At 61.6% G+C, this 55969-nt stretch carries 56 protein-coding genes and 1 riboswitch (2 of these 57 running past the window's edge); of the genes, 24 read left to right on the forward strand and 32 right to left on the reverse strand.

What is annotated here, in order from left to right:
• The 4 genes from BLW50_RS27005 to BLW50_RS27020 all read left to right on the forward strand — a co-directional run.
• Nucleotides 1–417, forward strand: the 3' portion of a protein-coding gene (locus BLW50_RS27005) for an alpha/beta fold hydrolase (RefSeq protein WP_090708120.1). 372 nt of this gene lie to the left of the window's left edge; 417 of the gene's 789 nt are visible here — the last part of the coding sequence; its start codon lies off the left edge, out of view; its stop codon occupies nt 415–417.
• A gap of 155 nt (nt 418–572) precedes the next feature.
• A complete protein-coding gene (locus tag BLW50_RS27010; RefSeq protein WP_090708122.1) occupies nt 573–773 on the forward strand; it encodes a hypothetical protein in 201 nt (66 codons plus the stop codon).
• Between the two features lie 230 nt (nt 774–1003).
• Nucleotides 1004–2158 carry an MFS transporter gene (locus BLW50_RS27015; protein ID WP_090708125.1) on the forward strand — a complete coding sequence of 385 codons (1155 nt, stop codon included), beginning with the start codon at nt 1004–1006 and terminating at the stop codon, nt 2156–2158.
• Between the two features lie 30 nt (nt 2159–2188).
• Entirely contained in the window at nt 2189–2944 is a 756-nt protein-coding gene (locus BLW50_RS27020) for a fumarylacetoacetate hydrolase family protein (RefSeq protein ID WP_090708127.1), read from the forward strand.
• 3 nt (nt 2945–2947) lie between these two features.
• On the opposite strand, the gene BLW50_RS27025 is transcribed toward BLW50_RS27020, so the two are convergent.
• Together BLW50_RS27025 and BLW50_RS27030 are read right to left on the reverse strand one after the other, a co-directional pair.
• A complete protein-coding gene (locus BLW50_RS27025) occupies nt 2948–3340 on the reverse strand; it encodes a cupin domain-containing protein (RefSeq protein WP_090708129.1) in 393 nt (130 codons plus the stop codon).
• Entirely contained in the window at nt 3337–3756 is a 420-nt protein-coding gene (locus BLW50_RS27030; protein ID WP_090708130.1) for a tautomerase family protein, read from the reverse strand. Before BLW50_RS27030 ends, BLW50_RS27025 begins: the two co-directional genes overlap by 4 nt.
• A 107-nt stretch (nt 3757–3863) precedes the next feature.
• On the opposite strand from BLW50_RS27030, the gene BLW50_RS27035 reads away from it, so the two are divergent.
• Nucleotides 3864–4754, forward strand: coding sequence for a LysR substrate-binding domain-containing protein (locus tag BLW50_RS27035; RefSeq protein ID WP_090708132.1), 891 nt, complete (start codon nt 3864–3866; stop codon nt 4752–4754).
• A 49-nt stretch (nt 4755–4803) separates the two neighbouring features.
• Here BLW50_RS27035 and BLW50_RS27040 read toward each other — a convergent pair whose 3' ends face one another.
• The 3 genes from BLW50_RS27040 to BLW50_RS27050 form a co-directional block, all read right to left on the reverse strand.
• On the reverse strand, nt 4804–5079 hold the full coding sequence (locus BLW50_RS27040; RefSeq protein ID WP_090708135.1) for a hypothetical protein: 276 nt from the start codon (nt 5077–5079) through the stop codon (nt 4804–4806).
• Between the two features lie 153 nt (nt 5080–5232).
• Nucleotides 5233–5625: a VOC family protein gene (locus BLW50_RS27045; protein WP_090708137.1), complete on the reverse strand. Its 393-nt coding sequence runs from the start codon at nt 5623–5625 to the stop codon at nt 5233–5235.
• 129 nt (nt 5626–5754) lie between these two features.
• Nucleotides 5755–6390, reverse strand: coding sequence for a glutathione binding-like protein (locus BLW50_RS27050; RefSeq protein ID WP_090708140.1), 636 nt, complete (start codon nt 6388–6390; stop codon nt 5755–5757).
• Nucleotides 6391–6607: 217 nt separating this feature from the next.
• Here BLW50_RS27050 and BLW50_RS27055 point away from each other — a divergent pair, with 217 nt between their 5' ends.
• On the forward strand, nt 6608–8665 hold the full coding sequence (locus BLW50_RS27055) for a M3 family metallopeptidase (protein WP_090708142.1): 2058 nt from the start codon (nt 6608–6610) through the stop codon (nt 8663–8665).
• Here BLW50_RS27055 and BLW50_RS27060 read toward each other — a convergent pair.
• The 5 genes from BLW50_RS27060 to BLW50_RS27080 form a co-directional block, all read right to left on the reverse strand.
• Nucleotides 8662–9135, reverse strand: coding sequence for a hypothetical protein (locus tag BLW50_RS27060; RefSeq protein ID WP_090708145.1), 474 nt, complete (start codon nt 9133–9135; stop codon nt 8662–8664). The genes BLW50_RS27055 and BLW50_RS27060 overlap by 4 nt on opposite strands.
• 58 nt (nt 9136–9193) lie before the next feature.
• Nucleotides 9194–9499 (reverse strand): hypothetical protein, encoded by a 306-nt coding sequence (locus BLW50_RS27065; protein ID WP_139267762.1) that lies wholly within the window; start codon nt 9497–9499, stop codon nt 9194–9196.
• A 143-nt stretch (nt 9500–9642) separates the two neighbouring features.
• Nucleotides 9643–10614: a Bug family tripartite tricarboxylate transporter substrate binding protein gene (locus BLW50_RS27070; RefSeq protein ID WP_090708149.1), complete on the reverse strand. Its 972-nt coding sequence runs from the start codon at nt 10612–10614 to the stop codon at nt 9643–9645.
• Nucleotides 10615–10647: 33 nt separating this feature from the next.
• Nucleotides 10648–11649 carry an NAD(P)H-quinone oxidoreductase gene (locus BLW50_RS27075; RefSeq protein ID WP_090708152.1) on the reverse strand — a complete coding sequence of 334 codons (1002 nt, stop codon included), beginning with the start codon at nt 11647–11649 and terminating at the stop codon, nt 10648–10650.
• A 305-nt stretch (nt 11650–11954) separates the two neighbouring features.
• Nucleotides 11955–13577 (reverse strand): carboxylesterase/lipase family protein, encoded by a 1623-nt coding sequence (locus BLW50_RS27080; RefSeq protein WP_090709800.1) that lies wholly within the window; start codon nt 13575–13577, stop codon nt 11955–11957.
• Nucleotides 13578–13760: 183 nt separating this feature from the next.
• On the opposite strand from BLW50_RS27080, the gene BLW50_RS27085 reads away from it, so the two are divergent.
• Together BLW50_RS27085 and BLW50_RS27090 are read left to right on the forward strand one after the other, a co-directional pair.
• The gene (locus tag BLW50_RS27085; RefSeq protein ID WP_090708154.1) at nt 13761–13973 is read left to right on the forward strand and encodes a DUF1192 domain-containing protein; all 213 of its coding nucleotides are present in this window, start codon (nt 13761–13763) and stop codon (nt 13971–13973) included.
• Nucleotides 13974–14315: 342 nt separating this feature from the next.
• Nucleotides 14316–14843, forward strand: coding sequence for a protease adaptor protein RcdA (locus BLW50_RS27090; protein WP_090708157.1), 528 nt, complete (start codon nt 14316–14318; stop codon nt 14841–14843).
• Nucleotides 14844–14922: 79 nt separating this feature from the next.
• Here BLW50_RS27090 and rpmE read toward each other — a convergent pair whose 3' ends face one another.
• Nucleotides 14923–15153, reverse strand: coding sequence for a 50S ribosomal protein L31 (rpmE, locus tag BLW50_RS27095; RefSeq protein ID WP_090708159.1), 231 nt, complete (start codon nt 15151–15153; stop codon nt 14923–14925).
• Between the two features lie 269 nt (nt 15154–15422).
• Between rpmE and BLW50_RS27100 the strand changes: the two genes are divergently transcribed.
• Nucleotides 15423–17231 carry an ABC transporter transmembrane domain-containing protein gene (locus BLW50_RS27100; RefSeq protein ID WP_090708161.1) on the forward strand — a complete coding sequence of 603 codons (1809 nt, stop codon included), beginning with the start codon at nt 15423–15425 and terminating at the stop codon, nt 17229–17231.
• A 157-nt stretch (nt 17232–17388) separates the two neighbouring features.
• Entirely contained in the window at nt 17389–18813 is a 1425-nt protein-coding gene (locus BLW50_RS27105) for a L,D-transpeptidase (protein WP_090708163.1), read from the forward strand.
• A 12-nt stretch (nt 18814–18825) separates the two neighbouring features.
• Here BLW50_RS27105 and BLW50_RS27110 read toward each other — a convergent pair whose 3' ends face one another.
• From BLW50_RS27110 to BLW50_RS27120, 3 genes are all read right to left on the reverse strand, one after another.
• Nucleotides 18826–19791 (reverse strand): Bug family tripartite tricarboxylate transporter substrate binding protein, encoded by a 966-nt coding sequence (locus BLW50_RS27110; RefSeq protein WP_090708165.1) that lies wholly within the window; start codon nt 19789–19791, stop codon nt 18826–18828.
• 21 nt (nt 19792–19812) lie between these two features.
• Nucleotides 19813–21525: a CocE/NonD family hydrolase gene (locus BLW50_RS27115; protein WP_170850370.1), complete on the reverse strand. Its 1713-nt coding sequence runs from the start codon at nt 21523–21525 to the stop codon at nt 19813–19815.
• A 77-nt stretch (nt 21526–21602) separates the two neighbouring features.
• Nucleotides 21603–22232: a TetR/AcrR family transcriptional regulator gene (locus tag BLW50_RS27120; RefSeq protein WP_139267763.1), complete on the reverse strand. Its 630-nt coding sequence runs from the start codon at nt 22230–22232 to the stop codon at nt 21603–21605.
• Nucleotides 22233–22300: 68 nt separating this feature from the next.
• On the opposite strand from BLW50_RS27120, the gene BLW50_RS27125 reads away from it, so the two are divergent.
• Complete coding sequence (locus BLW50_RS27125) at nt 22301–22672, forward strand: VOC family protein (protein WP_090708172.1); 372 nt, start codon at nt 22301–22303, stop codon at nt 22670–22672.
• Between the two features lie 21 nt (nt 22673–22693).
• Nucleotides 22694–24205: an acyl-CoA synthetase gene (locus BLW50_RS27130; RefSeq protein WP_090708174.1), complete on the forward strand. Its 1512-nt coding sequence runs from the start codon at nt 22694–22696 to the stop codon at nt 24203–24205.
• 6 nt (nt 24206–24211) lie between these two features.
• Here the strand turns inward: BLW50_RS27130 and BLW50_RS27135 are convergent, their stop codons facing one another.
• Nucleotides 24212–24928: an MgtC/SapB family protein gene (locus tag BLW50_RS27135; RefSeq protein WP_090709802.1), complete on the reverse strand. Its 717-nt coding sequence runs from the start codon at nt 24926–24928 to the stop codon at nt 24212–24214.
• Nucleotides 24929–25205: 277 nt separating this feature from the next.
• On the opposite strand from BLW50_RS27135, the gene BLW50_RS27140 reads away from it, so the two are divergent.
• Complete coding sequence (locus BLW50_RS27140) at nt 25206–26303, forward strand: calcium:cation antiporter (RefSeq protein ID WP_090709804.1); 1098 nt, start codon at nt 25206–25208, stop codon at nt 26301–26303.
• Between the two features lie 9 nt (nt 26304–26312).
• On the opposite strand, the gene BLW50_RS27145 is transcribed toward BLW50_RS27140, so the two are convergent.
• Genes BLW50_RS27145 through BLW50_RS27155 form a run of 3 tightly spaced genes read right to left on the reverse strand, consistent with a single transcriptional unit; the run spans nt 26313 to nt 28956 of the window.
• A complete protein-coding gene (locus BLW50_RS27145; RefSeq protein WP_210186137.1) occupies nt 26313–26849 on the reverse strand; it encodes a 3-hydroxyanthranilate 3,4-dioxygenase in 537 nt (178 codons plus the stop codon).
• Nucleotides 26850–26856: 7 nt separating this feature from the next.
• Entirely contained in the window at nt 26857–27477 is a 621-nt protein-coding gene (locus BLW50_RS27150; RefSeq protein ID WP_090708176.1) for a carboxymuconolactone decarboxylase family protein, read from the reverse strand.
• A 12-nt stretch (nt 27478–27489) separates the two neighbouring features.
• A complete protein-coding gene (locus BLW50_RS27155; RefSeq protein WP_090708178.1) occupies nt 27490–28956 on the reverse strand; it encodes a 4-hydroxyphenylacetate 3-hydroxylase family protein in 1467 nt (488 codons plus the stop codon).
• Nucleotides 28957–29130: 174 nt separating this feature from the next.
• Here BLW50_RS27155 and BLW50_RS27160 point away from each other — a divergent pair, with 174 nt between their 5' ends.
• Both BLW50_RS27160 and BLW50_RS27165 read left to right on the forward strand, forming a co-directional pair.
• Nucleotides 29131–30108, forward strand: coding sequence for an AraC family transcriptional regulator (locus BLW50_RS27160; RefSeq protein WP_090708187.1), 978 nt, complete (start codon nt 29131–29133; stop codon nt 30106–30108).
• The gene (locus tag BLW50_RS27165; protein WP_090708188.1) at nt 30105–30662 is read left to right on the forward strand and encodes a flavin reductase family protein; all 558 of its coding nucleotides are present in this window, start codon (nt 30105–30107) and stop codon (nt 30660–30662) included. Before BLW50_RS27160 ends, BLW50_RS27165 begins: the two co-directional genes overlap by 4 nt.
• A gap of 5 nt (nt 30663–30667) precedes the next feature.
• Here BLW50_RS27165 and modB read toward each other — a convergent pair whose 3' ends face one another.
• Nucleotides 30668–31372: a molybdate ABC transporter permease subunit gene (modB, locus tag BLW50_RS27170; RefSeq protein WP_244544415.1), complete on the reverse strand. Its 705-nt coding sequence runs from the start codon at nt 31370–31372 to the stop codon at nt 30668–30670.
• Nucleotides 31369–32112 (reverse strand): molybdate ABC transporter substrate-binding protein, encoded by a 744-nt coding sequence (gene modA, locus BLW50_RS27175; RefSeq protein WP_090708189.1) that lies wholly within the window; start codon nt 32110–32112, stop codon nt 31369–31371. Before modA ends, modB begins: the two co-directional genes overlap by 4 nt.
• A gap of 50 nt (nt 32113–32162) precedes the next feature.
• On the opposite strand from modA, the gene BLW50_RS27180 reads away from it, so the two are divergent.
• A complete protein-coding gene (locus tag BLW50_RS27180; protein WP_090708190.1) occupies nt 32163–33065 on the forward strand; it encodes an ABC transporter ATP-binding protein in 903 nt (300 codons plus the stop codon).
• 14 nt (nt 33066–33079) lie between these two features.
• On the opposite strand, the gene BLW50_RS27185 is transcribed toward BLW50_RS27180, so the two are convergent.
• The 6 genes from BLW50_RS27185 to BLW50_RS27210 form a co-directional block, all read right to left on the reverse strand.
• The gene (locus tag BLW50_RS27185; RefSeq protein WP_090709811.1) at nt 33080–33514 is read right to left on the reverse strand and encodes a 6,7-dimethyl-8-ribityllumazine synthase; all 435 of its coding nucleotides are present in this window, start codon (nt 33512–33514) and stop codon (nt 33080–33082) included.
• 79 nt (nt 33515–33593) lie between these two features.
• Nucleotides 33594–33771, reverse strand: a riboswitch (FMN riboswitch).
• A gap of 194 nt (nt 33772–33965) precedes the next feature.
• On the reverse strand, nt 33966–35294 hold the full coding sequence (tolB, locus tag BLW50_RS27190) for a Tol-Pal system beta propeller repeat protein TolB (RefSeq protein WP_090708191.1): 1329 nt from the start codon (nt 35292–35294) through the stop codon (nt 33966–33968).
• A gap of 114 nt (nt 35295–35408) precedes the next feature.
• Entirely contained in the window at nt 35409–36578 is a 1170-nt protein-coding gene (locus BLW50_RS31290; protein ID WP_090709813.1) for a hypothetical protein, read from the reverse strand.
• A 47-nt stretch (nt 36579–36625) separates the two neighbouring features.
• Nucleotides 36626–37075, reverse strand: a complete 450-nt coding sequence (locus BLW50_RS27200; RefSeq protein ID WP_090708192.1) for an ExbD/TolR family protein — start codon at nt 37073–37075, stop codon at nt 36626–36628.
• Between the two features lie 9 nt (nt 37076–37084).
• Nucleotides 37085–37819, reverse strand: coding sequence for a protein TolQ (gene tolQ, locus BLW50_RS27205; RefSeq protein WP_090708193.1), 735 nt, complete (start codon nt 37817–37819; stop codon nt 37085–37087).
• Nucleotides 37820–38051: 232 nt separating this feature from the next.
• Nucleotides 38052–38975 carry an alpha/beta fold hydrolase gene (locus tag BLW50_RS27210; protein ID WP_139267764.1) on the reverse strand — a complete coding sequence of 308 codons (924 nt, stop codon included), beginning with the start codon at nt 38973–38975 and terminating at the stop codon, nt 38052–38054.
• Nucleotides 38976–39189: 214 nt separating this feature from the next.
• On the opposite strand from BLW50_RS27210, the gene BLW50_RS27215 reads away from it, so the two are divergent.
• Together BLW50_RS27215 and BLW50_RS27220 are read left to right on the forward strand one after the other, a co-directional pair.
• Nucleotides 39190–41514 carry a xanthine dehydrogenase family protein molybdopterin-binding subunit gene (locus tag BLW50_RS27215; protein WP_139267765.1) on the forward strand — a complete coding sequence of 775 codons (2325 nt, stop codon included), beginning with the start codon at nt 39190–39192 and terminating at the stop codon, nt 41512–41514.
• 92 nt (nt 41515–41606) lie between these two features.
• Entirely contained in the window at nt 41607–42593 is a 987-nt protein-coding gene (locus BLW50_RS27220) for an ABC transporter substrate-binding protein (RefSeq protein ID WP_090708196.1), read from the forward strand.
• Nucleotides 42594–42665: 72 nt separating this feature from the next.
• Here the strand turns inward: BLW50_RS27220 and BLW50_RS27225 are convergent, their stop codons facing one another.
• From BLW50_RS27225 to BLW50_RS27235, 3 genes are all read right to left on the reverse strand, one after another.
• On the reverse strand, nt 42666–43679 hold the full coding sequence (locus tag BLW50_RS27225; RefSeq protein ID WP_090708198.1) for a DODA-type extradiol aromatic ring-opening family dioxygenase: 1014 nt from the start codon (nt 43677–43679) through the stop codon (nt 42666–42668).
• Nucleotides 43680–43706: 27 nt separating this feature from the next.
• Entirely contained in the window at nt 43707–44984 is a 1278-nt protein-coding gene (locus BLW50_RS27230) for an aromatic ring-hydroxylating dioxygenase subunit alpha (RefSeq protein WP_090708203.1), read from the reverse strand.
• 62 nt (nt 44985–45046) lie between these two features.
• Nucleotides 45047–45817 carry a FadR/GntR family transcriptional regulator gene (locus BLW50_RS27235; RefSeq protein ID WP_090708205.1) on the reverse strand — a complete coding sequence of 257 codons (771 nt, stop codon included), beginning with the start codon at nt 45815–45817 and terminating at the stop codon, nt 45047–45049.
• 476 nt (nt 45818–46293) lie between these two features.
• Here BLW50_RS27235 and BLW50_RS27240 point away from each other — a divergent pair, with 476 nt between their 5' ends.
• The 4 genes from BLW50_RS27240 to BLW50_RS27255 are packed head-to-tail and all read left to right on the forward strand — an operon-like array spanning nt 46294 to nt 50232.
• Nucleotides 46294–47211: an ABC transporter permease gene (locus BLW50_RS27240; RefSeq protein WP_090708207.1), complete on the forward strand. Its 918-nt coding sequence runs from the start codon at nt 46294–46296 to the stop codon at nt 47209–47211.
• Nucleotides 47212–47235: 24 nt separating this feature from the next.
• Nucleotides 47236–48171, forward strand: coding sequence for an ABC transporter permease (locus tag BLW50_RS27245; RefSeq protein ID WP_170850371.1), 936 nt, complete (start codon nt 47236–47238; stop codon nt 48169–48171).
• A 7-nt stretch (nt 48172–48178) separates the two neighbouring features.
• Nucleotides 48179–49219 (forward strand): ABC transporter ATP-binding protein, encoded by a 1041-nt coding sequence (locus BLW50_RS27250; protein WP_090708209.1) that lies wholly within the window; start codon nt 48179–48181, stop codon nt 49217–49219.
• Entirely contained in the window at nt 49216–50232 is a 1017-nt protein-coding gene (locus tag BLW50_RS27255; RefSeq protein ID WP_170850372.1) for an ABC transporter ATP-binding protein, read from the forward strand. Before BLW50_RS27250 ends, BLW50_RS27255 begins: the two co-directional genes overlap by 4 nt.
• Nucleotides 50233–50263: 31 nt before the next feature.
• On the opposite strand, the gene BLW50_RS27260 is transcribed toward BLW50_RS27255, so the two are convergent.
• The 3 genes from BLW50_RS27260 to BLW50_RS27270 all read right to left on the reverse strand — a co-directional run bounded on the left by BLW50_RS27260 (nt 50264) and on the right by BLW50_RS27270 (nt 53272).
• Nucleotides 50264–51907 carry an alkaline phosphatase family protein gene (locus tag BLW50_RS27260; protein ID WP_090708214.1) on the reverse strand — a complete coding sequence of 548 codons (1644 nt, stop codon included), beginning with the start codon at nt 51905–51907 and terminating at the stop codon, nt 50264–50266.
• A 58-nt stretch (nt 51908–51965) separates the two neighbouring features.
• Nucleotides 51966–52397, reverse strand: a complete 432-nt coding sequence (locus BLW50_RS27265) for a thioredoxin domain-containing protein (protein WP_090708220.1) — start codon at nt 52395–52397, stop codon at nt 51966–51968.
• A gap of 83 nt (nt 52398–52480) precedes the next feature.
• A complete protein-coding gene (locus BLW50_RS27270; RefSeq protein WP_090708231.1) occupies nt 52481–53272 on the reverse strand; it encodes an NAD kinase in 792 nt (263 codons plus the stop codon).
• A 226-nt stretch (nt 53273–53498) separates the two neighbouring features.
• Here BLW50_RS27270 and BLW50_RS27275 point away from each other — a divergent pair, with 226 nt between their 5' ends.
• Together BLW50_RS27275 and BLW50_RS27280 are read left to right on the forward strand one after the other, a co-directional pair.
• Entirely contained in the window at nt 53499–55868 is a 2370-nt protein-coding gene (locus tag BLW50_RS27275) for a xanthine dehydrogenase family protein molybdopterin-binding subunit (protein ID WP_090708232.1), read from the forward strand.
• Nucleotides 55869–55968: 100 nt separating this feature from the next.
• Nucleotide 55969 carries a 1-nt sliver of a TerC family protein gene (locus BLW50_RS27280; protein ID WP_090708233.1) on the forward strand. 722 nt of this gene lie beyond the right edge of the window, so just 1 of its 723 coding nucleotides falls inside the window; only part of the start codon is in view: it crosses the right edge, with 1 base visible at nt 55969; the stop codon falls past the right edge of the window.

Genomic DNA, 55969 nt, shown 5'->3' on the forward strand with positions numbered 1-55969 from the left:
CCGGAGGATTTTCTGCGGATGATCGATGATTTGCAGGATCGCACCAACTGGGAGAACGGTCGCGGCGATCTCTTCAACTATTGGATCGGCGAAACCAAAAACCAGGACATCATCAATCACGTCAATAACGAGATGGCGAGCTACAGTTTCGAAATGTGGGCCCGATCCGGCCGAGAGATCGCCATTGCCTATCGTAAATGGGGCAATCCGATGCAGCGCATGGCGGCTTTCAAAGAGGCCCGGCCGATCACCCATATCTATTCGCAGCCCTTCGAGCCCGAATACGCGCAGGCGCAGCTCGACTTTGCTACCAGAAACAACTGGTACCGACCTAATAAACTGCCCGGCGCAACCCATTTTCCGACGCTGGAACAGCCGAAGGTGGTCGCCGATACGATACGTGCCTTCCTGCGGTAGAATTATTCGCTCAAATTTTCCGGTAAATGGTTCGTAGATCGCTCGGTAAAGGCTTCGTGATAAACGCCAGCGGTGCTTGGAAAAGTCCTACTGGCGTTTTATGCTCGGCGGCCTCGATCAGCCAACGCTGTCGAGTCCGAGCGCACGAGCGGGATATGACCGGGGTCAGGAAGATCGTCGCGGAGCTTGGCCTGTACGCCCTGGGTTTGTTCCCCGGCGTGGCCTTTCTCTGCGTCATTTGGTTCGCCGCCGTTCAGGACTACTTGTCCGCCGCCATTGCCTTCGTCATCTTTGTCGTTTTTGCCGCGTTCTTTCTCTACCTCGTTCGGAAAATCGACGAGGGTGAAGAGGACTGACATGTCGCGACGGCGCGGCCTTATATCGATGTTATGACGCGACGTGTCAGTATGGGGCTCGCCATGGCACCGGGGTGCCATGCGTTGAACGCATGCGGTGACCCCTTGTCGCAGTCCAAGCACTCGCATACTTGCTGACAACGCTCGGTGGGCAAATTCGGCATGGCCCTCGCGCCTATCGTCGCGTTCTGTCCTCGTGCCTGTCTTGTGCCGCACCCCATGGATGATCGATGACTGCCTTGCCCGTGCGCCTGGCGTTGCTCGCCGGAAATTTCATCACCGGTCTCGTCGTGATGGCGCCGGCTGCCATGCTGCATCCTTTGGCCGAGGGGCTGAATGTCAGTGTGCGCGATGCCGGTTTGCTGGTCACCTATGGCGCGGTGATTCTGTGCATCGCCTCGCCGCTGGTGGCCTGGCTGACCAGCGGGATGGATAGGCGCACGTTGTTGGTCGGTTCGTTGGCGACTGTGGCGCTGGCCCATCTTGCCTCGGCGTTCGCGACATCTTATCCGGCGGTGCTGGCGCTGCGCCTTGTCATGCTGTTCTTCGCGGCGGTGTTCACGCCGCAAGCCGCCGGCACGGTAGCTCTGCTCGTGCCCGAAAAAGACAGGCCCGGCGCCATCGCCTTCGTGTTCATCGGCTGGTCGCTGTCGATTGCTGTCGGCATGCCACTGATGACTTTCCTGGCGACATCGTTTGGCTGGCGTTTCGCTCTTGCCGCCTTGGGGGTCGGCGCGCTGCTCACGGGCGTCTTCGTCTTCGCCGCTTTACCCGGCCGGCTGAAGGGCGCGTCCCTGTCGCTGTCGAGCTGGGCCGCGATCGGGCGCGATCGCGTGATCTTCATCCTGCTGGCGATCACCATTCTGCAGATCAGTGGCCAGCTCGTCGTCTTCACATTCATGGGGCCCTCGCTCAGTCTCATCGGCGCTGGCCCCAGCGTGATCGCTCTGTTCTTTGGTCTGTTCGGCGTCGCCAGTTTTGTCGGCAATATCATTGCGTCGCGTATCGTGGCGCCGCTTGGCGCCTTCGTCACATCGGGAATTTCCACCGGCATGGTCGCCACGGGTCTTTTGCTCTGGGGCTTCGGCGGCAGCCTGCTTTGGGTGATGGGCATTGGCGTCGCCATCTGGGGGCTTGGCTTCGCGGCGTCCAATGCGATGCAGCAGGCGCGACTCTATGGGGCGGCGCCAGCGCTGGCGGCGGTGACCGTCGCGCTCAATACCTCGGCCGTTTACGTCGGCCAGGCGGCCGGCTCCTATGTCAGCGGCGAAATGTTCACGCGCGATCTGACCTCGTTGATGGGTTACGCTGGCGCCGGCTTCGTTCTGGTGGCATGGATGCTCTGGTGGGTCACGCGGCCTCGGGCGGTTGTCAAAACCGCCTGAAGCGCAGTGTGACTGTGCCCGGAGGTTTTGATGACGTCTTCGCCGCTCGCCGATGTTTTGCTTGCAGCGCATAGCAGCGCGACCCAGGCGCGCTATGGCGCGACGCTGGCGCCAGCCAGTGCCGCCGAGGCCTATGCGGTGCAGGTGGCGGTGGCGCAGGGCCTGCAGGCACAGGCAAGTGGCTGGAAGGTCGGCTTTCGGCCGGAAGGCGGCGCTTTCGCCGCGCCGGTTCTGTCGTCAGGTGTCGTGCGGTCCGGCGCGCGCTGGCGGCTCGCGCCGGGTATCGGCGGCGTCAAGATCGAGGCCGAGCTGGCGATCCGTTTTGGCCGCGACCTGCCGCTGCGTCCGGGTCAACCCTATACCCGTGACGATCTGCTGGCCGCGATCGATGAGATTTTCGTCGGCATCGAGCTCGTCGCATCGCGTTTCAGCAATGTGGAAGAAGCGCCCTTTGATGCGCGTGTCGCCGATAATTTCAACAACGGCGCTTATGTGATCGGCGGCGGCACGAAGACTTTCTCGGCGCTCGATCTGTCGCAGATCCGTTGCCGGCTGATGGTCGATGGCGTGGTGAAAAACGATCGCCTGGGCGGTCATGGCGATGGCGATCCGCTGATTCCGGTTGTCGCCTGGGCCAATGTGCAGGCGGATGCTTTTGGCGGGCTGCGTGCCGGTCAGTTCATCACCACCGGCACGCTCAACGATCCGGTGCCGCTTAATGGCCCAGGCAAACTCGAAGCGAGCCTTGAGGGCATCGGCACGGTGAGTGTGGAGATCGTGGTGTAAGGCTCAGCTTTCCACCGCTTCCATCCAGTCGACGAACCGTCCGCCTTCCCGAGGCTGCAGGCTGAGATAGCTGAACGGGCTGTCGATGGCGGCGCCATGCCAATGTTTTTCACCGGGCGCGAACCAGACGGCATCGCCGGCGCGCAATTCCTCCACCGCGCCACCATCGCGTTGGGCGCGGCCAAGGCCGGAGAGCACATAGAGGAACTGGCCGCGTGGGTGGCTGTGCCAATGGGAGATGCTGCCAGGGTCGAAATGGGCGCGCATCGCCGTCATCTCGCCTTCGCCGCCTTCCAGCAGGATCTCTGCCCAGAACGGTTTGCTTGCCGTGCCAGGTGCGGAGGGCTGCGCATTGCCAGGGCGGCGGATGGTCATGCGGTTTGGGTTCGTGCTCATGGCGCGTCTCCCCAGGCGAGCGTTTCCCATCCAGGCTGGCTCATCTGGGCAATGCCGTTGCCAAAGGACCATTCGTCGGGTGTCGACGTGGTGATGAAGGCCATGATGTCTTCTGGCCGTAGGCCAGGCGACTGGCCGAGCAGATCGACGAGCCGCTTGAAAAAGGCCTTCCGCGTTTCCGCCGTGCGCGGTTTGCCAACGCTGATGGCGATCAGCACGAAATCGTCCGAGCGCGGGCCGGCGAGATAGGTGCGGTCGAAGATCAGTTCGTTGGGCTCTTGCTGGTGGATGACCATGAAACGGTCGCGCGGCGGCACGTTGAAGGTTTCGACCATGGCGCGCTGAATGTTCTCCGATAGGGCGCGGAGATATTCGGGCGATTTGCCCTTGAGCAGGGAGACGCGGACAACGGGCATGGAAGGCTCCTGGTCTGGAAAACTTGACAGCCCGATCCTCCCGCCACATGATCATCCCAACAATCAGAATATTATGCATTAATAATCCTGAATTTTGGGATAGTATCATGCGCCAGACCACATTCGACCTGGACGTGCTGCGCAGCTTCGCCATTGGCATGGCGCTAGGCAATTTCGCCAAGGCGGCCGAGCGGTTGGGGCGGTCGACGTCGGCGGTCAGCGCCCAGATGAAGAAGCTGGAAGAGCAGGCCGGCACGGCGATCTTCCGAAAGGCTGGCCGTGGCCTCGCTCTGACCGAGGCGGGTGAGACCATGCTGGCCTATGCCCATCGTCTGCTCGAACTGAACGATGAGGCGACGGTGGCCGTGCGCGGCGTCGAGCTGGAAGGCTGGGTGCGGCTTGGCCTGCAGGAGGATTTCGCCGAAAGCCTGCTGCCGGATGTGCTTGGGCGCTTCGCGCGGGCGCATCCAAAAGTGCGCATCGAGGCGCGGGTCGCGCGCAATGCCGAATTGGTCGAGCGCGTCAGCGCCGGCACGCTCGATCTGGCGCTGGCCTGGAGCGATCGGGCGGTGACCTTGCCGCATCAGGAGATTGCCGAATTGCCGATGTGTTGGATCGGCGCGGCAAGCGAAACAGCATCATGGACCTCTGGCAGGAACGAACCCGTGCCGCTCGCTTCCCTTGAAGCGCCTTGCATCATGCGCGCGGCAGCGACGAAAGCGCTCGATGCGGCAGGCATTTCTTGGCGCATCGCCTTCGTCAGTCCGAGTCTCGCGGGGCTTTGGGCGGCTGCGGCCGCTGGGCTCGGTGTCACGGTACGCACGTCGGCTGGCTTGCCGCGAAAGGTGAAACCGCTGGTGGCGAAAGACGTCGGCTTGCCGGCCTTGCCGCAGCTTGGTCTATCGCTGTTTCAAGCAGAGACGGAATTGGGGCCTGCCGCCAATTGGCTCGGTGCGACGTTGCGACAGGCGGCACGGGATTTCGTCACCGTTGCATAGAGAAACGGCGGGATGCCTCCCGCCGTTCGCTGCCGTTCGTTTGTCAGGATCAATGGTTGCCGTAAGGGCAAGAGAGCTGCTGCACCCATTGCAAGCCAGCACCAACCACGGGAATTTGCGCGCGGCTCACATAACAGCCGTCGGGCAGAGGCGGCCGAGACGACGGAAGAATGATGTCGTCGGGCTGATAGGCCTGCATCGCTGCGGGGATTTGCGCCTCGTGGCGTGGTGCGGCGGAGGCAGGGGCGGCCGCGAAACCGAAGGTCATAACGGCACCGAAGGCGAAGGCCATCACGGATTTCGACAGGGGTTTCGAGGATTTCATAGCGGGCTCCTAATCTTGCGATCTGCTTCCCCTCCCCATGGCTGATGTGGTGTGGCTACCTTTCTGTTGCATGACCGGCGCATTACAAATTATTGCGATCAGGTCGCCGTGGTGCGGCTTTCTGTCATCCGCCTCGTCTGGACAATGCTCGCCTCAAGACACGATCGGCGTGCACAGCTCCACGACAATGCCAGCGGGACAGCGAACATAAGACACGATCTGGCCCCATGGTTTGCGCGCCGGTGCCGCCAATTCGCTGGCGCCTGCGGCGAGGGCTTTGGCATGGGCCGCTTCGACCGTGTCGGTGACCAGGGCGATCTCCATGCCAAGCGGTAGCTTGGAGCTGTGCGCGGAGACATGGCCGGCCGGAAAATTCATCGCTCCCAATTCTTCGGAGGCGAAAGCCAGCGCGGTCTCGCCGGTTTCGAGTTCGCCATAGGTGCCTGACTCATGCAGGAAGCGCGTCGAAAGGCCGAAGGCTTTGCCATAGAAGGCGAGCGAGGCCGCGACGTCGGGAACATAGGCGATTGTATAGCCGAATTTCATGGATCGTCTTTCATCAGCTTGAGCCGTGTGCGGCTTCCCCATAGCACATAGATCTGTGGTCATCGTGCGACAAAGCCGACACGTTCTCACGTGCCGGCTCCACCGATCTCATTCGATTGCGTGTTGGCCTTAACCCGCCTTACGCATGGCATCGCCCTTTTCATAGGCGCGCACCACGGCTGGCCGCGCCTTGATGGCTTCGAACCAGCGTTTCAGGTTTGGGAAATCTTCCAGCTTTTGGCTCTGCATTTCATAGGGCACGACCCAGGGATAGGCGGCGATGTCGGCGATGGAATAATCACCGGCGAGATATTCGTGCTTGCCGAGCTGGGTGTTCATCACGTTGTAGAGACGGCTCGTCTCTTTTACATAACGGTCGATGGCGTAGGGAAGCTTCTCCGGTGCGCGTGCGAAATGATGGTTCTGGCCAGCCATGGGGCCGAGGCCACCCACTTGCCAGAACAGCCATTCCATCGTTTGCACGCGGCCGCGCAGATCCTGCGGCAGGAAGCGGCCGGTCTTCTCGGCGAGATAGAGCAGGATGGCGCCAGATTCGAACACGCTCACCGGGGCGCCGCCGTCGCGCGGCGCCTTGTCGATGATGGCGGGGATGCGATTGTTCGGCGAAAAAGCCAGGAATTCCGGCTTGAACTGATCGTTCTTGCCGATGTTGACGGGATGCGCTTCCCAATGCACGCCGGTCTCCTCCAGGAAGATGGCGATCTTCTGGCCGTTCGGCGTCGGCCAATAATGCAATTCAATCATGACGTTTCCTCAACAGGGTGGTCCAGCCTTCAACAGAGTGGTCCTGGTGCACCCTACAATTGCCGCATAGGTTCCGACAATCTGTTCTAAATTACATTTTGTCCCTGTCTTTCGAAGCTAGGTCTTCCGTTGCGGCGCGGCGAGGACTACATCGGGGCAAGTGACTTTCACGCGATCCTTCCAAGTGATCCTTCCTGTCGATGTCGGAGAATTTCCCATGGCCGCCAATCCTTTCTTCGAGAGCTGGACCACGCCGTTTGAACTGCCGCCCTTTGGCGCCATCAAGACCGAACATTTCGCCGAAGGCTTTGAGCGCGGCATGGCCGAGCATCGGCAGGAAATGGCCGCAATCGCCACTGAGAGCGCGGCGCCGGCCTATGCCAATGTGATCGATGCGTTCGAACGTTCAGGCCGGTTGCTCGACAAGGTGAGTGGCGTGTTCTGGAAGCTTGCTTCCGCTGACACCAATGACGAGCTGCAAGCGATCGAGCGCGAGATGGCCCCGAAGCTCGCGTCGCATTATGCGGCGATCTATATGGACGCGGCTTTGTTCAAGCGTGTCGATGCTCTGCATGAGAAGCGCGACACTCTCGGGCTGAATGACGAGCAGCGGCGCGTGCTGGAACTCATCCATAAGGATTTCGTCCGCGCCGGCGCAAAACTTTCCGGCAAGGAAAGCCAACGCATGGCCGAAATCGTCCAGCGTCTGGCCGATCTCTCCACCAGTTTCGGCCAGAACGTGTTGAAGGATGAATCCTCCTTCGTCCTGCCGATCCACGACAAAGCCGATCTCGCCGGCCTGTCGCCGGGGCTGGTCGATAGTCTTGCCGCTGCGGCCAAGGCGCGGGGCGTCGATGCTCCCTATGCGGTGACCCTGTCGCGTTCCCATGTGGAACCGTTCCTGGAAAGCGCGACACGGCGCGATCTGCGCGAACAGGTGTTCAAAGCCTTCATCGCGCGCGGCGCCAATGGTGGCGCCACCGACAATCACGCTATCGTCGAAGAGATCGTCGCCTTGCGTGCCGAGCGCGCCAAGCTGCTCGGTTATGAGACCTTCGCCGATTATAAGCTCGATGACACGATGGCGCGCACGCCCGACGCGGTGCGGACATTGCTCGACCGCGTTTGGACGGGCGGGCGCGCCCGCGCGCTTGAAGAGCGTGATGACATGCAAAAAATGATCGACGCGGAAGGCGCTAATTTCAAACTCGCGGCCCATGACTGGCGTTATTACGCGCAAAAGGTGCGCCACGCCCGCTATGACATCGATGAAGCGCGCCTAAAGCCCTATTTCGAACTGAACGCCATGCGCGAGGCCGCCTTCTATACGGCGAACCGGCTGTTCGGTCTCACTTTCGAGGAGCGCAAGGGGCTCGATCTCTATCATCCCGATTGCGTCGCCTATGAGGTGAAGGACGCCGGCGGCAAGCATGTGGCGCTGTTCGTCGGCGATTATTTCGCGCGGGCCAGCAAGCGCAGCGGCGCTTGGATGACCTCGATCCGCGATCAGCGCAAGCTCGATGGCGACGTGCGACCGGTCATTCTCAACGTGCTCAATATCGCCAAGCCTGGCGAGGGCCAGCCGGTGCTGCTGTCCATCGACGAAGCGCGCACCCTGTTCCATGAATTCGGCCATGCGCTGCACGGCATCTTATCGGATGTGACCTATCCGCGGATTTCAGGCACCAGCGTGCCGACGGATTTCGTCGAGCTGCCGTCGCAGCTCTATGAACATTGGCTCTTGCAGAAGGACGTGCTGCGTAAATTCGCCAAGCACTACCAGAGCGGCGAAGTGCTGCCGGATGATCTCCTTGAGCGTCTATTCGCCATGCGTACCTTCAACCAGGGCTTTGCTACGGTGGAATATTGCTCATCGGCCTATGTGGACATGGATTTCCACGCGCTGACTCCACCGGCCAAGGTCGATTCCGCCGCATTTGAACGTGATCGTTTGGAAGCGATCCAGATGCCGGAAGAAATCGTCATGCGTCACCGCACGCCGCATTTCTCCCATGTGTTCTCGGGCGATCACTACGCTGCCGGCTATTACTCCTATCTCTGGTCGGAAGTGCTGGACGCCGATGCCTTCAGCGCCTTCGAGGAAACCGGCGATATTTTCAACCCGGCGCTGGCTGAGCGGCTGAAGACCTATATCTATTCCGCTGGCGGGCGCCGCGAGGCGGCCGACGCCTATACGCACTTCCGTGGCCGGCTGCCGACGCCGGAGGCGCTGATGCGCAAGCGTGGGCTGCACGATGTGGGCGCGGAAGGTTAATCCTTCCGCCGCGTCGCGTCTTTGCGGAAGCGCAGCATGCCGAGCTGGCGGATGTAGTCATCCGTTAGCGCGCTGCTGTTGTCGGGATAGCGTTGGTCGCGGCCATAGCGGATGTGCCGAAAGATTTGCTGGCCGATGTAGGACAGTGCCCAGACAATGCCGAGGGTGAGCAGCGTCACCGCATAGTTGCTGACGATCTGGGCGCTGGCCTGCCAGTTTGGCGCGAAAACGAACAGCAGATGCGGTAGCAAATAGCCGATGGCTGGTGCTGCGAGGATGATCAACAGTTCGACATTGAACTTCCAGCACAGCAGTTCGAGCGGTAGGAAGATCGCCAGTAGGACCGCGAGGCAGATCAGGGATGCCAGCCCGGCCGAGCCCATGCGTTCGAAGTCCGCCGCGCTCATGAAGACAGCAGCCAGGCCGGTCAGAATCACAATCGTGAAAATGAGGCGCCACAAATAGGTCATGGGTCGTCTCGAGCTTTGATCTTGGAGTAATGAAAATATCACATCGAAGCCGGCAGCTCTAGCTGCGCGCTTGGTATCCCATGTCGCGAAAGGCGGCGTGCATGCGCGGCTTGATGACGGCGATCATATAGGCCCAAGCCACCAGGCCGATCAACGCGCCGGCGATGGCAGCAGCGATCAGGCCAGTAAATTCCGTCGTCAGCAGGACGGTGAAGGCGGGGATCATGAGTGCGACAATCAGGCCGATGAGGACGACAGGCTCGCGCGTGATGCGCTTCTGGGTCTCGACGATCAGGCGCTTAGCTTCCGTCTCCGACAGAGCATCAAGCTCGGGGAAGTTGCGCATTGGGTCGAGAGAACGCATCGACAATTCCTCTTGAACAATTTGTCGTCACCTGTGGTCGTTGAATATGCAAAGCTGACAAAGCAACATTCGTTCCAGAGTGTGGCGCAAAAAAGAAAGCCGGCTCGTGGGAGCCGGCTTTGCATGTTTAAAGATGTGAATTGTCAATCCGTCGGCTTGAAGCCCGAGGCCTTGATCGGGCCCGCCCAGAATTCGAAATCGCGCTTCTGGATGACAGCGAGTTCCGAGCCGGGCTTGCCGGTTGGCGATTGGCCGAGACGGATCATGATCTCCTTGCCGGCCGGGCTCTTGACCGCGTCGATCAAAACGCCGCCGACCTTCTCGACGATGGCTTGCGGCGTGTGGGCCGGTGCGTGGAAAGCATACCAGCCCTGGGCGACGATATCGTAACCCTGTTCCTTATAGGTCGGTACGTCGGGCATGAAAGACGAGCGCTCGGCCCCGGTGGTAGCAAGCACGCGCAGCTGGCCGCTCTTGTGCAGTTCGGCCGCGTCGGGCGCCGGCGTCGAGGCCAAAGCGATCTGGCCGGCGACGAGATCATTGAGGACGGGCGCGGTGCCGCGAAACGGCACGTGGCGCAATTCGACCTTGGCGGCGTTGGCGAAGATCACCCCGGAGAAATGCGGGATCGTGCCGGCACCGGGCGAGCCGAAGGCGGCCTTGTCGGGATTGGCGCGCAGCCATTTGACCAGTTCATCGAGATTTTTCGCACCCGTCATCGGGCCGGTCGAGAGCGCGAACTCCTGCGTGCAAACCTGCGCCACCGGCACCAGGTCGGTGAGCGGGTTATAGGGTAGGTTGGTGTAGACGCTGGGTTGAACGACGATCGGGCCGAAAGGCGAGAACAGAAAGGTGCGTCCGTCCGGCGGCGCCGAAGTGACGGCGCGCACGCCAATGCGGCCATCAGCGCCGACACGGTTCTCGACAATGACCGTTTCGCCAAGCGCCTGGCGCATCTGGTCGGCGAGGTAACGGACGACGCCATCACCGCCGCCGCCGGGCGCGAACGGATAGATGATCTTGATCGGCTGGTTCTGCGCCAGCGTTGGTTTAGCTATAAGGCTCGCCGATGCGGCAGCCGCGCCGGCGAGTACTTTTCTTCTGTTGATGCTCATGCTTTCCCCTCCAGAAAGCGAGTGGGTTTCCCCTCACACGGTCATGACGATCTTACCGATGTGCTCGCTGGTCTCCATCCGCGCATGCGCCTTCGCCGCGTCCCTCAGCGTGAAGGTTGAATCGATGATCGGCTTGCACTTGCCCTTGGCCCAGAGCGGACCAACGGTCTCCTCGAGGCTGCGGGCGATGGCGCCCTTTTGAGCCACCGTGCGCGGCCGCAGCGCCGAACCGGTATAGACGAGGCGCTTGGCCGAGATCGGCCTGAGGTCAAAACCGTCGACCTTGAAACCCTGCTGGAAAGCGATCTGCACGATACGTGCATCCATGGCGGCGCATTCGAAATTGCGCTGCACATAGCTGCCGCCGACCATGTCGAGGATAACGTTGACGCCCTTGTTCTCGGTGATGCGTTTCACCTCGACGACGAAATCCTGCGTGCGATAGTTGATGGCGTGATCGGCGCCGAGATCGAGACAGGCTTTCAGCTTGTCGTCGCTGCCGGCGGTGATGATCGACTTGGCGCCGAGTTCATGCGCCAGCATGATCGCGGTGGTACCGATGCCCGACGAACCGCCGTGGATCAGAATTGTTTCACCGGCCGAGAGCTTGCCTGTCATGAAGGCATTGACCCAGACAGTGAAGAAGGTCTCGGGGATCGCGGCGGCTTCGACCATGGAAAAGCCTTGCGGCACAGGCAGGGCATGGCTCTCTGTCACGGTGCAGTATTCTGCATAGCCGCCGCCATGGGCCAGTGCGCACACCTGATCGCCAATCTTGTAGCGCGAAGCGCCGGCGCCTAAGGCCGCAACAGTGCCGGAGATTTCCAGGCCGGGCAGATCAGACGCGCCGGCCGGTGGTGGATAGCGGCCAAGACGCTGCGACACGTCGGGGCGATTGATGCCGGCGGCGGCGACCTTAACGAGGATCTCGCCATCTTTCGGCTGCGGGACGGGACGTGTTTCCGGCTGGAGCACTTCCGGCCCGCCGGCACCCTGAATAGCCATGCAGAGCATTGTCTGCGGCGCAGTGTTCATGTCGTGCTCCCGGATTGCGTGTGTTTGCGCGCCATAGGGCGCGCACTGGTTGGAGGCGGTGGTAGCGCGCCTTCTCCGGTGTGGCAATCGCTGAGTGCTGCGGTCTTGGAGGATTCCTCGGCGGATTCCAAGCGAGCGTCATCGCGGTCGTTATCGCGATCATCAACGACTTGGTGGGTCAAGTATGAGATGGGACGGCTTGAGCTGCGCTTGTTTGCAGCAGCCTGCGCCGCATATGGGCGACAGGCTGTACACCGACATCATCGTCGCGCCGCATGAGCCCAACGAAGTGGTCGAGCGTTTTGCTACGGCAAGGCGCGCCAGCGCATCGGCAAGACGCCGTTCTGGCGGAAGCTGTCGAAGAAGTGGAAGCGGGCCGCTTGCGGATTTGTTTGCGCTTCGACCGTCGTGCCGAGGATCTGCACGACATCTCTCTCGCCATAAGCTGGCCATGGCGGCAGGTCAGGGCCGTTGGGGTCGCCGCGCGTGGCGAAATTCACCCAATAGCTCGTCATGGTTTGCGCCAGCGCGCGGTCAGCATCAGAGGGCGGCATGGCGCCGTTGACGATGAACTGCGGCGTCAGCGTGCCGAACACGAAGGGAATTTCCGTTATATGCGAAGCCACGGGTACGTAGGGCGACGTGTAGGTGAACAGGTAGCCGTAGACAGGGGCATGACCGGTGCGTTGATGTAACCGCAGCCACTGCCATGTCTGCTCGCTGATGACATAGTCGCCGGTGAGCGCGTCAGCCGAAACCTTGGCCTGCGCATCGGTGTCGGCCGGATAGACCTCGAGGAAATCGGCGAGACGATCAGCGCCGAACATGCGTTCGGCCGCGGCACGGAAGGCCTGTGCCGATTGGTTGGGCAGCGATTGGGAGTGGAAGGGCGCTTCCTCGGTGGCGTTCCAGCCGGCGAGCAAGGGAATGTGCATCTGTTCGCCGCGTATAAAGCGCGCTGCCGGCACATCGGGCACCACATAGCGATCGATGCTGGGTGAAAAGGCTCTGACGATCGGGTTGACCGAGAAATTCCACAGCGCCGCCGCATTCAATTGCTCGGCCGGCATGGCGCGCAAAGCCGCGATGGATGAATTGCCTTGCTGTTGCGCAAAGGCCTGGCCGCGCGCACGGGCTTCGTCGAAATTTTCGAGCGGACCGTGACGGCCATCCCAGAACGAGCCGCTCTCGCCGATGGCTTTGTGGAAGTGGCCTTTGGCAAGCGGCGAAGCCATCAGGAGGCCGATGGCATGGGCGCCGGCGGATTCACCGAAGAGGGTGACGTTGTTGGGATCACCACCGAAGCTGGCGATATTGGCTTTGACCCAGCGGAGCGCCGCAAGCTGGTCCTGCAGGCCGTAGTTGCCCGATGGCCCCTCAGGATCGAGATCGGGGTGAGCCAAGAAGCCGAGGACGCCGAGACGGTAGTTGAAATTGACGACGACAACGCCTTTCTGCGCCAAGACGCTGCCGTCGATCGCGGGTCCGGCCGAAGAGCCGAACTGGAAACCACCACCGTGAACCCAAACCATCACGGGACGTTTCTCGTTTGTCTCTTTCGCCGCCGTCCAAACATTGAGGGACAGGCAATCCTCGCTGCGTGGTCCTGGCTCGCGGTCATTCTCGAGAGCAGAAAGACAACGTGAACCGTAGGCCAGCGCGTCGCGCACACCGCTCCAAGGTTGTGGTGGTTGCGGGGCATGCCAGCGCAGTTTGCCAACCGGCGCTGCGGCATAGGGAATCCCCTTGAAGGCTAACACGCCGCGCGCGTCGCGTGGTGCGCCACGGAGAAGTCCAGCTTCGGTGTTGACCTGCGATCCCAAGTCGTTTGTCTTCACCTGTGCCTCCGCCGTGCACGTGGCCAGGGCGATCGTGGCCGCGTAGAGTCCGGCGCGAAAATAGTTCTGCGACTTCCAAAGCTGCCACATCGCGCGTTCCTCCATTTGTAGTCTTCATAGACCGGTTTAGGAACGGTGGGAGGATGCCGAAAGGGTCGGTGCGATGCCGTTGCGGCATCGGAGGTCTTTCGGCCTGACCTTTCGACCTGGCCTTCTCGACAGGAGCCGCACCCTGCGATTATGACGGGGGAGGTATCGATTGCGGGGAGAGCCATGGCCAAGTCCGATGAAGAGGACAATGTGTTCGGTGCGCCGCCGCGCAAGAAAGTCGTGCATGAGATGGGTGAAAATCTCGACATGCTGTCGGCGGGCGAATTGCGTGAGCGTGTCGAGCTGCTGAAAGCTGAAATCGCGCGGCTCGAAACTGCGGCGGCTGCCAAGGATGCTTCGAAGAACGCCGCCGACGCTTTCTTCAAGAAGTCATAGCGACACCGCTGCTTACGGGTCATTTCGGGGCAGGGGCCAAGCGGGGCTCGTTAACCATCCATTAGGGACTCTGAAGTATTAATGGATTGTCCTGAATTTTCGGGATTTCGAGTGGCTCCTGTCCACTCTGTTTGACGCCTCCCTGTTACCACCTTCAGAGCCGCCATCTGCGGCTCTTTTTTTGTGCCTGGAAATCGCGGAAAATCAGCGTCCGTGGCACATTAAGGTTAACAAATATTAAACGCCCGCCGAATGAATTTTGGCGATAGGATCATTTCACGGTCAAAAGCGCTGTTGGCATGACGCCACCGGACGCAGGGGCAGACCGGTGGAAGTCCATCGATGTTGAATTCGCGGAACGATGAACAGCGTAATACGGTGTCTTTCGGCAGCAAGCTGGCAGGCTCGGATGCGTTCAAGGCCCTGTTTCGCGAGGGCATGCTGCTGGTGGAAGAGGCCGCCGCCTATCTCGACGGGCCGGGCCGGCAGGAATCGAAGGGCCTCGGCCGCTCCGACGCCCTCGCCTATGCTTCAGAGAGCATGCGCCTGACCACGCGCCTGATGCAGCTCGCCTCCTGGCTTTTGCTGCAACGCGCCGTCAACGAAGGCGAAATGACTCAGATCCAGGCGGCGAGCGAAAAGCATAAGGTCAAGCTGACCCGCCAGGACATTGCCTCAAGCGCCGATGTCTTCACTCGCATGCCCGAGCGGCTGCGTGACCTGACGACTCAGTCTCTGCGCCTGCAGGCGCGGATCGTCCATCTCGATCAATTGCTCTACTCGGGCGCCATGCCGTCGGCTGAAAGCGAAGCCCGCGCTGGCGTTGCCGCGCAGCTCGAACGACTGCGGGCGGCTTTTCAGAACGGCTAAGATCAAGGAAGCTTTCCGAAAACAAAAACCCCGGCGTGAGCCGGGGTTTTGCTTTGTCCGAAGCTGACTGCTTGGAAAATTACTTCTTGGTCGCGCCGAGCGTACCGAAGCGCGAGTTGAAGCGCGACAGACGGCCGCCGCGATCGAGCAGCTGGGCCGAACCGCCGGTCCAAGCCGGATGGGTCTTCGGGTCGATGTCGAGGTTCAGCGTGTCGCCCTCTTTACCGTAGGTCGAGCGGGTCTCGTACTGGGTGCCATCGGTCATAACGACCTTGATCATGTGGTAATGCGGATGGATATCGGCTTTCATCGGATGTCCTGCGAATATTCTGCCTGAAACGGGACCGGAAGGAAGCCTTGAGGCTACCGCGCGCGGCCGGGCCGGCGCAAACCGGATTTCGGGCGCTCCTATACATGAAGCAGGCGGTTGGAACAAGGTGGCTGTTAAATGGCTTGTGAATCGCTTGCCTTAGCAGCCTTGTAGGGCCAGGAAGGGGGCACGCCGAGACGAGGATCGCGCCGACAAGCGAGACGTCCTGGCGCAGTTCCAACCGTGTCACAAAGCGCGTAAACAGGGCCATGGCCGACATTTTCCGCTCCCAAGCAGACAAATCCGAAGATCCGCCGCGGACCTCCCTTAGGGCGCTTTTGCCGCTGATTCCCTATGCTTTGCGCTACAAAGGGCAGATTCTTGGCGCCCTGGGAGCCCTGACGGTCGCCTCGATCGCGACCTTGACCGTGCCCGTGGCGGTCAAAGGCATGATCGACCATGGTTTTTCGGGCGAGGGCGCGCAGCACATCTCCCGCTATTTCCTGGCCATGCTGGCGGTGGTGGCCGTTCTCGCGGTGGCCTCGGGTCTGCGCTATTTTTTTGTGATGGTCACTGGCGAGCGGGTGGTCGCTGACCTCCGGAGCGATGTTTTCGCCCATCTGTCGCGGCTCGATGCGGCGTTTTTCGATGGCGCGCGCACTGGAGAATTGCTTTCGCGGCTGACCGCCGACACCACCCAGATGAAAGCTGCTTTCGGCGCCTCCGCCTCGGTCGCGCTGCGCAATCTGTTCATGTTCGCCGGCGCGGTGGCGATGATGGTCTATACCAGTCCGAAATTGTCGGGCCTGGTGCTGGTGGCGATCCCGATCATCGTCTTCCCGCTGGTGGCGTCGGGCCGCGGCGTCCGCCGTCGGTCGCGCCGCGCACAGGACACTCTGGCCGAAGCCTCAGCCTTCGCCGCTGAGAATCTCAGCGCCGTCCGCACCATGCAGGCGTCCAACGCCCAGCCCGGCACTTTGCGCCGTTTCGCTGCGGCGGTCGAAGATGCCTATGCGGCAGCGCGCGACACCACGGCCGCACGGTCGATCCTGACGGTCGTGGCGATCTTCCTGGCCTTCTCCAGCGTTATCGCCGTGCTCTGGCTCGGTGCGCAGGATGTTTTGGCCGGGCGCATGTCGGCCGGGCAATTGTCGCAATTCGTGCTCTATGCAGTGTTCGGCGCCAGCTCGCTGGGGCAGTTGTCGGAAGTGTGGAGCGAAATTTCGCAGGCGGCGGGGGCCGCCGGCCGGCTGGCTGAAATCCTGGCCATCCAACCTAAGATCGTCGCGCCGCAGCCGTGCCTGGCGCTGCCGCAGCCGGCGCAAGGCAGCATCGCCTTCGACGATGTGCATTTCGCCTACCCCTCGCGGCCGGATGCGCAGGCACTGAAGGGTCTTAGCTTCTCGATCGCGCCGGGCGAGACCGTGGCGCTGGTCGGTCCTTCCGGCGCCGGCAAATCGACTGTGTTCCAACTGCTGCTGCGCTTCTACGATCCGCAATCGGGCGTGGTGCGCGTTGATGGCGTCGATGTGGCTAAAGCCGATCCTTCTGCCGTCCGCGCTCGCATCGCGCTGGTGCCGCAGGAGCCGGTGATCTTCTCCGGTACGATCGGCGACAACATTCGCTATGGCAGCGAGGACGCGCCGCAGGAGAAGATTGCCGATGCGGCGCGACGCGCGGCGGCGGATGAATTCATCCGCGTGCTGCCGGAAGGTTACGAATCCCGCGTCGGCGAACGTGGCGTGACACTGTCGGGCGGCCAGAAGCAGCGCCTCGCTATCGCCCGCGCCATTTTGCGCGATGCGCCGGTGCTGCTGCTCGATGAGGCGACGTCGGCGCTTGACGCGGAGAACGAGCGGTTGGTGCAGGGCGCGCTCGAAAACATCATGGGCACACGCACGACGATCGTTATCGCCCATCGTCTGGCGACGGTTCTGAAGGCCGATCGGATCTTGGTGATGGAAGGCGGGCGCATCGTCGAGGAGGGTACCCATGCGACGTTGGTGGCGCGCGGCGGCCTCTATGCGCGGCTGGCGCGGTTGCAATTCGACCAGCCGGACGTGCGCGCGGCGGAGTGAGTGGCTTAACGTATTGATCGTGCCAGATTGGGGCAGAATCGCTCTATGACAGCGTGATCATGAAGCCACAGTCGTCGTCAGAACGTCTCAAATCTTTCGTGATCTATGGATTTTTAAGGCCCTTTTGGTACACCTTGGGTCACTCCAAGGGCTGCCGATGTTTTCGCACCGAATCATCCTCACCGGCCTGACAGCCGGCTTTCTTGCTGCCGTGTCGCCTGTCGCACTGGCGACGGCCGCGCCGCGCGTGAAGGCCACGCCGGCGAGCGAACGGCCGCTGCGGCCCAAGGCGCCGCTCACCATTCTCGTCTCGCTCGATCAGCAGCGTCTTACGCTCTACGAGGGTTTGGTGCCGATTGCCGAAACCACCGTTTCGAGCGGCGTTATCGGCCATGAGACGCCGACAGGCGTGTTCAGCATTCTGCAAAAGAACCGCGACCATAAGTCGAACATCTATAGCGATGCGCCGATGCCCTATATGCAGCGGATCACCTGGTCGGGGATCGCGCTGCATGAAGGACGCGTCACCGGTGCACCGGCCTCGCATGGCTGTATCCGCCTGCCGAAGGCGTTCGCGATGCAGCTCTGGCGCATGACCAAGCTCAATGTGCGCGTCATCGTCACCCATCAGGATGTGTCGCTCGCCGAGATTGAAGCGCCGAGTTTCTTCAAACTGCTGCCGCGCGCCGACACCAATGTGGTGATCGCCACCGATGCGCCGGCGCCCGTGGTGTTCCTGCAGGGCGACGCGCCGAGAAGCGATATCTCGCCGGTTGCCAGCGTTCGCGCGACCGACAATCTGCGCCCCTCCATGATGCCGACAGAACCGGCGCATGAAGAGGCGGTTGTCGATGGCGATACCGGCCTGGCGACGCAGGAGGCAGCGCCCCTCGATTTGGCCTTGGCCGCGCCTGCGCCGACATCGCCCAAGGACGTGGTGATCGACCTTTACCCCGAAGAGGCCGCCAAGCCCGCGCAAGGCAAGCCGGTGCAAGCGCAAGCCGCACCGCAAGTGCCAACCGCGCCGCAAATGCAAGTCACCGCCAGTCTCGATGCCGGCTCTTTCGACCTGATGCTGCCGAAGGATTTCCGCGACAAGCGCCCGCCGACCTTCGATCGCAAGGCTGGGCCGCTCTCCGTCTTCATCAGCAAGAAAGACGGCAAGCTCTATGTGCGGCAGGACTTCAAGCAGGTGTTTGAAACAGCCGTCACCTTCGATGACCAGGAACAAGCGATTGGCACCCATGTGCTGACGGCGGTCGAGGGAACGACTGAGGGCATGCGCTGGGCTTCGACTACGGTGCCGTCAGCCATTTCCGTGCAGCGTGATCGCGACATCGCCGCGCGCAAGCAGCGCCAGGCGGCTGGCGCCAGCACGCCAGTGCGTGTAGCCGCCAACGGGCCGCTCACCTGGTGGCATATGTCGGGTCCGTCGGAGGCGCTGCGGCGCGTGCACGTGCCAGAAGAGATCGGCGATGCCATCGCGAAGGCGCTGACGCCAGGTTCGTCGCTGATCATCTCCGATCTCGGCGCCAGCATTGAAACCGGCAAAGGCACGGATTTCATTCTGCTGGCGAAGTGAGTTGCGCTGCCCTTAATTATTTGGCGCCGGCACCAGTTTCGCAAGCTCGTCGCCTCTGGCCATTTCGACCTTGAGAAGAGTGGCGAATTCCGCTGGCGTATTGCCGATGCCGACATAGCCTTGGGGCTCAAGGAATTTGCTGCGGTAATCCGCTTCCTCAACCAGTTCACGCACGGCGCCTGCGAGGCGGTTCATGATCTTCTCGTCAACTCCGGGCGGCGCCATCAGAGCAAACCAGCCGCCCTTATAGGGAAAGTTGAGACCGAGTTCGCCGAGCGAAGGCACGTCCGGCAGAAGCGGTTCGCGGCTATCGCCGGTGACGGCGAGCGGTACGATCTTGCCAGCTTCGGCCTGCGGCTTGGCGAAGCCGACAGTGACATAGCTCGCCTGGATGCGGCCACCAACGAGTTCGTTCATGATGTCGCCGGCACTGCGCATCGGCACGTGAAAGAGATCGGCGCCCTTGTGAGCGCGCAGCCATTCGAAAAACAATTGCGGTGAGCTGCCGCGTCCGAAAGATGCGTAATTGAGCTTGCCCGGTTCCTTCTTCGCCAGAGCGACGAGACCATCGAGTGTCTTGATGCCGAGATCCGGACTGGCATAGACGACGCCACCGGCACGTAGCATTTGCGTTAGCGGCGCCAACGTTTTGTAGCGCGCCCATTGTTCCGGCTCGAGGGAGGGCGCGGTGATCATCTGTTCGATGGTGACGGCGCAGATCGTGTAGCCATCGGGCGTCGCCTTAGCGCAGGCTTCGAGACCGAGCGAACCGTTGGCGCCGGCGCGATTTTCGATGATCGCGGCCTGGCCGAGTTTTTCGCGCAGCCGTTCGGTGATCGAACGGGTGATGGCATCGAGCACGCCGCCTGGCGGGAAGGGCACGATGACCTTGATGATCTGGTTCGGATAATTCTGCGCGTTCGCTGGCGCTGCAAACGTCGCGGCAAGGCCGATGGCGGCTGCCAGAAAAATTTTCATGTTCCCCTCCCTCTACAACGCTCAGATAGGCGGCAGTTTGCCTCCCGAAAGATAGGTGCCGATGCGGTTGCCGCGCGTGATCGGCAGGATCAGATGCGAGGCGTGGTTGGCATCGGTATGGATATTCACTGTCGCGGCGCGGGCGCGATGCAGATGGCCGATGTTGATGGCTTCAAGGGCGTTCGCCGGCGCATCGTCGTCGGCGCATTTGATGCGCAGGCCGATCTGTTCGCCGGGCTTCAGCAGGATGGCGTAGGGGCGCACCTCAATGTTGAGTTCATAGACGACACCGGGCTGCAAGACATCGCGTCGATCATGACGGTGATGGGGCTGCCAGGGCAAGGAGCGCGTTTCATCCAGCGCACGCTGCGACGCGCGCAGCCAGCCTCGGGTCAGTAATCGTTCCTTACCTTCAGCACTACGATGCAGGATCGAGACAAACACCAGCGCGTCATCGTCACAGGTCGATAGATGGAGATTGCAGACCATGGGGCCGCAAAGCTCCGTCGCCTCGACCATCGGGGGCGACCAGAAACGGGCTTCGCCATGGGCGTGCGGCGCATCGTGAAAGGTCACGGGCGTAGCGTCGGGCGCGGGTTCGCGTTCGGACAGAACGCCGTTCTCATGCAGATGGAAGGCGGTGAAGCGCGTCTGCGGCAACGGCCAGGACGATGCGCCTTTCCATTCGCCGGTGCCGTCGATGAAAAGCTGGATCGGCTCCTCATGGTCGAGGCCGGTGTCCATGCCCTTGAGCCAATGGTCGAACCAGCGCAGCGCCTCGTGGTGATATTGGTAGAGCGGGCGGTCGAGATAGACCGGCGGACCGATGGCCATGCGCTTTGGCCCGGCCCAATGTTGCCAATTGCGAAAGGCGCCGGGCAGATGCAGGCCATAGACGCCCCAGCAACCGCCGAAATAAGCTGGTACGGAAGGGCGCGTCGCATAATCAACGGAACGTTCGCGATAGTAGGACGCATCGAAAGGTTGCGTCAGGACATCGGCGATCATTGCCGAAGCGCCGCTGCGCTCCCGTGGATTGGTGCTGACTTCAGCCAGCGCATTGGCGAGGAAAGGCACGTCGGCGATATCGGCGTCGGCCATGGTCGCCTGCAATGTGTTCTCGTCATCCGCGAAAGCGCATTCGCCTTCGATGCGCGGATTGTCCAAGGTCGGCACCCAGACCTTCATGAAGCCGTGGCTGAGAATGCCGCCGTGGTAGTAACGGTCGCGATACATATCCGACCAGCCGAAGGGGGCGAAAATGCATTTCAGCGCCGGCGGATGCAGCGTGGCGACGCGCGCCTGCACGATGGCGAAATAGGAGACGCCGAACATGCCCACAGAGCCGCTCGACCAGGGTTGCGCGGCTGCCCAAGCAATGGCCTGCGCGATATCCTCGATACTGCGCGGGCCCATATTGTCGTAGGTGCCGCCAGAGCCGCCAGTGCCGCGCATGTTGAGGATGATGTGCACATAGCCGCGCCGAACGAAGAAGGCGCTGTCGCCTGCTTCCATGTGGCCGCGCGCATGCGAAAAGGCTTCGGGCTCAAGCCGGGCCAGTTGATCGGCCTTGCTATAGGCATGAACGCTGAGGATGATCGGGAAGCGCCCGTCGCTGTCGGGTCGCAAGACATCGGCGTCGAGACTTACCCCATCGTCGAGCGGGATGGCGACATCGCGTTCTTGCCGGATGCCGTGACGGCGTTCGGAGGTGTGCCATTCAGGAGTGAACACAAGCGCTTCCATCCATACAGTTGTGTATGGATATAGGAGGGCGCGCTCAGAGTGTCAATACAGATATGTATGGAGGCCTATCTCGCCACCATTTCCTCATGTTGGAACCGGGCCAGGCGCAGGCGCTCCTTTTGCGGTAGGTGACCCTGGCGCAGATATTCGCCGATCATCAGTGCTTGATAGATGGCGCCCCGGTGTTCCGCTTCCGGCGCGGCAAAGCCGATGTCGGCGAAGAGCGCGACGAGATGGGAGAGGCGGCGAGCGTCTTCGTCCGCGAGACGGTCGCGCGTCTTGGGGTCGTTGCGCGCCCACAGGCGCAGGGCGAGATATTGCGCCCCGTCGATGCCGCTGATGACACGTTCGTAGATCGTCCAGAGTTTTTCGCGCGGATCGGCTTTTCCGGCGATGGCCGGGATCATCGACTGTTCGAGGCCGAGCACGTCGAACCAGCGTTCCAGCACGGCGGCGATCAGATCGTCGCGGTTCTTGAAATGCCAATAGAAACTGCCGCGCGTCACATCCATGTCGCGCGCCAGCCGATCGACCCGGACATGATCTAGGCTGGTCTGGCCGAGGGTTTTCCAGGCGGCGTCGATCCAGTCGGCGCGGCCGAGCGGCTTCTGGCTGTCGTCAGGCTTTTTGTCGGTGTCGCGATCGTCTTGCATGCCCGAGACGTGCCACGACCGACGCGGAGGAACAACCGTCAAAGTAAACCCGCCCTTCCATTCCCCTGGCCAGCCTTGGTAGCATTACGCTTCGCCGGCAGGAGGAACAGGTGGCTTTCACGCGGATCGATCATGTGGCGCTGGATGTGGCGGATCTCGCCCGCTCCGTCGCCTTTTACGAACGGACCTTCGGCTTCAAGACCTATTCCGACTATGTGACGCCGACCGGCCTCAAGATCGCCTATCTGAAACTGGGCGGCACGGTGCTCGAACTGGTTGGCCAGCAGGATGCGCCAATGCAAGGCTTTCACTTCTGCCTGCATTGTGATGACTTCGACGGTGCCGTGCAGGACTTGCAGGCGGCGGGCATCGCGCTGGTGCAGGCGCCGCATAAGACCGGCGCGCGGGAGCCGGGGGAGGAGACTTGGCGGCGCGTCGTGTTTGCCGGACCTGATGGCGAGCATATCGAGATCAGGGGATGATCCGGGCTATAGGGAGATGAGATGAACATCAGTATGCTTCTCGAGCAGTCCGCGCAGCGGCTGCCCGATCACCCAGCCGTCACGCAGGATGGGCGTAGCCTGACCTATCGCCAGCTCAATGCCGATGTCGCTTCTTTCGCTGGCGCGCTGCGCGGACATTTCGGTCTGGAGAAGGGCGACCGGGTTGCGCTGGCGATGGACAACAGCGTCGAATTGCTGCTGGCGCTGTTCGCCATCTGGCGTGCCGGTCTTGTCGCCGTGCCGATGAATGCTAAATTGCACGGTCGCGAATTGCTCGATCTCATTGTCGACAGCGATGCCGCGCTCTGTCTCACCTCACCGAAGCAGGCCGCTGCCATCCATGCCGTGCCGGAATTTAGCCAACACAAGTGTTTTCTGTTCGACGCGACCGATCCGGCCTTCGTCGCGCTCTGCAAGGGCGATGGCCTCGATGTGACGCCGGTGGCGCCCGACGATCTCGCCTGGCTTTTTTACACCAGTGGCACGACGGGCAAATCAAAAGGCGCGATGCTGACCCATCGCAATCTGATGTTCTCGACCACAAGCTACCTGGCCGACATCGATCAACTCGACGAACGCGATACGATCTTCCATGCGGCGCCGCTGACACATGGGTCTGGCATCTACGCATTGCCGCATATCGCCAAGGGCTCGCATAATCTGATCCTGTCCGGCTCCTTCGACCCCGACGAGGTGTTGAGCGCGCTTGGCAAATATCAAAACGTCAGCATGTTCGCGGCGCCCACCATGGTGAACCGCTTGGTGCGACAGGTCGGTCGCTGGCGCGGCAATCTCTCGTCGCTGAAATGCATGATCTATGGCGGCGGCCCGATGCATGTGCAGGATCTCAAAGATGCCCTCGATGTGTTTGGCCCGAGATTCTATCAGCTCTTCGGCCAAGGTGAATCGCCGATGACCATCACCGGTCTCGACAAGTTCCACCATGAGAAGGCGGTGCGCGACCACCGTGACGACTGGCTCGCCTCCTGCGGCCCGGCGCGCACGGGCGTCGAAGTCATGGTGGTCGACGACGATGGCGAGTCGCTGCCTCCGGGTGAACTCGGCGAGGTGGTTACGCGCAGCGATTGCGTCATGGCTGGCTATTGGCGCAACCCGGAGGCGACGGCGGCGGCGCTGCGTGATGGTTGGCTGCACACCGGCGACAGCGGCAAGCTCGACGAACGTGGCTTTCTCACGCTGCTCGATCGCAAGAAAGATCTGATCATCAGCGGCGGCAGCAATATTTATCCGCGCGAGATCGAGGAGGTTCTCCTCGAACATGACGGCGTGCGCGAAGTGGCGGTGATCGGCGAGCCGGATCGCGAATGGGGCGAGTTGGTGGTGGCCTGCGTCGTCACCACTACGCCTAACATCACCGCCGATGAACTCGACACGCTCTGCCTCAATCGTCTGGCACGCTTCAAACGGCCGCGTCGCTATGTCTTCCTTGAGGATCTACCGAAGAATAGCTACGGCAAAGTGCTCAAGCGCGAATTACGCGGCCGCATCTAAGTTTGATCATTCGGCCGTGCTGACTTCCCAGCTTGCATGCTGCACACCGGTGAGACGGCGCAGCCGGCTGACCGCATAGTTCAATTCGTCGGTTCGCGCGGTCGTGCTGACAAGTCTGGCGATGATCTCCGAGGTGTCGTCATTGCCCGGCGTGATGTTGATATCAGCCACCGGATATTTGGCGCGCTTCAACTCGCCCAGAATACTTTCGCGCAAGTCCGGCACCCGGTCGTTGAGGGCGGCGACGCGGACCTCGTAGATGGCTTCCGAGAATCCTTCGTCGATAGGAATGCGGTTGATCGCATTGACGAGGGGAATGAGCAGCGTATTGCCGGCGAGAATGAAGAGCGTGATCATCGCGGCTTCGGCGACGCGGTCGCCACCCGCCGAGGCGCCGACGGCGGCGGAGGCCCATAAGGTCGCGGCCGTGTTGAGGCCGCGGACATTCATGCCTTCTTTCATGATGACGCCGGCGCCGAGAAAGCCAATGCCCGACACCACATAGGCGATCACCCGCACCGCGCCGTCAGCGCCGGTCAGTCGCATGGCGAGATCGACGAAGGCGGCGGCGCCGACTGAAACGAGAACATTGGTCCGCAGGCCGGCGCTGCGCTGGCGATATTGTCGTTCCACGCCGATGGCCGTGCCGAGGACGAAGGCGGCGGAGAGGCTGATGAAGCTGTCCAGGAAGGAGGCGGCTTCGAAGGTCTCAATAAACTGCAGTTGCATCTGTATCCTCAGCCAGGCGGGTGATCAGCCACGGTCTAACCCGTATGATCGGGGGAAACCGATAGCCCTTTCGAACCCTGTGCCCGTCAAATCGCTTGCATAGCACCATCTGCGTGTGAGAAAACAGTATCATCAATTATTACAATAGTTTGAAGACGTGTCACGCAAGGGCTGGCCAATCGGCTGTCGGTTTGGCGGTAAGCTCTTCAAATTTGGCAATGGCTGGGTGTCGTATTGGCGCCGTAGCGGCGCAAAATATAATGTGAGGCATATGGCACACGCGCATCACGATCACGTCCCGGCCTGGTCCTGGCTCGTCCCAGCGGGCGCGGCCGTTCTGATCGCCCTCAAACTGTCCGGCATCGTATCGGAGAGTTCCGCCATCGTGTTGACGATCGCGGCCGTGTTTCTTGCGGCCGCGGTCTTCGCCTCGGTGCATCATGCGGAAGTGCTGGCCGCAAAGGTCGGGGAGCCGCTGGGGTCGATCATCCTGGCGGCAGCCGTGACGATCATCGAGGTCGCCCTGATCGTTTCCATCATGTTATCGACGGCGGAAGGCGCCGCCACGGTGGCGCGCGATACGGTCTATTCCGCCTTGATGATCGTGCTGAACGGCGTCATCGGTTTGAGCCTCGTGTTGGGCGGCCGGCGACATCACGAACAGACGTTCCAACTGCCTTCGGCGTCTTCGGCGCTGGCGGTTTTGGGCACGTTAGGAACCTTGGTTCTGGTTCTGCCGAATTTCACGGAAGCTGGCGGTCCGAGGCAATTTTCGTCCTTTCAGCTGGTGGTCATCGGCGCTGTCTCTTTAGCACTCTATGGCGTCTTCATCTTCGTGCAGACCATCCGTCATCGCGACTATTTCATGGAAGCGAAGTCAGACTCGCTGGAGGACGAGATCCCAGCCCCCTCAGGCTCGGTGACGCTCACCAGCGCCATCCTGCTGCCGGTTTCGCTTGCCGCCGTCGTTCTTCTTGCCAAAATTCTGTCCTATCCGCTCGACAATGCTATTGCCGCCGCCGGCTTGCCGAAGGCCTTCGTCGGTGTGGTGATCGCCGCCGTGGTGCTTTTGCCGGAAGGTATCGCTTCGGTGCGTTCAGCCATTGTGAACCGTTTGCAGAACAGCGTGAATCTCGGGCTCGGCTCGGCACTCGCCAGCATTGGCATGACGATCCCCGTGGTCACCGCCGTCTCAATCTTTGCCGATAAGCAGCTGACACTCGGCCTGTCGCCGGCGCATCAGGTGCTGCTGGTGCTGACGCTCTTCGTCAGCACGATCACGCTCGGCACGGGCCGCACCACGGTGCTTCAGGGCGTGGTGCATCTCGGCATCTTCGCCGTGTTCATCGTCCTCTCGGCCATTCCTTAAGCGCGGGCTTCACGCTCGCGCTGGCCTCCCCGGATTGTGGTGGCCGCAGGCTTTGCAGAGCTGGTTGTCGGGATTGCCGTAATAGGCGTCGAAGATCGGCGGCATGTCGCGTTCGAGAATTTCGATCTGTACGGTCTTCTCGAACAGCACGTTGTTGCACTCTTCGCAATACCAGCGATGGGTGTCGAGCAGGCCGTTCTTGCGGATGCGCTCGATGATCAGGCCGACCGTGTTGGGGCCGCGCTGCGGCGCGTGCGGCACGTTGGCCGGTAAGAGATAGATCGATCCTTCCGGCAGGACGAGGTCGTAAGGCTTGCCATCGTGCTGGAGGCCGATCTTCACGTCGCCCTTGAGTTGGAAGAAAAATTCCTCGGTTGGATTGACGTGATAGTCGGTGCGGGCATTGGGGCCGCCGACGACAGTCACCATGAAATCGTCCTCGCGGAAGATCGTCTTGGCGCCCAGCGGCGGTTTGAGCTTGTCGGGATTTTCCGCGATCCATTTCATCAGGTTGAAGGCGCTGGGGCCATCGGGTGTAGCTGACATGTTTGCCTCAAGCCGGTTCGGTGGATTTGCCGAGATGATCTTCCGGATTCCAGCCAGTCTTCTCGGCTAGACCAAACTGCGCTGCCCAATCGAGCGTATGGGCATCGAGATCGGTCTGCAATGTATCGTTCAAACGGTTCTGCCAGCCAAAGAGCGCGATCACGGAGACCATTTCGATGATCTGTTCGTTGGAGAAATGTTGCTTCAGGCGCACGAAAATCTCGTCGGTGACCGCATTGGGCACCACGGAAGCGGCGCGGGCAAGATCGAAGGCGGCGCGCTCGCCATCGTTGAACAGCGGGCTCGTTTCATAGTCCCAGATGGCATTGAGCTTTTCGTCGCTGATGCCCCAGCGCGCGGCGCTGGAAATATTGTGAGCCTGGCAGAACTGACAGCCGGCCGTGCGGCTCGACATATAGGCGACAAGAAAGCGGAAGCCGCGATCGAGCGCGCCTTCGTCGCGGATTACGGCTTGTGACAGGTCCATCAGCGCCTTGAGGATCGGCGGTCGGTGGGCGAGCAGCAGATAGCTGTTGGGGATATAGCCGTTCGACTTTTCGATGATGTCGAAACGTCCTTTGAATTCTTCGGGCAGTTTGTTGCGGTCGGCGAGTGCGATACGGGCCATGGTGATTGTCCTTTACACGGGCTCGGAGATAGTGGAGGCGGGCGCGGCCGTTCGGGTCAGGATGCCGTCGACGGTGGCGTGCCATTTCTCCCAGGGCGCTTCACGATAATTGTGGTTGCGAACGATGAAGGACGCACCGGGAAAGAATTTCTCATATTGCTGGTGGCGGCCGGCCAGTTCCGAGCCAACCATGTCCCAGGCGAGCTTGAACAGCTTCATGCGATCGAGCGCCGCCATATGGGGCGTCTGCCAATAGGTGCGGAATGTTTCCGCCAAGGTGTCATCGTCGAGCATGGACAGGTCGGCGGGCATCTGCAATACGCCGCCGCCGCAGAGTTCGCGCACGGTGTCGATGATAGCCGAATAATTTTCGACGCCCCAGTTCAGCGCCGCATACATCATGCGCCGATTGAAGGTGAGATAGCCTGGCGTCGGCCATTCCTCGGCCGCTTGGATCTGGCCGGCGACCGTTGCTTCCAGAAGCGCCTCAAGCGCGGCGAGGCGACCAAGTGTCTCGCGCACGGCGGGGATCTGATCGGCGCCATTCGCTTGAGCGATACGACTGGCGAGGCCGACGAGCATTTGCAGCTTCACCTGCAAGCGTACATTGGAATGGTGGTTGCCATAGGAATGCGCCGCAGTCTCGATGTAGAGCGCGCGCGAGCGCTGCGGGTCGTTGTGCACGAACACCCGTTCCCAGGGCACTTTTACATTGTCGAACATGACCATGGCATCGGGCTCGTCGAAGCGCCATGTCAGCGGCGCGTCGAACTCGCTCTGTGCGTGTGGGGCGAAGGGCTTGCGTGACCACATCGACAGGCCCGGCGTATTGCAGGGCACGGCGAAGGTGATCGATTCCGCCTTGGCTTCCGGCGATAACGGCAGGATGTTGCCGATCCAGATTTCATCGGCCACCGGCGCGCTGGTCGCCAGCATTTTCATGCCGTGGACGATGATGCCGTCGTCTGTCTCGCGGATCACACGGCAGCTCGGATTGGGCAGGTTCTGCTTTTGATAGAAAGCTGGATCGCGCGCGCTCTGCGGCGAGACAATGGCATGGGCGGCGAATATGTCGTTGTCGCGCATGAACCGATAGTAGTTCGTCACGTTGTCCGCATAGACGCCGAAAAAATCAGGCTTCAGGCTCATTCCGGTGACGAAGCTTGAAACATAATCGGGCGAGCGGCCGAGCAGGCCATAGTTGGCTTCGGCGAGAATGCGGTGGGCGGTGCTGCGCTTGGCCAGATCGTCCTTGTTGCGGGCCTTCAGATAATAGGCGCTGTGGCGTTCGCCATCTTCCACATAGGACATCTCTTCGCGCCGGGCGGGGTCGGCCTTCATGTCGAAGAAATCGGCGAAAGAGCGCGCCGCCTGGGCGAAGGCCGGGTGGGTGGTGACGTTGTCGACGCGCTCGCGCCCGATATAGACGGTGCGTCCGTCGCGCAGCCGTTCCAGATAATCCTTGCCGGTTTTGAGCATGGGGCTCTCCGCTCCTGAAGCTTGGGTGTGGACTTGAGGAGACGGCAAGTCGCCTGGGCCTGCTATCCGTAAAGCGCAGGAAACGGCCAAACCCGCCGGTGACGGGGCTTTTCGGCCTTTGACGCCGGGGGCGCCGGCGGTAGGCTTGGCGAAGTTGAACCAGGGAGAGGCCCGGTGAACCCGGTGATCCCAGAGCTTGATGCCTTGAGCCGCCGCCTGCCGATGACGCGCACGGGTGATGCCCGTGTCGCGCGCCGTTGCCTCGACCGGGTGTTCGCCCGTCATGCACTGGAGGTGCGCGGCAGCAGCCTCGATTTCGCACACCAGCTTCTGAGCCTGGGCGAAAGCTCGATCAGCCTTTTGCGCTATGGCTCGGAGGCGGAGGTGGTGGCGCCGGCGCTCGATTTCTACCTGTTGCAGATGACGCTCAGCGGCCGCGTTGGCCTGCGCGCGCAAGGCTTCGAGACGGTGCTGGAAGCGGGCTCCGCCTTCATCATGAATCCCAACATCGCCTACCGGAAGTTGTGGGACCGCGAAGCCCAGCAGATCTTGCTCAAGATCCCACGTGGCCGGCTGGCCGGGCGCGTCGCCGCCACGTTGGCTGAGACGGTGGAGTTCGCGCCGGAAACGTTGTCGGCGACGACCTTTTTCGAGCCGGTGCACCAGCTGTTGGATCGCCTTGGCGATTGCACCAGCGATGGCAGCGGTCATTGCCGGCCGACGGCGGCGATCCGGGCCAGCGAGAACGAGCTGCTCGATCTGGTGCTGGCGGCATTGCCGCACCGTCTCGTTGCTGGTCGTGAAACGGCGGCTGGCCATGCGGTGCCCTATTACATTTGGCGGGCCGAGCGCCATCTGCGGGCCAGCCCCAATGCGATGGTGAAGACGGCGACCTTGGCGCGGCTTGCCGGTGTCAGCGCGCGCACCTTGCAGGAAGGGTTTCAGCGTTTTCGTGGCCGCACGCCAAGCCAGATCGCGCGTGATCTACGGCTTGATCGCGCCCGCAGCGTGCTGCTCAATGGCGTGGGCGAGAATGTTACCGCTATCGCGCTCGACTGCGGCTTCTCCCATCTTGGTCGCTTCGCGCAGAGCTATGCCGAACGGTTCGGCGAAACGCCGTCGCAAACCATTCGCCGGAGACGCAGATCGTGAGTTTCAGCCATGCGCTCGCCAGTGACTGGCCGATGGATGCGGTCGACCTCACCGATTTTCGTGTTGGCATGCGCGCCTGGGCCAGTGGCGTGACGGTGCTCACCACCTGCGCTGGCGACACGCGTGGGGGGCTTACGGCGACGGCCATGTGTTCGCTGTCGGCGGAACCGCCGCGCCTGCTGGCCTGCGTCAACCAACGTGGACCGACCTTCGCGTTAATGCGGCAGGCCGGCCATCTCAGCGTCAATGTTCTGGCTGAGGGGCAGGCCGATATCGCCGCATGTTTCGCTGGTATGAATGCGGTCGCTGACCGTTTCACCGTCGGCGCCTGGCGACCTGGTGGCTATAAGGGTGATCCGGTGCTTGGTGACGCGCTCTGCACGTTTGAATGCGCCATTGCCGAAATCGTCGATGCGGTCTCCCATGGCCTGATCATCGCCGACATCAAGGCAGTGCATGTCACGGCCAGCGCCCGGCCGCTTCTTTATGCCGATGGCCGTTTCTCGAAGCTCGAGGACGATTTTTTCGACCCGCGGCATGGCTATTATTTTTGAGGGGCTTAGCTCAATATCGGCTTCGAGCTGCGCCGCAGGATGATGAAAACGATCACCGAGAGAACGCCGAGGATGGCTGACAGAGCCATGGCGCGTGGATATTCGCCATTGAACACGGCGTTGTAGATTTCAAGCGACATAGTGTTGGTTTTGCCGACGATGTTGCCGCCGAGCATAAGCGTGATCCCGACTTCGCCAAGGGCGCGCGCTGTGCCGAGCACGAGGCCGGCGACAATCGCGCCGCGTATATTGGGAATAATCACATGGATAAAGGTTTCCCATTCGCTGCGCCCGAGCGTGCGAGAGGCTTCGCCGAGGCTGCGTGAGAGGCTGGCAATGGCGGCTTCGATCGGTTTCACCACCAGCGGCAGGCCGGCGATGACCGACGCGAGGATCACGCCTTCCGTAGAAAAGACGAAGGAAAAGCCAAAACTCTGATCGAGCCAGCCGCCGATCGCGCTGCGCCGCCCCAGAAGCAGCAGCAGAACGAAGCCGAGCGCCAAAGGCGGAAACACCAATGGTACGGTGACGACGATGTCGAGGGCCGTTCGGCCCCACCACTTTGGCTGCGCCAGTGCCCAGCCGAGGCTAAGTCCGAGAACGAGATGGAGACAGAAAGTGACAAGCGCCACCTTGAAGGTCAGGGCGGCGGGAAAGGCGAGGCCCGGATCGGAGAGGGCCGCGCCGATATCGGAGACGATGGCGCTCACAGGCCGTAGCGTTGCAGGATCTTCCGGGCCGGTTCCGTCTCAAGGAAAGCAATGAAGCCCTGCGTGGCCGTGGTGGATGCGGCGGGCGCTGCGGCCAGCACACCGCACGACACTTCCACCGGATCGTAGAATTTGTCCGGCACTTCGATGAAGCCGCCGATCGTGTCGCCGGCGCCGATCGCATCGGTGGCATTGACAAAGCCGGCGTCGATTTCGCCGTTGGCGACATAGCTCGTGACCTGCGGCACCGTCGCCACGGCGATCAGCTTCGGATCAATGGCTTTGTCGAGTTGCGCGCGCTCCAGAAACTGGCGTCCAGCCTTGCCGTAGATGGCATTGGCCTGGTCGGGAATGCCAAGGCGCGCGAAGGATGCGGTGGCGAGATCCTCGGGCTTCGTCAGTGTCACGCCCTTACGATAGGCGACGACCAGTTTGCCGAGGCCGAGCCGAGCCATGCGGGCGAATGCGATTCCCTTGGCGCTTTGCAACACCACCGCGTCGCCGCAGAGGATGGAGATCTGGCCGCTTTCGCGGGCCTGGGCGATGACCTGTCCGAGATGACCGTAGGTCTGGAGAATCTTGTGCCCGCTTTGCGCCTGGTAAGCGGTGGCGATGTCCGCAAGCGGGCGGCGAAAGCCCGCGCCCGCCGCCAAGGTCGTTTCATCGGCGCTGGCGAGGGGAGCGAATCCAAGGACAAGGCCCGCAACGGCGACGCGAAGGGAAAGGCCATAGCTTTGCATCGAACCACCTGTATTCTCGTGAAATCCTGGAATATGTCGTATGGTTATATATGGCTGAATATAGCGATTCTGTCGATGCCGATGGCCCTTCGTCCTGGTTGGCCTTTACGGCTGGCTTGGCGCTGACAGGTCCAGCGGGTCCGTTTCATCTCGATGTCGCTTTGCAATTTGCCCGGGGCGCCTTTGTCGCGCTGACGGGGCCATCGGGCGCCGGCAAGACGACTTTGCTGCGTGTCCTTGCCGGTTTGGCCGTGCCTGATCGCGGCCATGTGCGTGTTGGCGGTGAGATGTGGAGCGACACAGTCTCCGGTCGCTTCATGCCGGTGCGCCGTCGCCCGATCGGTTTTGTTTTTCAGGACTACGCGCTGTTTCCCAACATGACCGTGCGCGGCAATGTTGAATATGCCCTCGGCACAGCGCATCGAAAGGAGGCTCAGGCTCTGCTCGAATTGGTCGGACTTGAACGCCTGGCCGAGGCTTATCCGGCGCGGCTGTCGGGTGGGCAGAAGCAGCGCCTGGCCTTGATCCGGGCGCTGGCGCGCAAGCCGTCGGTTCTGATGCTCGATGAGCCTTTGTCAGCACTGGATCCGGATATGCGCCGGCAGCTCCAGGACGAGTTGAAACGGCTGCATCATCGCTTCGGCACGACGACGTTTCTCGTCAGCCACGATACTGCGGAAATCTTGCGTCTCGCCGATCGCGTGGTGCGGTTGGAGCAAGGGCGCGTGGTCTATGATGGCGATGCTGCAGGGGCTTTCGGCCTGGCGCGGCAGGAGAGCGGCCTCCAGCTGACGGGGTGTCACGTCAGTGGTCCGGATGCGGAAGGCTTTTGCGTCGTCATGATCGGTGATGAGCGCCACCGCATTCGTTATCGTGATCGCTCGGCTGCTTTCGCGCCGGGCGATCTGGTCATGCTCGATTTCACCGATGCGGCTTCAACGCGGGTGGAGTAGAGAGCGGCGTGCCCTCAGGCTGCCAGAGTTTTTCGCGTTTCCACGATCATCAGGGCGGCGCGCGCCGCTTCGCGACCCTTTTCGAGAAAGTGGTCATAGAAGATGCGTTGATGATGTTCGCTGTCGTGGAAATGATGCGGCGTCAGCGCCACCGAGAGGATGGGGACGCCGGTATCAAGACCGACGCGCATGAGGCCGTTCACCACCGCTTGCGCGACGAAGTCGTGCCGGTAGATGCCGCCATCGACCACGAGAGCAGCGGCGGCGACTGCCGCGTATTTGCCGGAGAGGGCCAGATCGCGTGCCACCAGCGGCAGCTCGAAAGCGCCGGGAACGTCGAAGACATCGACCTTATCCGAGGGAATGAGTTCCAGAAATCCCTGCAGGGCACGGCTAACGATGTCAGCGTGCCAATTGGCTTTCACAAAAGCAAAGCGGGTGTGTGTCACATGATCTCCTTTCCTGACGATCGACACGTCACCCAAGGCGATCACGCGCGGATACGATCCTCCCGGTGAAGGAGCGCCCGCTCGTTCTCTTTCATCCGGACTGTAACCGTCGGCTCAGGTTTCGCACCTGATCTGCTGACCCTTCTGGGCAAATCGCGTTTCGGTCGAAACGGGATTTACCCGGGAAGGCGCTCGCGGGCTCGCGACGCAAGCCGCATACCGCCGGTAGGGATTTTCACCCCGCCCTGAGAACAAAATCAGCTGTGCCAGAGAATGTTCGAGCGCACAAGCCGAGCGGCGGGCGCAAACCCGCATGGCTGTGCTGCAAGAGGAAGACGGCTGCTGTGAACTCTAGCGTTTCGCAGCTCGACGGAATCGTCGAACGCCATGAAGACGCGTCCAAGTAAGAGGATCTCAGCAAAATCACGTTTCTACCGAAACGCGATTTGCTCTAGCTCAGCAACGGGCCCCAGGACGGGTCGGAGGCGAAGCTCGGGGTCGGCACCGGGAATTCGCCACGGCCGGTGACATCGGCCATGTAAATCTTCGCGCCGGAGCCCGGGTCGCGGAAGAACATCAGGAACAGGCCGTTGGGCGCGAAGGTCGGGCCTTCGTTGTGATAGCCCTCGGTGATGATGCGTTCGCCCGAACCGTCGGGGCGCATCACGCCGATGCCGAAGGCGCCGCTGCGCTGGCGGGTGAAGGCGATGAGATCGCCCTTCGGCGACCATACCGGCGTCGAATAGCGCGCGCCCTGGCTGAAGGAGATGCGCCGGGCATTGCCGCCGCCGGCGCCCATCACATAGATCTGCTGGCCGCCGCCGCGATCGCTCTCGAAGGCGATCTGGCTGCCGTCCGGCGAATAGCAGGGCGAGGTGTCGATGCCGCTCGTGTCGGTGAGGCGCGTGGTGGCGCGCGAACGCAGGTCCATCGCATAGATATTGGTCGATGCGCCCGAGGTGAGCGACATGATGATCTTCTGCCCGTCGGGGGAGAAGCGCGGCGAGAAGGTCATGCCGGGGAAATTGCCGACCACTTCGCGTTGGCTGGTCTCGACATTGAGCAGCGTGACTTTCGGATCGCCATTGCCAAAGGACATGAAGGCGACGTCTTGCGACGAGGGCGAAAAACGCGGCGTCAGGGCGAGATCGTCGCCACGGGTCAGGTAGCGCACGTTGGCACCGTCCTGGTCCATGACAGCGAGGCGCTTGCGGCGGCGTTCCTTCGGGCCGGTTTCGTCGACGAAGACGATACGGGTGTCGAAGAAACCCTTCTCGCCGGTGATGCGCGAGAAGATGGCGTCTGAAATGATATGGGCGACGCGGCGGGAGTTGTTCGGGTCGGTGACGAATTGCTGGCCGGCCGCCTGCTGGCCGCTGGTGACGTCCCACAGCCGGAATTCGGTGCGCATGCGCCCGTCAGGACCGCGCCCGGTGCGGCCGGTGACGACATATTGCGCGTTGATGGTGCGCCAGGCGTCCCATTGCGGCGCTTGGTCGGGATTGGTGATCTTCTCGGTGAAGCTGCGCTGCTCGACCGGGGCGAGATAAACCGAGCGGCGGAAATTGTTGATCATCACCTGAGTCAACGCCGGCCCCTGCTGGGCGTCGCCAAGGAAGTCGGTGACGGCGATCGATACCGGGCGGAACTGGCCGCCGCGGATTTCGACTTCACGGGGTGCCTGGGCGAAGGCGCTGTGGCCTAGCGGCAGAGCCGAGAGCGCGGTGGTACCTGCGGCGAGGGCGGTAAAGCGCCGGCGGGAAAGGTGAAAATCATGCATCGAATGTCAATTCCGTTTCAGGCTTTGAGTTTCGGGCTTGGCGTTCAATCTTGGCGTTCAAGCTATCAATGACAATGTGGACTTATGGGATCGGTTGGAAGTCATCATGACGCTTCAGTCGGAAGGATCGAAACTGAGCGGCATTTCCTTCCACTGGTCGTAATAGGGCTCGAAGCGCGCCGGGATGCGCATCGGGTTGCAGCTGGGGTGGTTGACGGCGCGTAGAGCGCTATCGGCCAAAGAGCGCTTGGCGGGGTCGTTCGACGGATTAGCAAGGCGCGGGGCGGCTTCAAGCGCCCCTTCGCGGGAGAAGCGCACGGTGATCTTGGGGCGATAGCCGAGCGTTTCGGAATTCGGCGGCTTGCTGTCCCAGCACTGGTCATACTTATCCTTGAGGAAGCCAAGGAACTGGTCCCACATGGCTGGCGACATGCGCGCCGCATTGGCCGTCGGCGAGCCGAGCGAGGCGGTGCGGCTGACTTCGCGGCCGGTGGCGGCGCGCTGGCCGGGGTCGTCCTTTGACAGCAATTGCGAGATTTCGCCGGGATTGAGCCGGCGCTGCGGCGGCGCGTTTTCATCGCCCGAGCGCGGGCGCGCTGGCGGCTTCTTCGCGTCTTCGGCCTTCTGCTCGCTGAGCAGGCTGGCGATCTTATCCGGCTGCAGTTTCTGCTCCGGCTTCGGCTCGGTTTTGACTGGCTGCGGTTTGGGCGGCACGGGGCGTTTGGGCGGCTCAGGCGCCGGCGCTTCGGCCTTCTTCGGCGGCTCGATCTTGGGGCGCACCGGGGGCTTTGGCGGTTCGATCGCTTCCGCGTCCGGTGGCTTGGGCGGCTCCGGTTTGACTTCGGCCTTGGGTTCGGGCGGGCGCACGGGCGGTGTCGGCGGTTCAGGCTTGGCCTGTTCCGGCTGCGGCGGCGGGAGCGCTGCGGCGCGTTGGGGTGGCGCGGGCACCGGCGGCGTGTCGTCCTGGCCTGGATCGGGCAGGCGGCGGAGCGGCGGCGGTGGCGTCGGAATATCGATCTTGGCTTCCTGCTCGACGGGTTTGGGCGTCGGCTGGACGATGTCGTCAACCTTGTCGGCGCGCGGCGGTGCGGGTTTCACCTCTTTCGCCGTCTTCTCGCCCTTCATGATCTGACTGAGATCATTATCGGTGATCATTTCGACGGCGATGGCTTCCTGCGCGTCGGTATATTTCGGAGGGCCTGAGAACGAGACAAGCGCCGCCAGCAGCAGAGCGCCATGGACGCTGCCGGAGACGATGACCCCAGGTTCTCTGCGCGAAAGCACCAAACCCGTTCAGCTCCTGTCGGTGGCGGAAAAGGCCCGCGGCACGGCTACTTCTTCTCCTGTTCGGTCACCAAAGCGACTTTCTTGAAGCCGGCCGCCGTGATCAGCGACATGACCTCGGCGACGCGACCGTAGTTCACGGCGCGCGCGCCGCGCACATAGATACGTTCATCAAACCCGCCCTTCGCGGCAGCCTTGAGGCGCTCCGGCAGCTCTTCGATGGTGACGGGCTGATCCATCAGATAGATCGCGCCCTTTTCGTCGACAGCGACAGCCAGAGGCTTCTGATCGATGTTGAGTGCGGCGGCCTTGGTTTCCGGCAGATCGATGGGCACGCCGGTCGCCAGGAGAGGCGCTGCCACCATGAAGATAATGAGCAGCACGAGCATGACGTCGATGAACGGCGTCATATTGATTTCAGCCATGGCGCCGTAGCGCGGCACACCGCGCCGCCTGCGTCCACCTTTTCGACCTGCTGCTCCGACGGACATTCCCATGATCAGACCTCAGGCGACGCGTTCGCGTTCGCTAGCGACGTGGTGATCGATCTGACGCGACAGGATGGAGGAAAATTCGTCGGCGAAGCTTTCCATGCGGGCCTGGGCGCGGGCGACGCGGCCTTGCAGCATGTTGTAGAAAATGAGGGCAGGGATGGCGGCGAAAAGGCCGATCGCCGTGGCGAACAGGGCTTCGGCGATGCCAGGGGCGACAACGGCGAGCGAGGTGTTCTTGGAGGCGGCGATGGAGCGGAAGGCGGTCATGATGCCCCAAACCGTGCCGAAAAGGCCGACGAAGGGGCCGGCGGAGGCGACGGAGGCCAGGACCAGAAGCTGCGACTCGAGCTTTTCGACCTCACGGGCGATGGAGACGTCAAGCACCTTCTCGATGCGCGCCTGCAAGCCCATGAAGGCGGAGGAAGCATTGGTGAACGACCGTTTCCATTCGCGCATGGCCGCGACGAAGAGCGTCGACATGGCGGTGGTTGGGGTCGCGGACAGGGATTGATACAGTTCTTCCAGCGAATTGCCCGACCAGAACGAATCCTCGAACCGATCCATGGCTTTTTCTGTGCTGGCGAACAGCATGGTCTTGTTGATGATGATCGCCCAGCTCCATACCGAGGCGGCGAGCAGGCCGAGCATCACAACCTTGACTACAAAATGTGCGCCCCAGAACATTCCCCACAGCGTCACTTCGACCGGGACGCCGCTGGCGCCCGACGCCAAATCGGCAGGATTCATCTCGTTCGTCCTCAATCATTGCGGGGAAGTCCCCGCTTCTGCGCCGGGAATCCGACGAAACTAGGGCTCGCGGGGGCTGCCCGCAGGCTGTCGCATTAACCCTCTGAGTTAAGACCCAGTCAGGGTTAATACCTGGTTACATTCAGCGGGATGATGACGAAGCAGAATCGTCGCCGGCCATAATTTGAATGGTCAGCGACGTATTTCGCTATTTTTGGGGCTTGCGGCGGAATCAGCCAAAAAACTCGCGCAGCAGCTTATTGACCGTGTCGGGCACCTCGATCTCGGGCAGGTGTCCGATCCCCTCGAGCTTCTCCATCCGGCCGTTTTTCAAAAGCTTGATCAGGATGTCGGCATTGTCTTTGCCGGGGTTCACCTGGTCTTCCGTGCCCTGGATGAAGAGAACCGGCATTTGCGCCTTGGCGGCGACCTCCGCCGGGCTATAGCCGTTGGCAAGACTCAGTTTCGCTCCGTGCATGAAGCCCTGAGGACGTGTGGCGCGCACCACGCGTTGCACTTCGGCGATCAGCTCGGGCGAAGCATGGGGGCCGACGAGGGCCGAGACCCGGGCGCCGAAACCGTAGCCGCCGTTGGCGATCTGCCCTTCACGGGTGGCGATGATTTTGGCTTTCGTATCTTCAGCCATGTCGGTGGGACCAATACCCATTCCGGTCATCGCCAGTTTGAGGACGCGATCCGGGTAATGCACAGTGAAACATTGGGCGACGCGGGTGCCGAAGGAATTGCCGGCGATGTTGACCCGGTCGATCTTCAACGTCTCGAGAAAATCCCTCACCGCATCGGCGAAGTCTTGGCAGCTTGGCGTCTCTTTGGCGAAGCCGTCGGTGAGGAAATAGCCCGGCGCGTTCCAGGCGATGACGCGGTAGCGATCGGACAGGCCGGCGAGCTGGAAGCGCCAATGCATGGAATTGGCGCCGACCCCATGGAGCAAGAGCAGCACTGGCGCGTCGGCCGGGCCGGCTTCCATATAGCTGAAGCGGTCGCCTTGGTAATGGGCGCGAGAGGCCGCTAGGATTTCGGCAAATTGGATTTCGGGCAGAGCGGGAAGGGGCATTTCGGCGGGCTCGGTTTGCGCAAAGGCGGACAGGGTGGGAGCGGCGACAAGCGCGAGACAGGCAAGGCGGCCGATCAGCATGAACCCCCTTGGTGGGCTGGCGTGGGCGTCGCTGTTTGCCGACGCTAACATTCGTCATCTTCCGAGCAAAGCGCGCCTTAATCCCCTGACTTCTCTGGCTTTCAGATGTCCTTGCCGGGGTTGCAATTGACTTGGGCCGGGCAGCCGGGGAGATTGCGCCGGATAATCAGGCAGGAAGTCAGGCATATGGCCTGCGGCCCTGGAGGAGAGAAGCGTGAGCGATCGTTCGATGAGGAAGTGGGCGGGGCGCGTTGAAGATGGCCCGCTGCTGCGTGGTGAAGGCCAGTACACGGACGATATGCGTCCTGAACGGGTGGTTTTCGCGGCCTTCGTGCGTTCGCCGCACGCTCACGCCAAGATCAAGGGGGTCGACACCAGCGCCGCCAAGGCAGCGCGCGATGTGCTCGCCGTTTATACGGCAGCGGATTTCGAGGATCTGGGCCTCGGCAGTGTTACCGGTTCGATTCCGTTTCCGGGTAAGGGCGGCGCCATGCCAATCAGCCCGTTCCGTCCGGTTCTGGCCAAAGACAAAGTGATGCATGCCGGCGAACTCGTCGCCATGGTGGTCGCCAAGTCGGAAGCGGCGGCGTTCGACGCGGCTGATCTCGTCACGGTCGACTACGAGGCGCTGTCGGCGGTGGTCACGCTCGACCAAGCCAAGTCCGGCGCGACGCAATTGTTCCCGGAAGCGAAAGGCAATGTCGCTTTTGAGTGGGCGGCGCCGGCCGATCCCGATGGCGCCAAGAAGAAGGCGCTCGACGACATTTTCAAAACGGCCGCCCATGTGGTGAAGGTCGATGTCGCCAACCAGCGCATCTGCGCCGTCTCGATGGAGCCGCGTGCGGCGACCGGCACCTACGATGCCAAGTCCGGCCAATATACGATGTGGACGGGCACCCAGGGCGGGGCCGGCATCGCCTTCCAGGTCGCGATGACCATGAAGGTCGACGTGCCGAAAGTCCGCGTCCTGAGCAAGGATGTCGGCGGCGGCTTTGGCATGAAGGCCTCGACCTATGCCGAATATCCGGCACTGCTTGCGGCAGCGCGCAAACTCGGCAAGCCGGTGCATTGGACATCGACGCGGGCTGAATCCTTCCTCTCCGACAATCATGCGCGCGATCAGTTCTGGCATGTCGAACTGGCGTTGAGCCCGCGCGGCAAGTTCCTCGGCCTACGTCTCAAAGGCGCGATGAACACAGGCGCCTATCTGACAGGCGTCGCGGTTCTGGTGCCGACCCTGCACATCTCCGGCTGCTTGCCGAGCGTCTACGACATTCCGAATATCTCGGTGGAGTCGGCGGTCTATCTGACCAATACGGTTCCAACCGGCCCGTATCGCGGCGCCGGCCGGCCGGAAGCCAACTATCTTCTGGAGCGCGCCATTGAAGCGGCGGCGCGCGAACTCAATATCGACTCGGCCGAATTGCGCCGGCGCAATTTCATCAAGCCGGAGCGCCTGCCTTATCAATCCTCGGTCGGCTCCAAATATGACAGCGGTGATTTCCCCGCCGCTTTCGAGAAGGCCTTGGAGGCCGCCGACTACAAGGGTTTTGCGGCGCGCAAGAAAGAATCGAAAGTGCGTGGTAAGCTGCGCGGCGTTGGCATCGGCTGCTATCTGGAAATTTCCGGCGGTCACTATGAAGAGCCGGCGCGCATCACCTTCGAGAACGGCAAAGCCGTGCTCAGCATCGGGCCGGTGCCGCAGGGCCAGGGCCATGTGACCGTGTTCAGGGAGTTGGTCGCCGATCAGCTGGGTCTGGCGGACGACGACGTCACCGTGACCTTCGGCGATTCTCATCGCGATGTGCCGGGCTTCGGCGCGGTCGCCTCGCGTTCGGCCATGCTGGTTGGCAGCGCCGTGGCGCAGACCGCCGACAAAGTGCTGGTGAAGGCTCAGGCGGTGGCCAAGACCGTGCTGCAGGCTGGCGATACGGAAGTGCAGTATCGTCAGGGCGTGTTCGAGATCGCCAAGACCGGGCGGCGGGTGACCCTGTTCGAAGTGGCCGAACATGCCAAGGAGATGAAGCGCCAAGGCACGATCGATGAGAATCTCGATACCAACGAGATCGCGCATACGGGGCCGTCCTTCCCCAATGGTTGTCATGTGGCGGAAGTCGAGGTTGACCCTGATACCGGTGAGGTCGAGATCGTGCGTTATACGGCGGTCAGCGATTGCGGCGTCATGCTCAACCAGACGATCGTCGAAGGCCAGATCGAAGGCGGTGTGGTGCAAGGCATCGGCCAGGCGCTGGGCGAATATACCCGCTACGATCCCTCGAACGGCCAGCTGCTCGCGGGCTCCTTCATGGATTATATGATGCCGCGCGCCGACACGGTGCCGAACATCAAGGTGCTGCACAATCCGACCCGTTGCACCACCAATCAGGTGGGCGCCAAGGGCGTCGGCGAAGCCGGCACGACAGGCGCGACGCCGACCATCGTCAACGCCATCGAAAACGCCATTGGCGCCAAGAAGCCCTTGCCATTGGTGATGCCGATGACGCCGCAGGCGGTGTGGAAAGCGCTGCAAGAGGCTTAAGGTCTTAGGCTTGCGCCTTCTGCTTCGATCAAAAGATCAGCGCCCGCACGGCAACGTGCGGGCGTTCTGCGCTAAGGACCATCAGATACGTCATGAGCAAATTGAACCTGAGCTTTGCCTGCGGCCTCTATGACCGGATGCTGCCTCTCTATACGGGTGACGTGCGGCCGGAGGGGATCGATCTCAATTACATCGCCATCGACTCGCCGCGTGAAATTTTCGATCGCCTAGGGGCACGCAGCGAGTTTGATGTGGCGGAAATGTCCTGTTCGGAATTCGTCGCCCGCACGGTCGCCGGCAAATGCGACTATGTCGCCTTGCCGGTATTCGCCTCGCGCATGTTTCGCCATGGATTGGTGACGGTGAACAGCAAGGCTGGCATCGACAAGCCGAAGGATCTGGAAGGCAAGCGGATCGGTGTGCCGCTCTATACGATGACGGCGGCGCTCTACATCAAAGGTTTCCTGCAGCACGACTATGGCGTCGATCTGTCGAAGCTCAACTGGGTGCAGGGCGCGATCAATCTGACGGGTAGGCATGGCGCGCCCTCGATCATGCCGCTGGTCAAACCCGTGCCGATCGAGATCAACAGCAGCGGCCGCACGCTCGGCGATCTTCTTGAAGCCCATGAGATCGATGCGATCATCGGCACGAGTCTGCCCATGGCGTTGAAATCAGGTGCCGGCGTGCGGCGGCTGTTTCCTGACTTCAAAGAGGTCGAAAAAGATTATTATAGGCGCACGCGCATCTTTCCGGTCATGCATCTGATCGCACTGCGCCGCAGCACCTATGAACAATACCCTTTCGTGGCTTCGAGCCTTTACAAGGCTTTCTGCCAGGCCAAGAACCTGTCGCTCGCCAAGATGAAATCGCTGGCGGCGTTGCGCTACATGCTACCGTGGATGGCAGCCGATCTTGACGAGATCGATGAGGTGTTCGGCGGCGATCCCTGGCCTTATGGCGTCGCTGCCAATCGGGAAACCCTGGAGGCGCTCGTCACCTATATGCACGATCAATATCTGATCGGCGAACGGCCTGTGGTGGATGATCTGTTCGTGCCTGTGCCCGAAGGGCATTGATCTTTCGATATGCAAAGGGCGCCGGAATGAACCGGCGCCCTTCGGAATGGCAGTCCCTAATAGTCTAACGCCTCAGTGGATGTCCCACCAGAAGAAGCCCTGCGCCGTGCCGGTGCCGGCGGCAGAGCGATAGCAGGGGACATAGTCGATCTTGTGCATCGAGACCTTCTCGTCTTCGAGGAAGCCGGCGAGCGTGATCCACGATTTCAGTTCCGACGTGCCGGCCTGAAGCGTCTTGAGCGGGATCGAGGTCAGCCACTCTTTGTCGCGTTCCTGCAAAGCCTTGATGAAACGCTGGTCGAACTCTTCGTCGATGGTGAAGTGGGTCATGCCGCCGGAGGCGAACACGCCGATCTTCTTGTCGGTCTTGTAGCTGTCCACCGCCTTCTTCACCATTCTGCCGAATTCATAGGCGCGCTTGGCGGAGGGCTGGTTCGGCGGAAAGAAAGTGTTCTGGTAGATTGGCAGGTTCGGCACCACGTTGTCGCGCATCACCTGGCGATAGATATGACCGAAGGCGTGGCTCACCGGCGACGTGCCTTTGCTGCCCTTCGGCAAGGACTTCGAGGCGGTGATGTCGAATTCATGCTCGCTCAAGGTGCGGATGATGTGCTCGCCGAGGTCGGGCATGCCATCATATTCGACATAGGTCGGCGTGGTGTGGCCGGGTGAGCTTTCCTTGATGCCCGGCGGCATGCGGTTCAGATGCTCTTCCGTATGCGGGAAGTTAGCGATCTTGGCGCCGTAGTAGATCATGAAGGGCGGGTTCAGCTCGTCGCCATAAATCTCGTGCTGATCGTTGCCGAAAATGATGGCGACGTCGCAGCCTTTTTCTTCCCACTTATCGGCGAGCTTTTCCATAGCGACATGGCAGCGCTCATGCGCCTTCTTCATGTTGTCCATGGTGGACTTCTCGTCCAGCTTCTCGTCCTTGCGCAGGTCGACAAGCTGGTCGAAGGAATAGACGCCGTCGCGATAGGGATGCGAGTTCTTTTTATCGGCCGGCAGGCGCAGCACCCATTGCTCGGCGGTCGTGTGCAATTGCGGGCCGTGGGTGGTGGCCATCGCAAGTTTAATCTTCGCCATGTGTTCTCTCCCTCCAGTGGTTGCCGGTCAGCCCTTGAAGGGCTGACCGTTTTCGTCGAGGCCGACCGCTGCGCGGAAGGCGTTCATGACTTCCGGCGGCTGGCCATAGTGCCAGAGGAATGATTTCAGCCGGCGCTTCAGGTAGCCGTTGGACGCCCATTCGGCACGCGGCACGATGTGCTTGAACAGTTCCGGTTCGGCGATCGGCAGCGGTACGCTTTTGGCCTTTTCCGGATCGCGGATCGTGCCCTTGGCGTCATTGCCGGCGGCCACCGAATCGAGTTCTTCAAAGAAGCGATTGCGGATCATGGCGATGCCACGGTCGCTGGCGCCGAGGTTTTCCTTGGTGCGATCCGACAGCACACCCTGGCCGACCCAGGCGATGATGTCCTGGTTGATGATGTGGCTGGAAATCCAGCGGCCATCTTCCTGCTTGATCGGACCATGCCAGGCATGAATCTCCGGCAGCGGCCGGTTCAGGCTTTCAAGCGGCAGCTTGGTGTAGAACCAGGAGAGCGAGAGCGTGTTCTCGTCGTCCACTGGCACGCGCCATTCGAAGTGGCTGCCCAGATAGAAGCCATTCGGCCATAATGCGACGCGGCCGGTCTGCCACATCGGATGGTCCTCGCCCTGGCCGACGCGCTGACGGCGATAGGTGAAGCCGTAGTCGAATTCGTCGAACGCCACTTTCAGATGTTTGGGCGCATAGGGGCCGGTTTCACCGCGCTGACGCAGGCTCCAGTTGTCGTGCATCCATTCGAAATGCACGGGATCGCAGGAGTTTTCCTGGCACTGGAACCAGTTGCACGGAATGTCGGCGGTGACGATTTCGATAAAGCCCTGGTTCCAGGTGAAGGGTTCCCAGATGGGCAGTTCGGGCACCGGCGCCGGACCCATATAGGCGAAGAGCAGGCCGGCCACTTCGCGCACCGGATACGCTTTGATCTTGCAGCGTTCCTTCATGCGGTTGTTGGGATTGGCGGTGTCGTCGTAGGGCTGTTCCAGCACCTGGCCGGTCTCGCTCATCAGCCAGCCGTGATAATTGCAGCGGATGCCCTGCTCTTCGACATAGCCATAGGAAAGGTCGGCGTGCCGGTGCGGACAGTGGCGATCAACCAGGCCGTAGGTGCCCGACTTGTCTTTATAGAGCGTCAGGTCTTCGCCCAGCAGGCGGATCGCCTTGACCGGCTCTTTGTCGAGGCTGGCCGCCGGCGCAAACGGATGCCAATAGCGGCGCAGGTAATCCCCCATCTGGGTACCAGGGCCGACCTGGGAAATTTGTTTGTTTTTCGCTTCACTAAGCATGGGGCGTTCTCCACAAGTTATTTAGTGTTTTGCAGGCTTAGGCAGGGATCAACCGATCGCTGTCATGGCGACGGTTCGCTTGTTTTGCGCGCTCGGGCAAGAAGGGCTTCGATGACCTGCCGGAAATGTTCGCGAATGCCGGCGGCCGCGCTGACTGCATCGCGGGCGCGAACAGCGGCCAGCGTCTTTTTGTGCCGCTCCAGAACATTCTGCGCTCGGGCTGGCGTATTGCTGCGCAGGATCGCCTTCGACGAGACGTGTCGCAGCGCATGGAATTGCGCCAGCAGGGCGCGATTGTGCGAAGCCTTGATCAACTCCAGATGAAAGTTCAGGCTTTGACGCGCGAAGCCTTCCTGATCGCCAACGGCTGCGGCGCAGCGTTCGATCTGGGCGTCGAGCGCGGCCAGATCTTCGGCGCTGGCATTCTCGGCGGCGAGTTCGGCGGCGCGCATCTCGGCGCCCATCTGTGCGTCGAACACTTCTTTCTCCGTGATGCCGGCCAGCATCAACTGCACGGCGAGGGCATCGGCGAATCGTTCCGGATTGGGCTCGGAGACGCGGACGCCACCGGATTTGCCGACTTTGACGTAGACAATGCCGTTGGCTTCGAGGATGCGCAGCGCATCGCGCAAGGTGATGCGGCTGACGCCGAATTCCTGGCTGAGGCTGCTCTCGGTGCCCAGAAAGTCGCCGGGCTTCAACAAGCCGTCGAACAATCGCTGCCTGATTTGACTGACGATTTCCGCCGATGCGGTGGAGGCGCGCACCTGCAGCCAGCTCCCCGAGCCGTAGCTTGGCCGATCATCCGACTGAATAGGAAAAGGTACGGTCATGGTTCTACGGGCCTCCTAGTCAGCGTGTCTGCTGGTGCCGGAGTGTACTGTCGAGTGTGACTTCACCTCAACGGACCTCCCTTGCCTGGCCTTGCAAACTAGGCTAACTAGATAATCATTAGCTCATAACCTAGCCCATTCGGAACAAGCGGGCAAGGTGGACGTGCAAGCTGACTGGTGACGGTGCCTCGGGGAAGGTCACGCCACCGGCGTTTGGGTTTGCTGTCGAGGGAGGGACGAGATGGCGCATCATCATGTGGGGAAGGGACGGTCATCGTCTCAAACCGATCTTTGCTGGCTCATCGTTGTGGGCGATGCGTTGCTGCCACGCGCTGATGCCGTGACGGCAGTCTGCAATTGCTCTAATTTGAGTTCAAGCCTCTCAAAATAAATTCAAGAAACAAAAGCGGCGCTCTCGTCTGGGACGCCTGCACCGAAGGAAACGACCGCATGATAAGGGACAGGAGCGGCCGCCCATGCTCAGATTTTTAGTAAAGCGACTGATCATCGCGCTTTGCGTGGCGATCACAGTGTCGATCATCGGCTTCAGTCTTCTGCGCCTTTCCGGGGATCTCGCCTCGGTGCTGGCTGGCGAAAACGCTTCGCCGGAGGACATCGCCCGGATCGCCATCAATTATGGCCTCGATCGGCCCTTCTACATTCAATATCTCGACTGGGTGACGAGCGCGCTGCATGGCGATCTCGGTCGTTCGCTTTTCACGAGCGAACCGGTGTCCGAGCTGATCATGGACCGTATCGGCGTCACTGGCGGACTCGCCATTTCGGCGCTGCTTCTGGCGCTGGTGGTCGCTGTTCCGCTCGGTGTTCTGGCGGCGGTGAAGGCCAATACCTGGTGGGACCGCGCGGCTCTGATCTTTTCCGTGGCCGGACAGGCGACGCCCAATTTCTGGTTGGCGCTGATCTTCATCCTCGTCTTCGCCGTCCAGTTGCGCTGGGTGCCGGTGTCGGGATCCGGGTCGATCGCGCACTTTATCTTGCCCGTGGTGACGCTGGCTGTTTCCATCATGCCCTCGACCATGCGCCTGACGCGTGCCGGCATGATGGAAGTTCTGTCGTCGGACTATGTGCGCACCGCGCGTGCCAAGGGACTGTCGCCATTCAAGGTGCTGTTCAAACACGCGCTGCGTAACGCGATTCTGCCGGTGGTTTCGTTGGCGGCGGTGCAGCTGGGCTTCCTGCTCGGCGGATCGGTCATCGTCGAATCGATCTTTGCATTGAACGGGATTGGCTATCTGGCCTTCCAATCGATCGTGCGGGTCGATTTCCCGGTCGTGCAGTCGATCCTCGTCTTCCTGTCATGCGCCTATATCGTGCTGACCCTTCTGTCCGACCTCATCAACGCGAAGCTCGATCCGCGCGTACAATTGAGATAGTCGCAACTGAGATAGGCAATAAAGATGTCTACAATCGTGACCAGCACAGCAGTGGGCGGCGTCGCTCCGGCAGGCCGGAGCGACGAGTTCGATACGCTCGCTCCGTCGCCGAAAGCCCTGATGCGCAAACGCGCCAAAGGCCATATCGGCTTCATCATCGGTATGACGATCATCACCGTGATCGTCTTGGCGGCGATATTCGCACCGCTGATCGCGCCTTATGATCCCTATGCGCAGGATCTGGGCCGGCGTCTCATCGACCCGGTGTGGAGCGCCAAAGGATCCTGGGAGAATATTTTCGGGACCGATGCGCTTGGTCGCGATGTGTTGAGCCGCCTGATCTATGGCGCGCGTATCTCGCTCATGATCGGTTTCACCGCAGCGGTGATCGCCGGCATCATCGGCACGGCGCTCGGCATCCTTGGTGGCTATTTCGGCGGCAAGGTCGATGCCTTCGTCGTTTATCTGATCAATGTGAAACTGGCATTGCCGGTCATTCTGGTCGCCCTGTCGGTGTCGTCGATCTCCGGCGGCTCGATCATGGCGCTGATCATTCTGCTCGGCTTCCTTACATGGGATCGATATGCCGTGGTGACGCGCTCGATGACGCAACAGATGCGTGAGCGCGAGTTCATCATGTCGTCGAAGGCCGCGGGTGCCTCGCACAACCGCATTCTGTGGCGCGAAATTCTGCCCAATCTGATGAACCAGGTCATCATCATCGCCAGCCTCGATATGGCGCTGATCATTCTGGTCGAAGCGGCTTTGTCGTTCCTCGGTCTTGGCATTCGCCCGCCGACCCCGTCCTGGGGCCTGATGGTATCGGAAGGCCGGGCCGTGATGTTCTTCAAGCCTTATCTGATCATGGTTCCTGGCGCCGCCATCTTCCTCTTGGTGATCGCCATCAATATGGCCGGCGACGGCATCCGCGACATCACGTCGCCTGAAGGTCGGGGGTAAGCGGGAGATGAGCGGATTATCTTCTTCCAACGACGCACCGGTCCTCATCGTCGACGGCATGAATGTCGATATCGCCGTGCCGGCGGGTAAGCTGCATGCGGTGACGGATGTCAGCTTCTCGGTCAGGCCGAAGGAAACGCTTTGCCTGGTGGGCGAGTCTGGCTGTGGCAAGACCATCACGTCGCTGGCGCTGATGCGGCTGCTGCCGCGCTTCGCCACCCTGACGGCGCGCAATATCGCTTTCGAAGGCCACGATCTGGCGAAGATCAGCGAGCGCCAGATGGCGCGCCTGCGCGGCTATCGCATGGGCATGATCTTCCAGGATCCGATGACCTCGCTCAATCCGGTTTATACGATTGGCGATCAGCTTGAAGAGGTCTATCTGCGCCACCATAAAGGTGCGTCGCGGAAGATGGCGCGCGAGCGGGCCGAATATCTGCTCGGCCGCGTCGGCATCATCAATTCCGGGCAGCGCCTGGGGCAATATCCGCATCAGCTTTCCGGCGGCCTGCGCCAGCGCATGATGATCGCCATGATGCTGATGTGCGAACCGGCCTTGATCATCGCCGACGAGCCGACAACAGCGCTCGACGTGACGGTGCAGGTGCAGATCCTGCAATTGCTGCGGGGCCTGCAGGAAGAGTTCAACATGGCGATGATCCTCATCACCCACAATCTTGGCGTCGTCGCCCGCACGGCCGATCAGGTCGCGGTGATGTATGCCGGACGGGTGGTGGAGCAGGGCAGCGCCGAGCAGGTGTTCCACAACCCGGCTCATCCCTATACGCGCGGCCTTCTTGATTGCATGCCCAAGCGCGGCCAGGTGGCGGCGAACGGGCGTCTTGGCTCCATTCCAGGCATCGTGCCGTCGCTGGTCGGCAATCAGCGGGGCTGCAGCTTCCGCAACAGGTGCTCGTTGCAGATGCCGGCCTGTCACGAAGGACAGATTGATCTGCGCCCGGCGCAGGACGATCATCTTTATCGCTGTCTGCTCGATCCGAATGCGACGAGCAGCCCCCGTTCCGTGTCCCTTGGGAGTGCCGCATGAGCGCGCTGGCGATGAAGGAAAGCCCCCAGGCGGTGACGGCGACGGAGCCCTTGGCGTTCGAAACCCGCGATCTGAGCAAAGTGTTCCATATCGGTCGCAAGTGGCTTTCCGGCGGCCAGCCACTGCGCGCGGTCGATGGCGTGTCGCTGTCGCTGCGGCGCGGCGAGGTGTTGGCGATCGTCGGTGAATCGGGCTGCGGCAAGACGACTTTGAGCCGCATGATGCTCGGCCTGCAACCGCCGTCCTCGGGCGAGATTTTCGTCGGTGGCGAACCACTCACCAATGTCGATCGCAAGGTCTTCGCGCGCCGTGTCCAGCCGGTGTTCCAGGATCCCTATTCGTCGCTCAATCCGCGCAAGACCATCGGCGAAATCATCCGCGATCCGCTGTTGATCCATAACATCGGCACCGGCAAGGAGCAGGTCGCCGAGGTCGAAGCGATGATGGAGCGGGTGGGTCTGGCCCGCCGGTTGATCCATTCCTACCCGAGCCAGCTCTCGGGCGGCCAGCGCCAGCGCGTGGCGATCGCCCGCGCGCTCATCATCAAGCCGGAAATCATCATCTGCGACGAGCCGACATCGGCGCTCGACGTGTCGGTGCAGGCGCAGATTCTCAATCTGCTGCAATCCCTGCGCGAGCAGATGAATCTGACCTATCTGTTCATCAGCCACGATCTCTCCGTCGTCGAATATATGTCTGACTATGTGGCGGTGATGTACCTTGGCCGCATCGTCGAAGCCGGCCCGACAGCGCAAGTGATGAATGCACCGCGTCATCCCTATACGCGGGCGTTGATGAAATCGATCCTGACGCCGGAGCCGGGCCTCGGCCTGCCGGACATTCATCTGGGTCGTGGCTTCCCCGATCCGCTGAATCCGCCCACCGGCTGTCGTTTCCATCCGCGTTGCATCGATGCCATGGATAAATGTTCGTCGTTGGTGCCGCGCACGCAGGTCAATGGCGAAGAGATCATCGAGTGCCATCTGCATGATCCTGAGATGGCCAAGGCGTAAGGTCCAGATAGGCTGACGCGCTTTTCGCGCGTCAGTTCTTCCCGCGATAGGCGGACCAGAGTTCTTCTGGGATTTCGCTCTCGTCCCACACGCCGATGAGAATGCCCCGGCGCATGGACCGGCTGCGGGCGGCGTTGACGCGGCTCTCGGACACGGTGACGCGCTGCGAGATGCGCAAACCCCATTCATGCAGCGCCGCCATCAGGCGCTGGCGCTCGCTTTCATAAGCGGGATCAGCGCCGAGATCGTTCAACTCCTGCGGATCGTTCTCTCGGTCGAACAGCATCGGGCGGAAGCCTGGCGCGTGCATCAGCTTCCAGCGCGCGTCGGCGATCATGAACAGCGATGTGTCCTTGAAAGCCACGCCAAGCCGCTGGGCCGCCTGGGTCATCGAATAATCATATTCGCTGATGGTGAATTCGCGCCATGTTTCCGGCTGTGCACCGTGCAGGAATGGCAGCAGCGAGCGGCCTTCGAGCCGCTGGGCGTGATCCATAGCCTTGCCGCCGACGGCATCGATGAAGGTCGGCAGGAGGTCGATAGCCTCGACCAGGGCCGGACAGGCGGTGCCGCGCGTGGCTGCGGCTGTGGGGGAGGGATCGTAGATGATCAGCGGCACACGGACGCTTGGGTCGTGGAAGAGATCCTTTTCGCCCAGCCAGTGATCGCCGAGGTAATCGCCGTGGTCAGAGGTCAGGACAATCATGGTGTTGTCCATCAGGCCACGTTGCTCAAGAAAAGCAAAGAGCCGGCCCATCTGATCGTCGATCTGTTTGATGAGTCCCATATAGACCGGGATGATCTCCTCGCGCACGTCGTCGCGCGAAAAGGTCTGCGAGACGCGGTGCTGCATGAACTCGCGATAGACCGGCTGGGCGTTGTCCTTCTCGCTGTCGGCGCGCACCACGGGGATGATGTCATTCTTGCCGTACATGTCGTTATAGGGCGCCGGCGCGATATAGGGCCAATGTGGTTTGATGAATGACAGATGCAAGCACCAGGATGCGTCGCCGGCCTCGGTGATGAAGTCCATGGCGCGGCCGACCATATAGGGCGTTTCGGAATCGGGCTCCTCGACGCGCGCTGGCTTGCGAGCATGGCGCATCGCCCAACCAGACGCCAAGGTCCCATCGGGATTTTCGCCGGCATTGGCATAGTCATGCCAGGGATTGTCGCCGCCATAGCCCTTCTGGTTGAGATATTGATTGTAGCGCGACACGCGCTCGTCATAGGCGCCATCGGGGCCAACGGCCCAAAGGCCGTCATCGCGTTCATAAGGATCGAAGCCGCATTCGGCGGTGCGCACGCCGATGATCGATTGCGGATCGATGCCGAGGCGCTGCATGGTCTCCTTGTCGGGCGTCATATGGGTCTTGCCGATGAGGGCGGCCTGCAGGCCGAGTGGGCGCAGATAATCGCCCATGGTCATTTCGCCGACGCGCAGCGGAAAGCCGTTCCACGAGGCGCCGTGCGATTGCACGTAACGGCCCGTATAGGTCGACATGCGCGAGGGGCCGCAGACCGGCGATTGCACACAGCAATGGGTGAAACGCACGCCGCGCGCCGCCAGGGCATCGATATGGGGGGTGTGCAGCTTGGGGTGGCCGTAGCAGGATAGATAATCCCAGCGCAGCTGGTCGCACATGATGAAGAGGATATTCTTCGCTGCCGCCACGCCTGTCTCCCTCCGCGCTGTCGATGCGCTATCACTAGCAGCATCAAAACGGAAAGCGCTAGGGCGAGGTGCCCGCGGCGGCCGTGGGGGCGGGAGCGGGCGTTGCCGCCGGCGCCGGCTCCGAGGCTGGCGTCGTGGGGGCTGGAATATCGGTGGTGCGTTGGCTCAACAAGCCCCAGAAGAATTCGTCGCTGGCATAGCCTTCGATCCGTCCGGTCTCGCGGCCAGCAACCGAGATGACGAAAGTCGGCGTGAAAATGACCGCGCCGCTCAAGGTGACGCCATAAGATTTCTTGTCGCTGATCTGGACGCGCCGCAACGGCGCTTTGGCGCCGATGTCGGACTTTGGATAGATCGGCGCGATCTCACGGTTCCACTTGGCGCAGAATGGGCAGCCCGGCTGCTCGAACATGATCAGTTCGGCATCGGCCGCCAGTAGGGGCGCGGGCGCGAAAGCGAGCAACAGGGCTATGGCTAAAGTACGGATCATGACTGGTATATAAGGGGTGAAGTGCCCTTTGGCGAGCGCCCTCCCCAAGCGTTAGGCGATCGGCTTTTCACAATCGCTTGTGCTCAGGAACCGAACTGTTCGCGCAGAATGCGCTCGGCCAAGGAATGGCCGGGGTCGTGCAAAATGACGACGCCGGTGGCGTGATCCATGGCGATTTCGACCCGCGTCACGTTACGAATCTCGAAATGGTCGGCGACGGCGGCGACGGGGCGCTTGTCGGCTTCCAGAATTTCAACTGTCACCTCAGCCCGGTCGGGCAGCAGCGCGCCGCGCCAGCGCCGCGGCCGGAAGGCGGAGATCGGCGTCAGCGCCATCAGATTGGTGTCGAGCGGCAGGATTGGGCCGTTGGCGGACAGATTATAGGCGGTGGAGCCAGCGGGCGTGGCGACCAGCACGCCGTCGGCGACGAGCTCCGCCAGCCGTTCCTTGCCATCGACCGACAGGCGCAATTTCGCCGCCTGATAGGATTGGCGCAGCAACGACACTTCGTTGATGGCGCGCGCGGTCGCCGTTTCTCCCGTTGACGTCGTCGCCCGCATGACCAGCGGATGAATGGTGCTGGCATGGGCATTGGCCAGGCGCTCGCGCAGGTTTCCGTCTTGAAATTCGTTCATGAGAAAGCCGACGGAGCCGCGATTCATGCCGTAGATCGGCTTCGGCGAATCCATGAAACGGTGCAGGGTCTGCAGCATCATGCCGTCGCCGCCGAGCGCTACGATGACATCGGCGTTGCCGGGATCGCTGTTGCCATAGCGGGGCACCAGCGTCGTCAGAGCTGCGTCGGCTTCAGCGGTGCCGGCGGACAGAAAGGCGATGCGTTCGAATCGGCAGGCGGAGCCCTCGGCTGCATTCATAGCGTCGCACTCATGATGTTCCTCTGACGTTCCCAGCGGGAACCGGGGTGTTGCTGCACTCATACAAGCTACGGTTTCGCGGCGAAAGGGGCGCAAACGCGTGGTTTTAGGGGGCGGCCATGCGGTTTAGGGGGTTGCGGAATGGCCGATGGCGGGGTTTTATCGGCGCGCTTAAAGGGCCGTGATAGCCCGATTTCCCAGATTATGTTCGAGGATTGTGTCCCCCATGAACGTCCGTGTCGATGAAGAAGCTCTGGCGACGATGAAATTCGGCGTCGGCCAGGCGGTAAAGAGGGCTGAAGACCCCCGGTTGGTGCGCGGTGAGGGGCAATATACGGACGACATCAATCTCAAGGGCCAAGCCTATTGTGCCATGGTGCGCTCGAACGAGGCCCATGGCCTGATCAAAGGCATCGATATTTCCGCCGCCAAGGACATGCCGGGCGTGCTGGCGATCTACACCGGCGAAGACCTGATGAAGGCCGGCTACGCGCCGATGCCCTATCGCGTCAACATGCAGGGACGTCCGGGCACGGAAATGATCAAGCCGCAGCGCTATGCGCTGCCGACCGACAAGGTGCGCTTCGTCGGCGACCCGGTTGCCTGCGTCATCGCCGAGACGGCGGTGCAGGCGCAGGACGCGGCGGAGGCGATCGTCGTCGATATCGAGACATTGCCGGCGGTGATCGAAATGCGCGACGCGGTGAAGCCGGGCGCGCCGCAAATCTATGACGAAGCGCCGAGCAATGTCGCCTTCGACTATGCCTATGGTGATGCCGCCAAGGTGGCGGCGGCTTTCGCCAAAGCCGCTCACGTCACCAAGATGAGCCTGATCGACAGCCGCATCGTCATCAATGCGATGGAGCCGCGCGCCTGCGTCGCCGACTATGACAGCAAGAATGAGAAGTTCACCCTCTACGCCCCGACCCAGGGCGTGATGGGCTCGCGCGCTTCCGCCGCCGAAATGATGAAGGTGCCGCCGGAGAAAGTGCGCTTCATCGCCACCAATGTCGGCGGCTCGTTTGGCATGAAGGGCGCGATGTTTCCCGAATATGTCTGCGCCATGCACGGTGCGCGCGCTTTGGGCCGGCCGGTGAAATGGACCGACAAGCGCTCGGACAGTTTCCTCTCTGACCATCACGGCCGCGCTCAGGAGTTCGATCTCGAACTGGCGCTCGACAAGGATGGAGCATTCCTTGCTGTGCGCGCCACGGGCTTTGGCGATCTTGGCGGCTATATGACGATGATCGGGCCGCTGTTCTCGACCTTCAACATCGCCAAGCACCTGAACTCTTGCTACCGCACGCCGCTGATCGAGGTGAACACGCTCTGCGTCTTCACCAATACGGTGCCGGTCACCGCTTATCGTGGCGCCGGGCGGCCGGAAGGCAATTATTACATGGAGCGGCTGATCGATAATGCCGCCGCCGAAATGGGCATCGACCCGGTGAAATTGCGGCGCAAGAATCACATTCAGCCGAAGCAGATTCCCTATACGGCGCCAACCGGCTCGGTTTACGACAGCGGCGATTTCCCGGGCGTTCTCGATAAAGCCTTGGCGCTTTCGGACTGGAAGGGCTTTGCGGCGCGGCGCAAGGAGTCGGCCAAGCGCGGTAAGATCCGGGGCCGTGGCATCGGCCAGTTCCTTGAAGTGACGGCGCCGACGACGAGCGAACTCGCCGGCGTGCATTTCGAAAAGGACGGATCGGTGACTTTGCTCACGGGGTCGCACGACCACGGCCAGGGCCATATCACCACCTTCGCGCAAGTGCTGGCGCAGAATCTCGGCGTGCCTTTCGAGAAGATCAAGGTGATGCAGACCGATTCCGATCGGTTGAAAATGGGCAGTGGCACGGGCGGTTCGAAATCGCTGATGTGTTCGGGCACAGCGATCGTCGAAGCGAGCGCCAAGATCGTAGAGACCGGCAAGGCGCTGGCCTCGCATCTGCTCGAAGCGAGCGTCAGCGATATCGATTTCAAGGCCGGCCAGTTCTCGATTACGGGTACCGACCGTTCGATCTCGATCATGGATATGGCGCAGAAGCTGAATGAGGGCGTTAAACTGCCGGGCGATGCGCCGAAAACGTTGGATATCGACCATGTCGGCTCGTCGGGCCCGGCGACCTACCCGAACGGCTGTCACATTTGTGAAGTCGAGATCGATCCTGACACCGGCGTCGTGCAGATTGTCAAATACTCCATGGTCGGCGATTTCGGCGTGACGGTGAATCCGATGATCGTCGAAGGGCAGGTGCAGGGCGGTGTCGTGCAGGGCGCTGGGCAGTGCCTTGTCGAGCAGACAGTCTATACGGAGGAGGGCCAGCTCGTGACCGGCTCGTTCATGGACTATGCCATGCCGCGCGCCGATATCGCGCCGCTGTTTGTCTATGAGGACGCGTCGATCCCGGCGACGACCAATCCGCTCGGCGTGAAAGGCTGCGGCGAGGCCGGCTGCGCCGGGTCGCTGACCTCGATCATGAACGCGATCGTCGATGCGCTGCGCCAGGAATATGGCATCAGCCATATGGACATGCCGGCGACGCCCCATCGGGTGTGGCTGGCGATCCAGGACGCCAAGAAAGCCAAGGCGGCCTAAATTATCTAAACTATCTAAATCTGTGAATGCCGGTTGCGGAGATGCCATCGCAACCGGCATGATGCCGGCCATATCGCAGCGTCTGCCTGGAGGACTTTGAA

It is taken from the genome of Beijerinckia sp. 28-YEA-48 (genome assembly GCF_900104955.1).
In the GTDB taxonomy this organism is placed as follows: Bacteria; Pseudomonadota; Alphaproteobacteria; order Rhizobiales; family Beijerinckiaceae; genus Terripilifer.

What these genes read in the sequence shown, in the direction of transcription:
- BLW50_RS27255 (WP_170850372.1), top strand. Translation starts at nt 49,216, where the DNA reads ATGAGCGCGCTGGCGATGAAGGAAAGCCCCCAGGCGGTGACGGCGACG.
- BLW50_RS27010 (WP_090708122.1), top strand. Translation starts at nt 573, where the DNA reads ATGACCGGGGTCAGGAAGATCGTCGCGGAGCTTGGCCTGTACGCCCTG.
- BLW50_RS27130 (WP_090708174.1), top strand. Translation starts at nt 22,694, where the DNA reads ATGAACATCAGTATGCTTCTCGAGCAGTCCGCGCAGCGGCTGCCCGAT.
- BLW50_RS27055 (WP_090708142.1), top strand. Translation starts at nt 6,608, where the DNA reads ATGGCCGCCAATCCTTTCTTCGAGAGCTGGACCACGCCGTTTGAACTG.
- BLW50_RS27035 (WP_090708132.1), top strand. Translation starts at nt 3,864, where the DNA reads ATGCGCCAGACCACATTCGACCTGGACGTGCTGCGCAGCTTCGCCATT.
- BLW50_RS27050 (WP_090708140.1), bottom strand. Translation starts at nt 6,390, where the DNA reads ATGATTGAATTGCATTATTGGCCGACGCCGAACGGCCAGAAGATCGCC.
- BLW50_RS27225 (WP_090708198.1), bottom strand. Translation starts at nt 43,679, where the DNA reads ATGGCGAAGATTAAACTTGCGATGGCCACCACCCACGGCCCGCAATTG.
- BLW50_RS27025 (WP_090708129.1), bottom strand. Translation starts at nt 3,340, where the DNA reads ATGAGCACGAACCCAAACCGCATGACCATCCGCCGCCCTGGCAATGCG.
- BLW50_RS27020 (WP_090708127.1), top strand. Translation starts at nt 2,189, where the DNA reads ATGACGTCTTCGCCGCTCGCCGATGTTTTGCTTGCAGCGCATAGCAGC.
- BLW50_RS27220 (WP_090708196.1), top strand. Translation starts at nt 41,607, where the DNA reads ATGAGCAAATTGAACCTGAGCTTTGCCTGCGGCCTCTATGACCGGATG.
- BLW50_RS27240 (WP_090708207.1), top strand. Translation starts at nt 46,294, where the DNA reads ATGCTCAGATTTTTAGTAAAGCGACTGATCATCGCGCTTTGCGTGGCG.
- BLW50_RS27235 (WP_090708205.1), bottom strand. Translation starts at nt 45,817, where the DNA reads ATGACCGTACCTTTTCCTATTCAGTCGGATGATCGGCCAAGCTACGGC.
- tolB (WP_090708191.1), bottom strand. Translation starts at nt 35,294, where the DNA reads ATGCATGATTTTCACCTTTCCCGCCGGCGCTTTACCGCCCTCGCCGCA.
- BLW50_RS27250 (WP_090708209.1), top strand. Translation starts at nt 48,179, where the DNA reads ATGAGCGGATTATCTTCTTCCAACGACGCACCGGTCCTCATCGTCGAC.
- BLW50_RS27180 (WP_090708190.1), top strand. Translation starts at nt 32,163, where the DNA reads ATGGCTGAATATAGCGATTCTGTCGATGCCGATGGCCCTTCGTCCTGG.
- BLW50_RS27015 (WP_090708125.1), top strand. Translation starts at nt 1,004, where the DNA reads ATGACTGCCTTGCCCGTGCGCCTGGCGTTGCTCGCCGGAAATTTCATC.
- BLW50_RS27245 (WP_170850371.1), top strand. Translation starts at nt 47,236, where the DNA reads ATGTCTACAATCGTGACCAGCACAGCAGTGGGCGGCGTCGCTCCGGCA.
- BLW50_RS27270 (WP_090708231.1), bottom strand. Translation starts at nt 53,272, where the DNA reads ATGAATGCAGCCGAGGGCTCCGCCTGCCGATTCGAACGCATCGCCTTT.
- BLW50_RS27060 (WP_090708145.1), bottom strand. Translation starts at nt 9,135, where the DNA reads ATGACCTATTTGTGGCGCCTCATTTTCACGATTGTGATTCTGACCGGC.
- BLW50_RS27045 (WP_090708137.1), bottom strand. Translation starts at nt 5,625, where the DNA reads ATGAAATTCGGCTATACAATCGCCTATGTTCCCGACGTCGCGGCCTCG.
- BLW50_RS27080 (WP_090709800.1), bottom strand. Translation starts at nt 13,577, where the DNA reads ATGTGGCAGCTTTGGAAGTCGCAGAACTATTTTCGCGCCGGACTCTAC.
- BLW50_RS27150 (WP_090708176.1), bottom strand. Translation starts at nt 27,477, where the DNA reads ATGGCCCGTATCGCACTCGCCGACCGCAACAAACTGCCCGAAGAATTC.
- BLW50_RS27140 (WP_090709804.1), top strand. Translation starts at nt 25,206, where the DNA reads ATGGCACACGCGCATCACGATCACGTCCCGGCCTGGTCCTGGCTCGTC.
- BLW50_RS27110 (WP_090708165.1), bottom strand. Translation starts at nt 19,791, where the DNA reads ATGAAAATTTTTCTGGCAGCCGCCATCGGCCTTGCCGCGACGTTTGCA.
- BLW50_RS27090 (WP_090708157.1), top strand. Translation starts at nt 14,316, where the DNA reads ATGTTGAATTCGCGGAACGATGAACAGCGTAATACGGTGTCTTTCGGC.
- BLW50_RS27075 (WP_090708152.1), bottom strand. Translation starts at nt 11,649, where the DNA reads ATGAACACTGCGCCGCAGACAATGCTCTGCATGGCTATTCAGGGTGCC.
- BLW50_RS27210 (WP_139267764.1), bottom strand. Translation starts at nt 38,975, where the DNA reads ATGCTGATCGGCCGCCTTGCCTGTCTCGCGCTTGTCGCCGCTCCCACC.
- modA (WP_090708189.1), bottom strand. Translation starts at nt 32,112, where the DNA reads ATGCAAAGCTATGGCCTTTCCCTTCGCGTCGCCGTTGCGGGCCTTGTC.
- BLW50_RS27200 (WP_090708192.1), bottom strand. Translation starts at nt 37,075, where the DNA reads ATGGGAATGTCCGTCGGAGCAGCAGGTCGAAAAGGTGGACGCAGGCGG.
- BLW50_RS27145 (WP_210186137.1), bottom strand. Translation starts at nt 26,849, where the DNA reads ATGTCAGCTACACCCGATGGCCCCAGCGCCTTCAACCTGATGAAATGG.
- BLW50_RS27065 (WP_139267762.1), bottom strand. Translation starts at nt 9,499, where the DNA reads ATGCGTTCTCTCGACCCAATGCGCAACTTCCCCGAGCTTGATGCTCTG.
- BLW50_RS27085 (WP_090708154.1), top strand. Translation starts at nt 13,761, where the DNA reads ATGGCCAAGTCCGATGAAGAGGACAATGTGTTCGGTGCGCCGCCGCGC.
- tolQ (WP_090708193.1), bottom strand. Translation starts at nt 37,819, where the DNA reads ATGAATCCTGCCGATTTGGCGTCGGGCGCCAGCGGCGTCCCGGTCGAA.
- BLW50_RS27040 (WP_090708135.1), bottom strand. Translation starts at nt 5,079, where the DNA reads ATGAAATCCTCGAAACCCCTGTCGAAATCCGTGATGGCCTTCGCCTTC.
- BLW50_RS27070 (WP_090708149.1), bottom strand. Translation starts at nt 10,614, where the DNA reads ATGAGCATCAACAGAAGAAAAGTACTCGCCGGCGCGGCTGCCGCATCG.
- BLW50_RS27275 (WP_090708232.1), top strand. Translation starts at nt 53,499, where the DNA reads ATGAACGTCCGTGTCGATGAAGAAGCTCTGGCGACGATGAAATTCGGC.
- BLW50_RS27105 (WP_090708163.1), top strand. Translation starts at nt 17,389, where the DNA reads ATGTTTTCGCACCGAATCATCCTCACCGGCCTGACAGCCGGCTTTCTT.
- BLW50_RS27100 (WP_090708161.1), top strand. Translation starts at nt 15,423, where the DNA reads ATGGCCGACATTTTCCGCTCCCAAGCAGACAAATCCGAAGATCCGCCG.
- BLW50_RS27030 (WP_090708130.1), bottom strand. Translation starts at nt 3,756, where the DNA reads ATGCCCGTTGTCCGCGTCTCCCTGCTCAAGGGCAAATCGCCCGAATAT.
- rpmE (WP_090708159.1), bottom strand. Translation starts at nt 15,153, where the DNA reads ATGAAAGCCGATATCCATCCGCATTACCACATGATCAAGGTCGTTATG.
- BLW50_RS27230 (WP_090708203.1), bottom strand. Translation starts at nt 44,984, where the DNA reads ATGCTTAGTGAAGCGAAAAACAAACAAATTTCCCAGGTCGGCCCTGGT.
- BLW50_RS27155 (WP_090708178.1), bottom strand. Translation starts at nt 28,956, where the DNA reads ATGCTCAAAACCGGCAAGGATTATCTGGAACGGCTGCGCGACGGACGC.
- BLW50_RS27265 (WP_090708220.1), bottom strand. Translation starts at nt 52,397, where the DNA reads ATGATCCGTACTTTAGCCATAGCCCTGTTGCTCGCTTTCGCGCCCGCG.